The organism is Taklimakanibacter albus, assembly GCF_016595235.1.
Lineage (GTDB): Bacteria > Pseudomonadota > Alphaproteobacteria > Rhizobiales > Aestuariivirgaceae > Taklimakanibacter > Taklimakanibacter albus.
In genome coordinates this window covers 1,055,950-1,111,001 of record NZ_JAENHL010000008.1, presented here as the reverse complement: position 1 = coordinate 1,111,001, position 55,052 = coordinate 1,055,950, and the positions used below count along the sequence as shown (strand labels likewise).

Below are 55,052 nucleotides of genomic sequence, written 5' to 3'. Positions count from 1 at the left end.
GTTTCGACGAACACGCCTGAAATCGAACATGGTTTACTCCGATGAGAAGCCCTCCCTCGTCGGTCATGGTAGTTTGCCCGAACGGCATCTGTCGTCCGCCGCGCGGGGGATGTTGGCCGGTTAGGAGCGGATGACGGCCGGCGAAGTGAGGCTGGCGACGAGCTTCGCCAGCTCCGACTGCTCGGCGGTTCTCGTCTTCGCAAACACGCGGGTAAGATGGGTCTTGACGGTCGAGTCGGCTATGCCCAGTGCCGTCGCGGATGCCGCGCGGTTCTTGCCTGAGGCAATTTCGATCATCACGCGCGCTTCCATTGGCGTCAGATCGTAAAGGGCGACGAGTGCGTCGAAGGGAGGCGACACATGTTCCGCGAGCGGGGTGATGAAAATGGCGGTTGCGGCGCCCAGCGAGAGGCCAGGACGCAACATTCCCGATTTCAGCGGCAGCACATGGGCGACGGCGTGCAGGGGATCGTGCGGTTCGAGACTCCTGATCGGCACGCCAATGCCGCCATATCCGAGCTCGCTTTCATCCAGGGCAGCGCGATTGATCGCTTCCCTGATCGCCGTGCTCGCGTTGATGTCCTGCGCCGCCAGCACGCCACGCTGCGAAAGCACCGGCTTGCCGGCGCTGAACATAGTTCGGGCCGAGTGATTGGAATAGAGAATGCGGCCGGACGCATCGACCAGCACGACGCCGACCAGCAGGGTTTCGAGGATTGTCTCGAATGTCGATGTCGCAAGCGAACGCATGCCCAAAAGGTCACCAATGGAGACCGCGCGCCGCATATGAGGTGTCAATAACGAGACGACGGCAAGATCATCCGGCCCGACGGGAGCGCGGCTTGGCGGCGTATAGAGTTCGAATGTCCCGCTGCGTGTCGGGCTGCGCAAGAGAATACCTGCGGCGACATCGCGATAGCCGGCAGGTTCCGCCCACTCGGTAAAGAAGGGGAGTTGCCGAATCTCGTCCTCGTCGGCGCCTAAACGCTCCAGAAGGATCGCCGTATTGGCGACATCGCCGACCTCAAAAGTGGGATAGATCTCCCAGAACGGGTCCAGCCTGGCATATTTGGAGTGGAGGAGATCCATCCAGTAGGGATCGCCGCCCCACCGTGCGGTGTAGCTCTTCTTCTGGTTCTCCAGATCATACAGATCTATGCCGCCGAATGTTGCGCCGATCAGACCGCAGCAGGCTTCGAGAGCTTCTGGCCACAAGGCAGGTTCGACCGCGCTGTCATAGATCTTGCCGATTGCAGCGGAAAGCTGATCCGCCGACATGTCTGAGCGCATTGGTCCATTCCCCGTCTGCCAATCAGCTTTTCAGAGACCAGACAGGAAATCCAGGGCAATAACATCCCCCGTGCGGGGGATGGCGCCGTCTACCTTCTTCAGTCGCACAACCCCTTGGGATTGAGCAGGCCCCAGCCGAAGGTATCGTCGCGGCCCGGCGCGCCCAGATCCTCGGCCGTCGTCGTGAGGCGGGAGAGAATGTCTTCCATGCGGGCTTCGGGATCGTTCTTGCGGGCGAGTGCTATCGCCGCCGTGACGAAGGGCGCGGCGAAGGACGTGCCGGTGCGCGGCCGAGTGCCCTGGACCGAGGCGGCGATCCAGACATCGACGCCGGGTGCGGCGAGATCGATATGCGGCCCTCTGACGGCACGCCGATAGGCGCGCTTCTGCCGGTCGACCGCAGTGACGGCGACGACTTCGGGATAGGCCGCCGGATAGACGGGTTTTGCCTTGGGACCGTCATTGCCGGCCGCCGCCACCAGCACGATACCTTCTTCCGCCAGGCGCTTGACGGCGCTCTCCAGCACGCTGTTGGCCGGGCCGGAGAGGCTCATATTGATGATCGCCACGTCGCGGCTTTCGAGATAGTCGAGCGCCTTGACGAGGCTGTAGACATCGGAAACATCGCCCTGGCCTGACCGCTGGTGGAATGTGTCGACCGCGATCAGCTCGGCGCCCGGCAAAAGGCCGGGAGAGCGGCCATCGGCATCACCGATGAGCAAGGCGGCGATGGCTGTGCCATGCTGCCTGCCGGAGGCGGGCAGCGTCGCGGCCGCGAGCCGTTTCACTTCGACCTTGCTGCCCGCCAGCGCATCGTGTTTTGCATTGATCGCCGTGTCGATCATGCCGATGCGGATGCCGCCGCTGTTGCAGGATTGTGCGTTGTCGTTCACCGGCGTCCAGCCGATCATCCGGCGCGCCAGGCACTCGCCCGCACCGCAGGAGTCGCCGATATTGGGCCGGTAATAGTGATTGAGATCGACGGCGGCCTGGGGGGCCTCCGCCTGGACGCGGGCCCGCGCCTGAGCCAGCGTCACCCGCCGGGGAATGCGTAGGCGATGGACGGTCCGCCCTTCGGTGAGCGTGGCCTGCTCGAGAACCACATAGCCTTCGCGGGTCAATCGCGCCAGAGCCGCAGGCGTGAGATCGCGCCCGACCAGCTCGGCACGCGCGAAGCGCAAGGGTGCCGGCGCCGCGACCCGGCGCCGTTCCATGCGGGAGGGGCGGTTGCGGTTGTTGAAGTTGGTCTTCGTCCGCGACCTGCCGATGCCCGGCCGGTCATCCTCGTCATCATCCGCGTCGTCGTCATCGTCGCCGCGACCGTCGTCCCCATCATCGCCGTCGTCCCCGCCGTCGTCGCCGCCATCGTCACCGTCATCATCCGCGAAGGCGGGTTTGACGAGGCCGAATCCGTCGGCGCCGTTGCCCAACAACGACGGACCAATGGTGAAGATCGCCAGTCCGCACAGCACCGCACACAATCTTTTGATCTGTCTGGACGGCTCGTTCATCGCATTCTCCACATATTGACCCTTCGACGTCTCCGGGCTTGCCTTGGCGGCAAGGTCATGCGATCCGGTCAGCCGCAGGATTTATTGATAACGGATCCTGAGATCAACTATTCCAACTGGCGGAAAGATTTTCCAAGGATTGCATGGCGGGACTTTCTGACGATTTCGGCGACCGGCTCATCGCGTTTCTGCCCAATCTGCGCCGTTTCGCGATCTCGCTTTGTCGTGCGCCCGACACAGCCGATGATCTCGTGCAATTGGCCTGCGAAAGAGCCATCGCCAATGCTGCCTCTTTCGAGCCGGGTACTAGGTTCGATGCCTGGATGTTCCGCATCTTGCGCAATTTATGGATCGACCAGTTACGCCGCGACCGGACCGCCGGGCCCAAGGACGATATCGAGCTCTATGAGGGCAAGCTCACGGGCGATGCCGGCACGACGCCGGAACACCGGCTGCTGCTTTCCGATGTCTGGGAGGCGATCGGAAAGCTGCCGGACGAGCAGCGCGAGGTGCTGCTCCTCGTTTGCGTTGAGGAACTTTCCTATCGCGAGGCGGCCGGCATATTGGGCATTCCGATCGGCACGGTGATGAGCCGCCTGGCGCGCGCCCGGGCGAATATTGCCGTTGCGACGGGAATAAACGATGCCGCGGGCCGTTCATCGGCCCAGGACAAGGTTAAGATCGATGACTGACGATTTCAGCGACGAGGAATTGATGGCCTATGCCGACGGCGAGCTGGCGCCGGAGCGGTCGGCGCGTCTTGTCGAGGTTTTGTCCAGCCGGCCGGATCTCGCCCGGCGTGTCGCTTTGTTTGTGCGTACAGGAGCGCTCACCGCCGAAAGCGTGAAGGCGCGGACGCATGAGCCGGTGCCGGACAATCTGAAGGCCTCCGTCGAGGCGATGATCCGCAAGGCGGCGCCGGCTTCGGCTACCGTCACGCCCTTACGTCCCCGCAAGGCCGCGCTGTCCGTCTCTCCTTTCGGCCATTGGGCCATGCCGATCGCCGCTTCGTTCCTGGCCTTGGTCGCGGGTGTTCTCGGCTACTGGCTGGCCTCGGGCGGGGCGCCGAAGCAAGGTTATTACCAGGTCGCCGGCATCGCCGATCCTGAGCTGGCGGCCATCCTGTCGAAGCTTCCTTCGGGCGAGAAGGCGCATCTGAACGCGGGTGAGGAGGTCTCCATGACCAGCTCCTTCTATCGCGGCGACCAGGTTCTTTGCCGTGAATTCGCGATCGCCGGGCCGGAAAAGGGCGATCATCTGGCCGTGGCCTGCCGCAGCGCCGGCGCATGGAGCATCGATCTGGCGCTGCGCACCAGTGGCGGCGGCGCCGATGCCTACAAGCCCGCCTCGTCGGCGGAAACGCTGGACGCCTTCCTGAATGCGCTGGGCGCCGGGCCTGCGATCGAAGGCCAGGCGGAACTGGACGCGCTGAGCAAGTCGCCCTGAAATCACATCAGATCGATCGACCAGAGCGCCGGCGACAGCAGCGCCGCGGCAACGCTGGTGAATGTCGCGACCACCCGATGCCCGCGAGGGGCCTGGCGCTCCCGCGCCAGCTGCAGGAACAAGGCTGCCGCGAGGAGCGCGCCCAAGACCCAGGCTGTTGCGACGAGGCCCGAGCTCAGATTGAGGCTCAGGCAGTCCGCCGCAATCTCGCCGATGGTTACCGCCGCCAACCTGGCCAGCCGCAGGTCATTGAATGCCGCTTCGGCCATCATGCGCAGTTGCGGCACCGTGGTCGGACAGATCATGGCAAGAAGGAGAGCGACGACTTTCATGATGGGCTCCTGTCGAAGTGATGAGAGCCCTCACGAGGCGCCCGCCGTCCGGCGGAAACAAGGAACGATCCTTACGAAATTGTATGTAGGGCGGAACTCGGGCCGGCTTGTATAGTGCGCCCCGCATCGGAGGCGTTGGAGCATCGGCCCGAAAGGTGTGAAGCGGTTTTCGGGAAACCGATGCGCAAAACTAAGAGATAGAAGCACAATGGTGCGGCATGAAGCTTCTCATCATCGAAGATGATCAGCATACGGCGGATTACATTCGCCGCGGCCTGCGCGAGCATGGTTATGAGAGTGAGCATGCCGACAATGGCCGCGACGGGTTGCTGCTCGCCGCGAGCCGGAAATATGACGCCTTGGTGATCGACCGCATGCTGCCCGGTATTGACGGTCTCAGCGTGGTGAAGACGCTGCATGCGGCGGGGCCGCATCCGCCGGTCATGTTCCTGACCACCATGGATGGCATCGATGACCGCGTGGCGGGGCTCGATGCCGGCGGTGACGATTATCTCGTCAAGCCCTTCGCCTTTGCCGAGTTCCTGGCCCGGCTCGCCGCCATATTGCGGCGTCCGCCCATCGCGCCGGAACGAACGGTTCTGTCCTTCTGCGACCTCGAGATGCGGCTTCTGACGCGTGAGGTCTATCGGGCCGGGCGCCGAATCGAGTTGCAGCCCTTGGAATTCAAGATCCTGGAATTCCTGTTGCGCAGCGACGGCCGCGTCGTCACCCGCACGATGCTGCTCGAGAAGGTCTGGGGTTTTCACTTCGACCCACAGACCAGCGTGGTGGAAACCCATATGAGCCGGCTGCGCGCCAAGGTGGATAGGGATTTCAGCACGACCCTGATCCGCACCTTGCGCGGTGTCGGCTATTGCCTGAGGGCTGATGCTTAGGCTGCTGCGCACCGCGAGCTTCCGTCTCGCCGCCGCCTATGCGGTGGTCACGGCGACGGCCTTCCTCATTCTTTATCTGGTTACCGGCTGGATATCGGGCCATGCGCTGGACCGTCAGATCCGTGCCGGCGTCGAGGTCGAATTCGCCGATCTCGTGAACGAATACAATGATTCCGGTCCCGCCGAGCTGCTGAAGGAGCTGAATGCGCGTTCAAACGTCAAGGGTGAATGGTCTTTCCTCTATTATTACGGCGATCAGTCCGGCCGCAGGCTCGCCGGCAATATCGACACCATCAAGACGTTCGAGGGCTGGCGAACCGAGCCGCTCGATACGGCGACGACCGGACAGACCCCGGTGCGCGGTGACCACGAGATGATCGCCTATGGCCGCCACCTGCCGGACGGCTCATTTCTGCTGGTGGGCGATGACGGCTATGGCGCGATCGCCACTCAGCGGGCGATCAACGAGGCCTTCGCCTGGGCATCCGTCCTGGCTTTGGTCCTGTCCATTCTCGCCGGCATCGTCATCAGCCAGCGCTTTCTCAGAAGCATCGACCGCATCAACGCGACGAGCAAGGCGATCATGCGCGGGCAGCTCAAGGAGCGTATTCCCGTCTATGATACGTCCGACGAGATCGACAAGCTCGCGGCGAATCTGAACCAGATGCTCGACAGCAACCAGGCCTTGCTCGAGCTTCTCAAACAGGTTTCGACCAATATCGCACATGATCTGCGCACGCCGATGGCGCGCTTGCGCCAGCATCTGGAGGAAAGTGTGCTGGTCGGGCGTTCGGTCGAGGGGTATCAGGCGGTCATCGGCGAGGCGATCGACGAGATCGATTCCATTCTCGCCACCTTCTCAGCCCTGCTGCGCATTGCGCAGATCGAATCCGGCACCCGCAAGACGGCATTCAAGCCGGTCCATCTCTCCGCCGTGGCCGAGAGGCTGGCGGATTCCTATCGTGCCGTCGCCGAGGATGAAGGCAAAGCGCTCGGCACCACCGTGGCGCAAGGGGTTGTCTTCAAGGGCGATGAGGAGCTCTTGACCCAGATGCTGGCCAATCTCGTGGAGAATGCCATCAAGCATACGCCGGCAGGCTCCACCATCAGGCTGGAGCTGGGGAACGGCGATCGCCTGACGGCGGTTGTGGCCGATGACGGGCCCGGCATTCCCGAGGCGGAGCGTGAGCGTGTCTTCGACCAGTTCTATCGGCTCGATCGCAGCCGCACCACACCCGGACAGGGGCTCGGCCTCGCTCTCGTCTCCGCCGTGGCCCAGCTTCATGACATCGAGGTGCGGCTCGAGGATAATCAGCCCGGTTTGCGCGCGGTGGTCGATTTCGGCGCCCTGAGCCTCAGGTGAGCAAGCCGCTTTTGCGCGCCTGCACGAATCCGGATAGGCCTGGATCTCATGCAGGACGATGTCGATATCCTTCTTGTCACCGGACCGGCAGGGGTGGGGAAATCCACTTTGTGCTGGGAGGTCGGGGCAATGCTTGTCGCCGCGGGGATGCCGCACGCGATCATCGAGACGGACGAGCTCGACCGGGTCCATCCGAAGCCAAGCGCTGAAGAGCTCGAAAGGCTGAAGCCCGGCACGCGGGATGTGTCGAGCCTCAATCTGGCGGCGCTGTGGTCGACTTACCACACGCTCGGTCATCGCCGGCTGATCATGTCCGGGGTCATGCTGCATCTTAGCTTTGACCGCCGTTGGATCCTTGCAGCTATCCCTCAGGCGCGCTTCACGATCGTCCGCCTCATGGCGGCGGAAGCGACGCTTCTGGCGCGGCTGGAGCAAAGGGAGACTGGTTCAGGCCTCGCTAGCCAGGCCGAACGCACCCTGCGCCAGGCCCGGCGCATGGCAGAGGAGAAACAGGACGGTATCCTTTTTGTGCCGACGGATGGCCGGAATCCGTCGGAATTGGCGCAATCTGTCCTTGCGGCCTGGCTGGGTAATTGATCCGCCGGCTGAAATCTTCTGCAACATTCGGGACATCTTTGGGAAAAAATCCAGTGTTAGCTTTGCCATGCCTCGTCGAAGCAACCAGCACCGCAGGTTCTTCGGCTTCCGATCATCAGGTTCCAACCGCCTGATGCAGAAATCAGGCGCCCGATTCCCCGTCGGGCGCCTGACATTTTAGGGCAAGGCCAACTTTATGGCCCGTTCCACCGGAGAGACACCATCGAGCGAGAAAGTGCCTTTCGGCAAGAGCGGCGGCTGCGCCATGAAACGCGGCTGTGTTCCCTGATGCGGCTGCGCCGCATGAACCAGGAACGGATGGCAGAGATAGACCGTTCCGGCAGGCCCGGTCGCCAGCATTTCAGGTCGATGCGCGCTTTCCGTGAAGCCGGTCTCCGCCAGGTGCCTGAGTGACAATCCTGCATCGCCTGCCGGCAGCAGCCGGCGGGCAATATCGTGGTGCGACCCGGCCAGGATGCGCGTCGGCGCGTCCGTCTCGCCGACATCGGAAAACAGGAACAGCATCAGCAGCGCCCGACCCTTCGACACAATATTGGCGCGCCAGCTCATGAAGTCGCTTGCGTCGCCGCCGGGCGCCATGAAGCTCACATCGATATGCCAGCCGGCATCGCCGGGATCGTCCAGCGAGGGGAAACGCACCGGAAACGAGCCCAGACTGCCGCGCGGCAACCAGCGGCCCTGACCGACGAGCTGGTCGAAGGCCAGGTGCAGCATTTCGGTGTTGGCGGCGCGTCGGAACGGCTCCTGGGCATAGTCCCACAAGCGTATGACGGGTTTCGTCCAGGTTGCAGGATCGGCGGGATCACAACCGGTATCGCGCCAGAGAATGGCGCGTCCCTCATCTGCGAGTGCGCGGGGAAAGGCTTCGTCGAGGCGGACGAAACCCCGGGTGATGAAATGGTCGATTTGCGCGGCATCGAGCGCGCGCTCTTTCCTGTGATCAGGCATGATGGTCTCTCTGCATTAGCCAGCCATATAGGCGCCGTGGTCAGCGCGATCGGCCGGAGACAGGTCTGGACATCGCGATGTCCGGTGCAAGCGTTCAAGCGGCGTGCAGGAAGACCGTCTGGAAATGGCGAATGGACATCATCATGACGCACCTATTTTGCATCGGGCGTCGCGATTTTCAATAGTCATTGCGCAACCCGGCGGCTGCGCATAGAAACTTTCATACATTCGACGGCGGATCCGGATACATCATGAGCATGCTGGCCATCAGCAAAAGCACCATCGCCACGCAGATCGTCGAGGAGCTGCGCCGCCGCATCATCAAAGGCGAATATCGCGCCGGCATGAAATTGCAGCAGGAGCAGATCGCCCAGGAGCTCGGCGTCAGCCGCAGCCCGGTGCGCGAGGCATTGCGCCAGCTCGAGGCCGAGGGCCTGGTGATCCTGATCTCGCAGAAGGGCGCCGAGGTGGCGCCGATCTCGGCCAGCGAAGTGGCCGAGATGTTCGAGATCCGGCTTCAGCTCGAGCCGCATCTCCTGGCGCTCGCCATCCCGCAGATGACGGCGGCGGATCTTTCCGAGGCGGCGCGCCTCATCGCCCTGATGGAGACGAGCGATGTGGGCAATTGGGGCATGCTGAACTGGGACCTGCATCGCACCCTCTATAGCCCGGCCGAACGGCCGACCATTCTGCGCATGCTGGAGCGCGTGCACCAGAATATCGATCGCTATCTGCGCATGGAAATCACCCGTTATGACGGACGCGCCACCGCCAAGGCCGAGCATCAGACGCTTGTTTCTTTGTGCCGGGCGGGCCAGGTGGAGCGGGCTGTCTCGCTCCTGCGCATGCATATCCTCAACGCCACCGCGCACCTGCCCGAGATGGCGAAGCCCGATAATGGGGGTACTTCATGATCAAGAGCGATGGCCGCACCGCGGTGGTGACCGGCGGGGCGAGCGGCATCGGCGAAGCGGTGCTGCGCCGTTTCGCCGAGGCAGGCTGGCGGACGATCTCGGCCGACATCGACGCCAAGCGCGGTGTGCCGATCGTCGATGAGATTACGCGAGCAGGGGCCGACAGCCTCTTCATCCGCGTCGACATGGCCGAGGAGAAGGAAATCACGGCGCTCGCGGAGCGCTTCGGTGCCGTGGATGCCCTGATCAACTCTGCCGGGCTTTTGCAGAATGCCGTGCGCGTCCTCGACATGGACATCGCCGAATTCGATCGCATCCAGGCGGTCAATGTCCGTGGCACCTTGCTGGCCGCGCGCCATTTCGGCAAGGCCATGTGCGCCAGGGGCTCAGGCAGCATCGTCAATCTCTGCTCGCTCACCGGCATCAGGCCGTCGGCGCAACCGGCCTATGCGATGGGCAAAGCCAGCCTCGACATGCTGACCCAGATCCTCGCCGCCGAACTGGGCCCGCATGGCGTGCGGGTCAATGCAGTAGCGCCCGGCTATACGCTCACCCCCGCGATGCAGGCGCGCATCGATAGCGGTGCCCGCGATCCCAAACGCGTGACCGATAATTCCGCGCTCGGCCGCTTCGTCGCTCCACGCGAAGTCGCCGATGCGATCCTCTTCCTTTGTTCCGATATGGCCGCCGCGATCACCGGCGTGACACTGCCGATCGATTGCGGCTGGCTCGCCACCTCGGCCTATAAATCCTACGCCGCTCAGCCTTAGCACGTGACTATGATGATCTCAATCGAGGGGAAACCTGAATGACCAACTGGCGCGGCGTGTTTCCGGCGGTGACGACGAAGCTCGGCAAGGATGGCGCGATCGATCTCGACGCCACCCAGAAGAGCATCGACCGTCTCATCGTCAACGGCGTTTCGGGCGTCATCGTGCTGCCGATGCTGGGCGAAAATGCTTCGCTCACGCGCGACGAGCAGGAGAAGGTGGTGCGCGCCGGCAAGGAAGCGGTGGCGGGCCGGGTGCATTTCCTGAGCGGCCTTGCGGAGATCTCGACCGAAGCGGGCAGGGCGTCAGCCAAGCGCTATCAGAAGCTCGGCGCCGAAGGGCTGATGGCCTTCCCTTCCATCGCTTACAAGAGCGATCCGCGCGAGACGGCGCAATGGTACAAGGAGCTCGCCGGCGCCTGCGATATTCCGATCATGATCTACAACAATCCGATCGCCTACGGCGTCGATGTGACGCCGGCGGTTCTGCGCGAACTCATCGGCACGCCCGGCATCGTCTGCATCAAGGAGGAGTGTGGTGACATCCGCCGTGTCACCGATATCTACAATGAAACGGGCGACCGTTTCAGCGTCTTCTGCGGCGTCGACGATCTCATTCTCGAAAGCGTGGCGCTCGGCGTCACCGGCTGGGTCTCAGGCATGACCAATGCATGGCCGGCCGAATGTGTGGCGATCTATGACCTGGCCCAGGCCGGACGTTATGAAGAGGCGCGCCGGCTCTATCGCATCACGCCGGCCTTCCATCTCGATACCCATGTGAAGCTGGTGCAATATATCAAGCTCGCCGAGCACATGGTCTATGGCGCGCCCGAATGGGTGAAGCCGCCGCGTCTGCCGCTCGTCGGCGAGGAGCGCGAGCGGGTGAAAGGCGTTATCGAGGCGACGATCCGGGCGCTCGCCGGCACCAGGATGGCGGCCGAACAGATTGACTCCGCCTGACTTTCCCGCGCGCTGGCGCTTGAGCGCGCCCTCGCTTTTGACCGAGACATTTTCGAGTCGCATCTGGAAGGCGCGGCTCGATGATGGCGGCGTTGCCATCGTCAAGGATCTGAAGCCCTTCGACGATGTCGAGGATGAATTGCGCGGCGCCCATTATCTCAGCTGGCGTCAGGGCCGGGGCGGCGTGCGCCTGTTCGACGGCGATAACAATCTCATGCTGCTCGAATTTGCCGGCGCGCGGCATTTGCGCGACGTGCTCGACAATGACGGCGATACCGCGGCGACGGAGATTGCCGCTTCCGTCCTGGGCGAGCTGACCGCTCCATCCGATCTGCCCTATCCCGCCGGTCTCCAGCTCTTGCGGATTCGTTTCGCGAGCCTCTTCGCCAAGGCGGCCGCCGATCATAGGATGGGGCGGACAAGCCTCTATGTCGAAGCGGCGCGGACTGCCGAGCGCCTCTTAGCCGTGCCGCGCCGGCTCTGCCCGCTGCATGGCGACCTTCATCACGACAACATCATCGAGGGCCCGCGCGGCTGGCTGGCGATCGATCCCAAGGGTGTGCTCGGCGATCCCGCCTTCGATGCCGCCAATATGCTCTATAATCCGTTGGAGCGTGATGATCTTTGCCTCGCCCCGGATCGGATCGCCCATATGGCCGAGGTCTTTGCAAAAGTGCTGGATCAGGACCCGCGCCACATCCTCGATCATGCGATCGCCTATGGCTGCCTGTCGGCCGCCTGGCACGAGGCCGACGGCAATGCGGAGGACGAGGCGCGCGAGCTCGCAGTCGCATCCGCTATCTGCGCTGTCAGAGCGAGAATCTAGTACATGACCCAGAGATAGGGTCGGAAGCCGCAGCTATTTCCGCTCGTAAGCGGCGACAATGCCTTCCGCCATCCGCTTGAAGCGGGCGCATGGTCCTTCCGGGCCATCGCTTTGCCGGCTGATGCGGGCGCCCTCGAAGAGGAGGCACAGCGTGTCGGCGGCGAGCTCGGGCTGTGTCAGGTCGGCGCGCTGGCACAGACCGACGAGCCGGCGGCGGTGCTCTTTCTTGCCTTCCTCGATCACTCGCCGGCCGGGGTGATCGGGTTCGGTGAGCTCGACCGCCGCATTGGCGATCTCGCAGCCGCGCTTGTCGGAGGCGATGCACTGAGCGCCGGCGCCGATCCAGGCGATGAGCTGTGCTTTGGGGTTGTCGGGATACTCAAGCTCGAGCTCGTCCCATTTGCTCATCGTCTCATTGATGGCCTTCTGCAGGCACTCGACGATGAGATCGTCCTTCGAGCCGAAGTGACGGTAGAGCGTCATCTTATTGGTACCGGCTGCCTCGGTGATCGCTTCGACGCCGATGCCCTTGATGCCATGCTGATGGAACAGGTCGCGAGCGGTGTGCAGGAGTCGGTCGCGCGGTTTGAGGTCGGAAGCAGTCGCCTCTTCGGGTTTCTGCAAAATTTTTACACCCATGGTCTTGACTCTGTTGTGACCGATCGGTAACAGTATGCTCGTTAATGACCGGTAACACCCTGTCAGAGTTTAGTCAAGACCCCGATGCCCGCCGGCATCCCGTTACGTCAAGGAGGCAGAAATGTCATTCTATTACAAGGGCCCCACCATCGATCAGCTGATGAGCGATCCCGTGACGCTCGCCATGATGGAAGCGGACCATGTCGATCCGGTCGTCTTCAAGCAGATGCTTGACCGCACCAGTCGGCGCTTGCGCGCCGACCGCACTGCCTGACGACCAATAGGATATTCCCATGGTCGGCTTTTTCATCGAGCGACCGATATTCGCCTCGGCCATCGCCGTCATCATGGTGCTGGCCGGGGCCATCGCTTATTTCCTGCTGCCGGTAGCGCAGTTCCCCAATATCACCCCGCCCCAGGTGGTGGTGAGCGCCAGCTATCCGGGCGCCAGCGCCCAGGTCGTCGCCGACACGGTGACGACGCCGCTCGAACAGTCGATCAACGGCGCCGAAGGCATGACCTACATGTCCTCGGCCAGTTCCAATGACGGTTCATCCCGCATCACCGTGACCTTCGATGTCGGCTTCGATGCCGATCTCGCCGCGGTCGACGTGCAGAACCGTGTCTCCCAGGCCGCGTCCTCGCTGCCGGCGATCGTCAATCAGGCCGGTGTGACGGTCAAGAAGCAGAATCCGAGCTTCGTGATGGTCGTCAATCTGATCTCGCCCGACAAATCGGTAGATGCTGTCGGCCTGAGTAACTATGCCTTTTTGCAGATCGCTGATCCCCTGAAACGTGTGGCGGGTGTCGGCGACGTCATTATCTGGGGTGAGCGGCGCTATTCGATGCGCATCTGGCTCGATCCCGACAAGCTCGCCAATCTCGGCATTACCGCTGTCGATGTGCAGAACGCCATTGCCGAGCAGAATGTCCAGGTCGCCGCCGGCAAGATCGGGCAGTCGCCGGCGCCCTCAGGCACCGCATTCGAAATGCAGGTCAACGCCACCGGCCGCCTCGCTGACCCGCAAGCCTTCGGTGAAATCGTCGTGCGCGCCAATTCGGCGCAAGGTTCCCTGGTGCGCTTGCGCGATGTCGCGCGCATCGAGCTCGGCTCGCTGCTTTATTCCACCTCGGCCTTCCAGAACGACAATCCGACCATCTTCATCGGCGTCTTCCAGATGCCGGGATCGAACGCGCTGCAGCTGCAGAAAGCCGTCGAAGACAAGATGCTGCAGCTCTCGGCGCAGTTCCCCAAGGGCATCACCTACAACATCAAATACAACACCACCCGTTTCGTCTCGACGGCGATGGAGGATGTGGTCAAGACGCTGTTCGAGGCGCTCGTGCTCGTCGTCGCCGTCGTCTTCATCTTCCTGCAGAACTGGCGCACCACGCTCATTCCCGTCATCGCCATCCCGGTCTCGCTGATCGCCACCATGGTGGTGATGCTGGGCCTGGGCTTCTCGCTCAACATGCTGAGCCTCCTCGGCATGGTGCTGGCCATCGGCCTCGTGGTCGACGACGCCATCGTGGTGGTCGAGAATGTCGAGCGCCAGCTCGAGGCCGGGCACAAGCCGCTCGAAGCGGCGCGTCTGGCCATGAAGGAAGTGACGGGACCGATCATCGCCACCACCGCCGTGCTGATGGCGGTGTTCATCCCGGTCGCCTTCATTCCTGGCGTCACCGGCCAGCTCTACAACCAGTTCGCGCTGACCGTCGCCATCTCGGTCGGCATCTCGGCCTTCAACTCGCTCACTTTGAGCCCAGCTTTGTCGGCCGCGTTCCTGCGCCACCGCCCGCCCTCGCAGTTCTTCTTCTATCGCTGGTTCAACTCAGGCTTCGGCTGGTTGTCGCATGTCTATTCCGCTTCGGTGCGCAGCTTCATCAGATTGCGCTGGCTGATGTTCGGTTTCTTCGCCGTCCTCATCGCCGCGACTTACCTTGTGTCGACCCGCATCCCGTCGGCCTTTCTGCCGGTCGAGGACCAAGGTTATTTCTTCGCCGTCGTGCAATTGCCGGACGGGGCCTCGCTCGAGCGCACCGAAGCGCTGGTCGAGAAGGTCCGTCAGACGCTCAGCGCCGAACCCGGTATCGACACGGTGATGGGCATCAACGGCTTGAACTTCCTCACTTTCGCCAACCAGTCGAATGCCGCCGCCGTCTTCGCCGTGCTCAAGCCGTGGGACGAGCGCGGGCCTGGCCTCTCGGCGACCGATATCGTCAACAAGGTGAGGCCCAAGCTTTTCGGTATGCCGGAAGGTCTCGTCCTCGCTTTCGAGCCGCCGTCGATCAATGGTCTGGGCACCACCGGCGGCTTCGAGTTCCAGGTCGAGGATCTGACCGGCCGCGGCACCGCCGCCGTCAACGAGGCGACCCAGGCCTTGCTGGCGGAGGCGCGCAAGCAGCCGGAGCTCAATCCGCAAACCTTGTTCACGACTTTCTCGACCGTTACGCCGCAATTCAACTATGAGCTCGACCGCAACAAAGCCAAGCTCCTGGGGCTCAATCTGCCGGATGTGTTCAACACCCTGCAGATTTATCTGGGCTCGCTCTACGTGAACGACTTCAATATGTTCGGCCGCACCTTCCGCGTGACCTTGCAGGCCGAGCAGGGGGCGCGCGCCTCCGCAAACGATCTGAGCCGCCTCTATGTGCGCAACAATACGGGCGAGATGGTGCCGCTCTCCACCCTGGGCGCGCTGAAGCCGATCGTCGGGCCTGAGACCGTGACCCATTACAACAATTACGGCTCGGCGCTGATCAACGGCAATGCCGCCCCGGGCTTCAGCTCAGGGCAAGCCATTGAGGCCATGCAGCGCGCGGCCGCCACGTCCTTGCCGAAGGATTTCGGCTTCGAATGGACCGGCATCACCTATCAGGAGCTGAAAGCGGGATCGGTCGCCATCATCGTCTTCGCTTTGGCGCTGGTCTTCTGCTTCCTCATCCTGGCCGCCCAGTATGAAAGCTGGTCGATGCCCTTCATGGTGCTGCTCTCGGTGCCGACGGCGATCTTCGGCGCGCTGCTCGCCATCTGGCTGCGCGGCATGCAGATGGATGTCTATTCGCAGATCGGCTTCGTGATGCTGATCGGCCTTGCCGCCAAGAACGCCATTCTGATCGTCGAATTCGCCAAGCATCTGCGCGAAAGCGGCCTCGGCATCGTCGAGGCGGCGATGGAAGCGGGCCGGCTGCGCCTGCGTCCGATCCTGATGACGGCTTTCGCATTCATCCTGGGCGTCGTGCCGTTGATGCTGGCCTCGGGGGCGGGTGCCGCCAGCCGCCAGTCACTCGGTACCGCCGTCTTCGGCGGCATGCTCGCCGCCACCGTGCTCACCCTCATCTTCGTTCCCGTTTTCTATGCGGTGATCGAGGAATGGCGCGAGCGTAAGCAGAAAACCGAACCGGACCTGGTGCCGCACGCCCAGCCGGCCGAATAGGAACCACGCCATGCGCATCTGGAAAATCGCCACTGCCCTGACCCTTATTGCCGCTGCCGGTGCCTTCGCTTATTTTCGCGGCGACCCGCAGCTTCTCGCCGGCCTGTTGAGCAAGCCCGCCGATGCGGCGGTGGAGCCGGCGCCGATGCAGGCCATGCCGGTGCCCGTCACCGGGGTCGTCAAGAAGACCATCCCGATCTATCTCGATTATGCGGCGCGCACCGAAGCGATCCGCGGCGTCGCGCTCCAGGCCAAGGTCTCCGGCTACATTCTCGGCCAGCCGGCGATCGACGGCGCCGATGTGAAGCGGGGTGATCTCCTTTATCGGATCGATCCGCGCGATTATCAGGCGGTTCTCGCTCAGGTGCAGGCGCAGACGGAGCGTGACCAGGCCTCGCTCGATTATGCCAAGGCCAATCTCGACCGCGGCAGCGACCTCACCAAGACGGGCTTCCTGTCCAAGGACAGCTTTCAGCAGCGCGCGAGCGCCGTCGCGCAGGGCGAGGCCACCGTCGTCGCCGGCAAGGCCGCGATCCAGGCCGCCGAGATCAATCTCGGTTATACGGTGATCAAGGCGCCCTTCGACGGCAGGCTCGGCCGCAACCAGGCGCCGGTCGGCACGCTCATCAATGTCGGCGGCGCGGCGTTGAACACGCTGATGCAGATCAGCCCGATCTATGTCACCTTCGCACCGAGCGAGGCCGAGCTCGTCCTGATCCAGAAGGCGAAAGCCGAAGGACCGGTGACGGCCGAGGTCACCGTGCCGGGCGATCAGGGCCCGCCGCGCAAGGGCGAGCTTACATTTCTTGACAATCAGGTCGATCACACGACCGGCACCATCATTGCGCGCGCCACCATCGCCAATGAGGATCTGAGCCTGCTGCCCGGCCAATATGTGAATATCCGGCTTTTGGTCGGTGAGCGGCCCGATTCACTGATGGTGCCGCAAGTGGCTTTGGGCTCGAACCAGCTCGGCAAGTTCGTCTATGTGGTCGATCAGGGCAAGGTCGGCATGCGTCTCGTCGATCTGGGGCCGACCGAAGGTTCGCTTATTTCCGTGACGAAAGGCATTGCCGAAGGCGATCAGATCATCAGCGGCAATCTGCAGAAGATCGGACCCGGAATGCCGGTCACGCCGATGTCGGTGCCGGAATCTTAAATTCCCCGATCGGCGTCTGATATGCCATCATGGCGCGGGTTGGCGCTTGGTGGCTCGCATGGCGCTGAGAATGCTGAAATCGGTAATGTGTCTGGGGCTGGGTCTGTGGCTCACGGGGGCGTACTCCTGTGGGGCTCGCTCGGCGGAGATCGTCGTGTCGCCCTCGACCGAGACGGTGGCGCTCGTCAGCATCACCGGTGAGCTCGAATTCGGCGATGCGGCCGCCTTTCAGCGCCAGACCGAGCAGGTCAGGGAAGCGGTCGTCGTGCTCCAAAGCCCGGGCGGCAATGCCGCCGCTGGCATTTCGATCGGTCGCGCCATTCGCAAGAAGGGGTTCGTGACCATGGTGCCGCCATCGGTCAATTGCGCCTCGGCTTGCGCCTGGGCCTGGCTTGGCGGCGTGCAAAGGTTGATGGGCGAGAGGGCGCGGATCGGCTTCCATGCTGCCTATCTGCTGCGCGGCGGCAAAGCGCGCCGCAGTGCCGCCACTAATGCGATGTTCGCCGACTATGTGGGCGGCCTCGGCCTGCCGCCCCAGGCTATTGCGTATGTCACCGGCGCGCCACCGGAGCGCATGTACTGGCTGACACTCGCGACCGCGCAGGCAGTGGGGATCAAGACCAGTCTCTATGCCGCCGGCGGAATCGCCGATTTGCTGGAACAGGCCCACCATGCGCCCATGATGATCCAGGAAGCGACGGACTATCCCGGCAATGATATCGGCCGCTTGAAGCAGACGACACTCGATGCCTGCCTGATCGCCTGCAGCGCGGACAGGACCTGCAAGGCTTTCACCTTCATCACCTATCGCAGCGAATGCTGGCTCAAGAACGAAACCGGCTCGGCCGAGCCGCGCAACGGGCTTGTCTCTGGGATCAAATAGTCAGGTAGCCGCGCTGTTTTCGTAGCCCGCCTTACGGATCGCTTCGCCGATGCTCTGCTGGGCCGCGCTGCTGCGGACTTCCACGAGCTTACGGCCGAGATCGACCGTGACCTCCGCCTGGGCATCCACCAGCTTGACGGCGCGCTGCACCATGCCGGCGCAATGGCCACAGGTCATGTCGGGAATGTTGAATTTATACATGGTGGTCTCCATTTCCGCTCCGGATATAGACATTCCAACGATAGGAAGGTCAATGTGATTTCGGCCTTGACCCTCCTATCATGGGAAGGTCTATCTAGGGTGCGGTTGATCGATTTTAAGGATTGGAATGATGGCGACTGCGACCGCATTGAAGAACAACACGAGCTTCGGCATAGACGGCATGACCTGTGCCTCCTGCGTCGGGCGTGTCGAAAAGGCCATCCGCGCCGTGCCGGGCGTCACCTCCGCCTCGGTCAATCTGGCGACCGAGCGGGCTGAGGTTGCCTTCACCACCACATCCAATGTTCCGGCGGTCATCAAGGCCATCGAAACGGCGGGCTATCAGGCGCGTGCCATCGGCGCCGACGTTCAGGAGGACAATCACGCGGCGCAAGCGCGGGCGAGGGAACTCGTGAGCTTACGCTGGTCGCTTGCGATTGCGGCAGTCCTGACCTTGCCGATCTTCATCGTCGAAATGGGCTCGCATTTCATCCCGGCCATGCATCTCGTCGTGATGGACTATATCGGCATGGAGGAAAGCCGTTATCTGCAGTTCGGGCTCGCCACCCTGGTGCTGTTCGGACCGGGTCTGCGGTTTTACCGCAAAGGCGTCCCGGCGCTTTTGCGCGGCGCGCCCGACATGAATTCGCTCGTTGCGGTAGGCACATTCGCCGCCTGGGGTTACTCGGTCGTCGCCACTTTCGCGGACCATTTCCTGCCGGCCGGCACCGCCAATGTCTATTACGAGGCCGCCGCCGTGATCGTCACCTTGATCCTGCTCGGCCGCCTGCTCGAGGCGCGCGCCAAGGGCCGCACCAGCGAGGCGATCAAGCGGCTCGTCGGCCTTACTCCCAAGACGGCGCGTGTCCTGCGTAACGGCGAAGCAATCGAAGTACCGCTCGAGGAGGTCAAGACCGGCGATGTCCTGCAGGTTCGCCCCGGCGACAAGATCGCCGTCGACGGCGAGGTGATCGAAGGCTCGTCCTATGTCGATGAATCGATGATCACCGGCGAGCCGGTGCCCGCCGTCAAGAGCGCCGGCGCGCAAGTGGTCGGCGGCACCATCAACAAGACCGGCTCCTTCACCTTCCGCGCCACCAAGATCGGTGCCGATACGGTGCTGGCTCAGATCATCCGCATGGTCGAGGCGGCGCAGGGCGCCAAGCTGCCGATCCAGGCTTTGGTCGACAAGGTCACGGCCTGGTTCGTGCCGGCGGTGATGGCGATCGCCGCGTTGACCTTCGGCATCTGGCTTGTCTTCGGCCCGGATCCGGCGCTCGCTTTCGCGCTCGTCAATGCCGTGGCGGTGCTGATCATTGCCTGCCCCTGCGCCATGGGCCTCGCCACCCCGACCTCGATCATGGTCGGCACCGGACGCGCCGCCGAGATGGGCGTGCTGTTCCGCAAGGGCGAGGCGCTGCAGGTTTTGCGCGGCGCCGGCATCGTGGCGCTCGACAAGACCGGCACCTTGACCGAGGGCCGGCCCGAGCTCACCGATCTGGTGACCGCCGACGGCTTTGCGCGTGACGAGGTTCTGGCGCTGGTCGCTGCCGTCGAGGCACAATCCGAGCATCCGATCGCCGAAGCCATCGTCAAGGCGGCGAAGCGCTCGTCCGTGGCACTCGGCAAGGCGCTCGATTTCACCGCAACGCCGGGCATGGGCGTCAAGGCGTCGGTCGATGGCCGCATCATCGAGGTGGGCGCCGACCGTCTGATGACAGCGCTGGGCTTGTCGCTGGCGCCCTTCAAGGCGGCGGCCGAGCGGCTCGCTTCGGAAGGCAAGTCGCCGCTTTATGCCGCGATCGATGGCGAGCTGGCAGCGATCATCGCCGTCGCCGATCCGATCAAGGCGACGACGCCCCAGGCGATTGCCGCCCTTCATGCGCAGGGGCTGAAAGTGGCGATGATCACCGGCGACAACCGCCGCACCGCTGAAGCCATCGCGAAGAAGCTCGGCATCGACGATGTGGTGGCGGAAGTGCTGCCCGACGGCAAGGTGGCGGCCCTCGAAAGGCTGCGCCGCGACGGCGTGAAGCTCGCTTTTGTCGGCGACGGCATCAACGACGCCCCGGCGCTGGCGGCGGCCGATGTCGGCATCGCCATCGGCACCGGCACCGATGTGGCGATCGAAGCCGCCGATGTCGTGCTGATGTCGGGCGATCTCACCGGCGTGCCGAACGCCATCGCGTTAAGCCGCGCCACCATCCGCAATATCAAGCAGAATCTATTCTGGGCCTTCGCCTATAATGCGGCATTGGTGCCGATTGCCGCCGGTGCCCTTTACCCGCTTTATGGCATCCTGCTGTCGCCGGTTCTGGCGGCCGCCGCCATGGCTTTGTCGAGCGTCTTCGTGCTTGGCAATGCGTTGCGGCTCAAGGCCTTCCGGCCGCCGGTCAGCAACGCTGCCCGCAACGGCAAGGCGGGCGATCTCGCGCCGGCTCTGGCGTCATGATGAAGAGGAGATGAGACATGAATATCGGTGAAGCCTCTTCCGCTTCCGGCGTATCGGCCAAGATGATCCGTTATTACGAAACCATTGGGCTGATCCGCGCCGCCTCGCGCACCGAGTCCGGCTATCGCATCTATGGCGATGACGACATCCATACGTTGCGCTTCATCCGCTCGGCTCGCGATCTCGGCTTCTCGGTCGAGCAGATCGAGGAGCTGCTGGCTTTGTGGCGCGACCGCTCGCGCGCCAGCGCCAGTGTGAAGAGCGTGGCGCTGCGCCATATCGAGGAGCTCGAGCAGAAGGCGCGAGAGCTGCACAATATGGCGGCGACATTGCGCCATCTCGCCGAGAATTGCCGCGGCGACCAGCGCCCGCATTGCCCGATCATCGACAGCCTGGCCGAGCCGACCCAGCGCGCCGCCAAGCCCAAGGCGCCGCCGCGCTTCGGCAAGCCTGACCTGATCTCCGACCGCGCGGCGCGCAAAGCCCGCGCCCATCGCCCGTCCGGAATGCGTTGACCCCACTCGTCATGGCCGCCCTTGAGGCGGCCATCCAGCCTCTCCGCGCAGCAGTTATAGGGTGTCGAGTCTGGATGGCCGGGTCGAAGCCCGGCCATGACGGATAGGGGAGTTGCGCGCGCACGCTTCAGCGTGATGGCGCGCGCCAGACTCGTGACTCCTTGGGATCAGTGCATGTTCCGCAATGAGGGAATGAGCAGGCAGGCATAGTTCCAGCAGATACGGCGCGCCCGGATGAGATCCTCAGGCGCGCAGTCGGTTGCATTTTCCCAGAAGAAGCCGTCGATGAGGGCGGCGATCCCGTCGACAATGTCGTCGACCTGATCCGCCGGCACCAGCCGCTTCACCGCATAGCGGATGTTGGAGACCACGCGTTCGCCGGTGATGCGGTAGAGATAGAAGATCCGACCGCCCGACATGGCGTTGACCAGAAACTGCACCCAGGCCTTGCGCGAGGCGAGTGTCAGATTATCGGGCTGGAACGATCCCTCGATGATCGCGCGCAGGCGCTGCGCCGGTGTCGGATCGGCGGGCATCAGGGCCATGATCTCGCCGCGGTAGCGCCCGGAGAGCCGCCGCATCGTCGCCTCGAGCAGCTCCTCCTTATTCTCAAAATAATGATTCACCAGGGCCGTCGACATGCCGGCCTCGACCGCGATTTGCGAGAGCGTCGCGCGCTGCAGGCCTTCCTTGGCGACGACGGTGATCGCCGCCTCCATCAACTCGTCGCGGCGCATGTCCTTGAGAGAGCGCTTCTTTCTTAGGCCAGTCATGAATCACCCTCGCGGATCATCGCGCATCCTGTCATTGGACAACAATTTCATTTATTGATTTCAAAATCAATATATCATATGGAGAGACAAATAACAACTTTTGGGAGAGGGATGGAATGGATTTCGCGACACCGCAGCAGGTGAAGGTCTCCGGCGTCACGACGGTCGAAACCCATTGGATTCCCTTGCAGGACGGACGCCGGCTGGCGGCGCGGTTGTTCCTGCCTGCCGATGCCACGAAGACTCCGGTACCGGCCATTCTCGAATACATCCCATACCGGCGGCGTGACGGCACCCGCACTGGCGACGAGCAGATGCATCTGTGGTTCGCCGCGAATGGTTTTGCCGGCGTGCGTGTCGATATCGCCGGCATGGGCGATTCCGACGGCATTCTCGAGGACGAGTATGTCAAGCGCGAGCAGGATGACGCGCTCGAGATCATCGATCATCTCGGCCGCCAGCCCTGGTGTTCGGGCGCGGTCGGCATGATCGGCATTTCCTGGGGTGGGTTCAGCGGGCTTCAGGCCGCCGCGCGGAGGCCTCCCAATCTCAAAGCGGTCGTCACTCTGTGCTCGACTGACGACCGTTATGCCTGCGATGCACATTATGAAGGCGGGCTTCTCATCAACGACAATTTCGGCTGGGGTGGCGCGCTGTTCGGCTATGCCGCGCTGCCGCCGGATCCGGCGATCGTCGGCAAGGAGCGTTGGCGCGAGCTGTGGCGTCAGCGCCTCGACCATCATTCCCTGTTTCCGGCCACGTGGCTCAGGCATCAGCGCCGCGACGCTTTCTGGAAACATGGTTCGGTCTGCGAGGATTATAGTGCGATCACCTGTCCGGTGCTTGCCGTCGGCGGCTGGCTCGACGGCTATACCTCGGCCATCTTCCGTCTCGTCGAGAACATGCCGGGGCTCGCCAAGGGAATTTCCGGTCCCTGGGGACATACCGAGCCGCAAGCCGGCACGCCGGGTCCATCGATCGGTTTCCTGCAGGAATGCAAGCGCTGGTTCGATCACTGGCTGAAGGGCATCGACAATGGCGTCGAGGCCGATCCGGCCATGCGGCTCTGGCTGATGGATGATGCAAAGCCCGCTTCGCATATGGACATGCGGCCCGGCCGCTGGCTGGGTTTTCCTGCCTGGCCGTCGCCGGCCATTTCTCACACCACGTTTCATCTGACGGAGTGGGCGCTGACTGCGGGCAAGCCTGAGAGTCCGGCGAATGTCCGGTCTGTCTGCTCGCCGCTCACCACCGGCCTCCACGCGCAGGAATGGTGCCCTTATGGGCAGGGCCGCATCGCCGCCGAGGGCGCCCGCGATCAGCGCCCCGATGATGGCGGCTCTCTCTGCTACGATACCGAACCGTTGCGTGCGGACCTGCCGATCATGGGGCAGGCGCGTCTCACGCTGCGCATCGCCGCCGACACGCCGCAGGCGATGGTCGCCTGCCGCCTCACCAGCGTGGCGCCCGACGGCACGTCGGCTTTCGTGACCTACGCCATCCTCAATCTCGCCCATCGCGAGAGCCATGAATTCCCCAAGCCGATGACACCCGGTGTCTTCGAGGAGATCTCGCTCGTCATGAAGCCGGTCGGCCAGATCATTCCGAAAGGCCACCGCCTGCGGCTTGCCATCTCGTCCTCCTATTGGCCGATGGCGTGGCCGTCGCCGGAACTGACGACGATCACCGTGGACCCGAATGGCGCCCAGCTCTCTCTGCCTCTTGTCAGCGATGAGTCGACACTAGCGGCCGTCAGCTTCGAGCGCCCCGTCATGGCGCAGCCGGGACCGGTGACGGTGAAGGCACCGGCGCGCCAGCTGCGGCATATTGAAACCGATCTATCCACCGAGCGTACCAGCCTGGTCGCCTTGAGCGACGACGGCCGTTATGTCTTCGACGAGACCGGCACCGAGATGACGTCGTGGCGCAGGAAGGAATACGCCATCACCCATGGCGATCCGGCGAGCTGCGCGACGACGGTGACCTTCGGCGAAAGCTTCGATCGTCCCGATTGGCGCGCCCGGGTCGAGAGCCGGATCGAGATCACCTGCGACCGCACCACATTCCGGGTCACCGGCTCGGTGAAGACTTATGACGGCGATGAGCTGTTCATGACGCGTGATTATGACGAGCTGATACCGCGCGACAATATGTGAAACTCGAAAAAACATAACAGGGAAGGGCGTCCATCATGATTTCATTTATGAATCGCAGATCGTTTCTGGCCGGTGGCGCGGTCTTCGCCGCCTCGCCACTGCTGCCGCCTTTCATGTCGGTCGCCCTTGCGGAGCGCAAACAGGCTGTCGTGCGGGTCGATGTCGATATCGCCAATCTCGATCCCGGCAATCGCATCGGCACCGTCGACGGCAACGTGATCCTTTCGGTCTGCCAGACCTTGGCCCGCTTCGATGCGGGCAAGCTCACCTGGTCCAATGACGCGGCCAAGGAGATCAAGCAGATCTCCGAGACCGAATACACATTCGAGCTCAATCCCGGTCAGATGTTCACCGACGACTATGGCGAGATGACCGCCGAGGACGTCAAGTTTTCATTCGACCGTTTCATCACTGGCGACGCCAAGGGTAAGAAACTCGCTTATGCCGAGGATCTGGGTACGCTCGACAAGGTCGAAGTCACCGGCAAATATACCGGCCGCCTTCTCCTCAAGCACCCTTCGCCCGCACTCTGGCTGATCGGCCTGTGCGATGCATCGGGCGCCATTCTGTCCAAGAAGGCGACCGAGGCGCTCGGTGACAAGATCGCCACCCAGATCATAGGCTCAGGGCCTTACCGGCTGGCCGAATGGCGGCCGAAGGAGCAGTTCGTCCTCGAGATCAATCCCGATTATAAAGGGGCCGCAAAGGCGCATTTCCCGCGCATCCTCGCCAAGTTCATTGCCGAGCCGAAAACGGCGCTTCTGTCTTTCCAGGGCAAGGAGCTCGATTTCACTGCGGTCGATCCATCCTCGGCGGGCGAGGCGCGAAAGGTCGAGCAGGCCAAGGTCATCGAGATCGAAGGCATCGATTACACCTGGATCAGCCTCAATGTGGAGAAGGGCGCGCTCGCCGATCCGCGCGTGCGCCAGGCCATCCGTCTCGGCATCGACATCGACATGATCATCGCCGGCGCTTATGGCGGCGCGGTCTCGCGTGCCAAGACTTTGCTGGCGCCGGGCCTCATCGGCGCCTGGCCGGAGGCGCCCCTCTACAACCGGGATCTGGAGAAGGCCAAGGCGCTTCTCGCCGAAGCCGGACAGACGGGATTGAGCGTCAGCTTCACCTGCCTCAATGAGGCGGTGCCGATGGCGACCGCGCAGATCGTCCAGGCCAATCTCGCGGAGATCGGCGTCACGGTTACGATCAACGCGATGGATTCCGGCGCCTATTGGGCCATGGGGTCGGATGACAAGAGCAAGGATCTCGAGCTCACCCTCATCCAATATCTCTCGAAATTCGATCCGAGCTTCCAGACGCAATGGTTCCTCTCGGCGCAAGTCGGCTTGTGGAACTGGCAGCGCTGGAAGAGTGCCGATTTCGACCGGCTGCATGCGGAGGGCCTCGCCACGACCGATACGGCCAAGCGCACCCAGATCTATGTCGACATGCAGAAGCTCCTCGATGAGTCCGCGTCCTGCGTCTGGATCACCCACGGCCGCAATTTCTTCATCCATGCCGACTGGCTCAAGCCGTGTTTGCTGCCCAATGCCATGAACTGGCAATACGAATATTTCGGCGAGGCATGAGAGGATCTTAGGCTAGGAAGAGCGCCATGGCCTTCTTGCTTCGCCGCGCCCAAGCCGCGCTCTTCACCATCGCTTGCGTGATGTTGATGCTCTTCGTGCTCGTCCGATCGGTGCCGGGCGACATGGCCTCGATCATGCTGGGGCCGCGCGCGACGCCGGAATTGCGGGCGCGGATCGTTGCGGAGATGGGCCTCGACCAGAACATCTTCACGCAACTCTGGCTGTTCCTGACGCGCGTCGTCAGGGGCGATTTCGGCGAGGATGTCATATCGCGTCGCCCGATCTTCGACATCGTCGCCGAAGTTCTGCCCAATACGCTCATTCTTGCCGGGACCGCACTTTTCCTCAGTCTGGTCTTCGGCATCCTTCTGGGACTGATCGCCGCGAAGTCGCGGGGATCCTGGGCCGACAGTCTGCTCGGCCTGCTGTCGGTCGCCTTCGTCTCGACGCCGAGCCTCGTCGTATCCATCGTTCTGCTGCTCCTCTTCTCGCGCGCTCTGCACTGGTTCCCGGTCGCGGGCGTGGGTGACAGCGGTGATGTACTCGACCAGCTGGCACATCTCGTCCTTCCGGCGACAGCGCTCGCGCTGGGGTGGATCGGTTATATTGCGCGGCTGGTGCGTGCCGCGCTGCTGGAGACCTTGACCGAGCATCACATCCGCACTTTGCGCGCCTATGGCGTACCGGAATGGCGTATCGCCGGCATCTACGCCTTGCGCCTTGCCTTGGTGCCGCTCGTCTCGATCTTGGGGATTGGGCTGGGCGATCTCATCGGCAGTGCCGTCTTTGCCGAGCTGATCTTTGCCCGCCCAGGCATCGGCAGCCTGATCTTCAATTCGATCGCGGTGCGCAACTATCCCGTCGTGCAGGCGGCCGTGCTGATCATCGTTCTCATCTATATCCTGGCCAATATGGCGGTCGACCTGATCAACAGCCGGCTTGATCCCCGGATCGCGCGTGCTTTGCGCGAAGGGCGGCAGGCATGAAGGCGGTGGCGGCAGACATCTCTGACAAGCCGTCACCGGCAAGATGGCGTCGCATCTGGCGTGATCGCAATGGCCGCCTCGGTCTTCTGTTCATGGGCCTCGTGCTGCTGCTGGCGTTGTCGGGGCTCATTCTCGGCGCTGATCCCAATCGTATCGACATTCCGCAAAGGCTGGCGGCGCCGAGCCTCGCGCATTGGCTGGGAACCGACAATCTCGGTCGCGATCTGACCGCTCGCATATCGGCGGGGACGCGATCGGCTCTGACGCTGGCGCTCCTCATCGTGGCTGCGTCGGCCTTTCTGGGCGCGGTGATCGGCACGGCGGCGGGCCTGTTCGGCCGCTGGCTCGATTGGATCGTGACGGCGATATTCGACACGCTGAGCGCCTTTCCGGCCTTGATCCTCGCTTTCTCCCTCGTGGCGCTTTACGGCACCGGACGGCAGACCTTCGTCATCCTCGCCATTCTCATCTTCCTGCCGCAATTCGGCCGACTCGCGCGCGCCCGCGCACAAGCCTTGCGGCATCAGAGCTTCGTCGAGGCGGAGCGCCTTCTGGGCGTGCATCCGATGGTGATCGTGCTGCGCCATATTCTTCCCAATATCGCGGGTCCCCTGATCGTTCTCGCCGGCATGAATATTCCTGTCGTGATCACCTTCGAGGCGGGACTGTCCTTCCTGGGCTTGGGCGTGCAGCCGCCGGCCTCTTCGCTCGGCACGCTGATCAAGGATGGTTTCATCTATATGAGCGAATCCTGGTGGCCGACCATTGGCGCGGCCGGCACGCTCGCTCTCGCCACCTTGGGATCGACGCTCCTCGCCGAAACCTTCCGCGATATCCTCGACCCGAAATCCGCTACCGATGTCGAGGGCCGCGCATGAGTGTCGCCGTCAGCAATCTTTCCGTCGACTACCGGGGCCACGGACCAGACCTGCATGCCGTGCGCGACGTATCCTTCGTGATCCCGCCGGGGAAGATGCTGGGGCTCGTCGGCGAATCCGGCAGCGGCAAGTCCACCGTCGCTTTCGCGCTCATGGGACTGCTGCAGGCCAATGCGCGCATCATATCCGGCGACATGCAAATCGGCGGTCGGAGCTACGACCTGACGAAGAACGCCACGGCGCCGCTGCGCGGCCATGGCCTGGCGATGATCTTCCAGGACCCGCTGCTGTCGCTCAATCCCGTCTTCACCATCGGCGCGCATCTCATCGAGATATTGCGGGTGGCGGCGCCTGGCGAAAGCGCCGGACGCCGCCGTGCCATGGCGGAAGAGGCGCTGGCCAAGGTCAAGCTCACCGATCCGCGCCGGCGTCTCGATCAGTATCCGCATGAGCTCAGCGGCGGCATGCGCCAGCGTGTGGTGATCGCCATGGCACTTCTGGCAAAGCCGGTCCTGCTCATTGCCGATGAGCCGACGACGGCGCTCGACGTCACTGTCGAGGCCTCGGTCATGCGCGAGATCTGCGCCCTGCGCGACGAGCTCAACTGCTCGGTCCTGCTGATCACCCACAGCCTCGGTTTGGTGACCAAATATTGTGACGACATGGCCGTTCTCTATGCCGGTGAGATGCTGGAGCAGGGGCCGGCCCGCGCGATCCAGCGCCGGCCTGGGCATCCTTATTCCCGCCTGCTGCTCGATTGCGAGGTGGCGATCGACCAGCCGCGTCGGGAGCCCGCAATGGCGAACAGCTTCAAGGTCATAGGTGGCGAGCTTCCGGATCTGAGGAGACCGGTATCGGGCTGCGTCTTCGCCGCGCGCTGTGATCGGGCGGTTGCTGACTGCGCTGTCACCGTCCCGTCGGCCGTCCGGCTCGACGAAGAAGGGCGGCACAAGGCGCGCTGCCTGAGGATCGGCGCATCATGACGACTGCCGTCTCTATATCCGGCGTCAGCATCGGCTTTGGTCCGGTGACGGTCATCGACGATCTGTCGCTCGATGTCCCCGCAAGTACGACATTCGGCGTCGTCGGCGAGTCGGGCTCCGGCAAGACGACGCTGCTGCGCGCCGCACTCGGGCTTCAGGACGTAAGACGGGGCGAGATCCGGCTCATGGGCGAACGTTTCGGCGGATCGCTTGCCGAGACGCGCCGACGGGCGCGGGTCATCCAGCCGATCTTCCAGGATCCTGCCGCCGCCCTGTCGCCGCGCTGCCGCATCGGCGTGCTGATGGACGAAGTGGCGAAGGTGCTGGGCGAACCGCGCGATGCGCTGCGCCAGCGCCTCGATGAAATCTTGCGGCGGCTTGGGCTTCCGCGCGCGATCCTCGACAAATATCCGCATCAGATCAGCGGCGGACAGGCGCGCCGCGCCGCGATTGCCCGTGCCTTGCTCATGCGGCCGCGGATCCTCGCCGCCGATGAGCCGACCGCGGGGCTCGATGTTTCCGTCCAGGGCGAGTTGCTCAATTTGCTGCAGGAGCTCCGCCGGACGGAGGAGATTACACTGCTGATCATCACCCACAATCTGGCGGTGGTGCGGCTCATCGCCGACCGGGTCGCCGTCATGCAGTCCGGCCGTATCGTCGAACAGGGCGAGGCGAATGCGGTCTTCGCGCGGCCGCAGCATGCCTATACGCGCGAGCTTCTCAATTCCTGGCCGGCCACTTCCTAGCTCAGCAGTTCCGTGAAACTGTCGGGCTGCGGTTTCGTCTCGCGAGGTTGTGCCGCATAATGCAGCCAGACGACGCCATTCTCGTAAGATTCTCTGGCGATGAGCTTTAGGCCGTGATCGCCCGGCCATCGCTCGAACCAGACGGAGCCGGATGAAACGGCCGGATAGAGAAAGAAATGATACTCATCGATCAGACCGAGGCCGATGACAGATTGCGCGAAGCTCGCCCCGCCGGATAGATGGATATTTCCGCCCGGCTGCTCTTTCAGATCGCTGAGAAAATCTCGTAGCGCCTTGTCGTCTGCCGCGATGACGTGCTCGACATTTTGCCAGCCGGTCAGCGCCTGGCCTTTCCGCCGCGAAAACACCAGCTTGCGGTAATCGCGCATCCGGCGCGCCATCTTGCGATTTGTCTCAGTGCCTTCGGTTTCCGAAAGCGCTGTCGGCCAATAGGCCGCCATCTCTTCATAGGTCACGCGTCCCACGAGCACGGTGTCATAGGTCGAGTAGATCTGGTCAATTCTCCGATACTGGCCCTCGCAGACGCTGTGGAGCCACTCATAGGGCTGATCGAGGCGGCCATTTAACGTCGCCATCATCTGGAACACGATCTTGCGCATCTGCTTTCCCGCTACCGGCTCTGCTCGACGAGCCGGGCGAGCTGTTCCGTCACAGTGCCCCAGCCGTCATGAAAGCCCAGCTCCTCGTGCTTCTTGCGCTCGGCGCTGCTCCTGTGCATCGCGAAAGCCGCATAGTCGGTGCCTTGCGTATGGTCCTTCATCGTGATGATCGCCGTCATGAAGGGCTGATCGCCCGGCCGCCAGCCGCCTGTCAGCGTATCGGTGAAGACGATGCGCGACTGATCCTCGACGGAGAGGAAGCAGGCCGTCACATGCGGCATGAAGGCGCCGCCGTCTTCGCTCATGCGTGTCTCGAAGGCGCCGCCCGGCCTGAGATCGAGCTTGACCACCTGGCATTTGGCAGGGGCGGGGAGCCACCATTGCTCGAGGCTTTTGGGTGTCGTCCAGGCGCGCCAGACGGCGGCGCGCGGCGCCTTGATGATGCGCGTCACGGTGAGATCCCGTTCGGGATCGAAGACAACGGTCATTACTCTGTTTCCTTTGCGTGTTGAGCGAGGACGAATTGTTCGAGCCGGTCGGTGCGGCCCTCCCACAACGCGCGCTGCTGCGCCAGCCAGGCTTCGACCATCTGAAAAGGTTTCCTTTCGAGGGTGCAGGTGCGGATGCGGCCATGCTTATGGGTGTTGATGAGCCCGCTCTCCTCCAGAAACCGGATGTGTTTCATGAAGGAGGGCAGCGCCATGTCGAAGGGCTGCGCCAGGTCGCTGATGCTGGCGGGCCCTTGCCCCAGGCGCCCGATCACGGCGCGGCGTGTCGGATCGGCGAGGGCTTGGAAGATCGGGGTCAGTGTCTCAGAATGGTAATCCATAAGGCTAAGTATCATCGGTCGATACTTAGCGCAAGAGCTAAGTGATGGAAATTGATTGACTCATACCAACTAGTGGGTATGTTTTGCCCTGAAGAGTCGGTACGGACTTTATATTAGGGAGGGAACAGCCATGGCGCAGTCCTATCGCTGGGTGATCGTCGCTTTGGGCGCCTTGATGACCTGCGTGGCCATCGGCGCCATGTTTTCGTTGGCTGTCTTCCTTGAGCCCATGTCCGAAACCAGCGGCTGGAGCAGGGCCGGCATATCGAGCGCGATGACGCTCGACTTCCTGGTCATGGGTGTTGCCGGTTTCGCCTGGGGTGCCGTGAGCGATCGCTTCGGTCCGCGCATCGTCGTGCTCGCCGGTGCTGTTCTTTTGGGCGCCGGCCTGGTTCTGGCGAGCCTCGCCACGAGCCTCATCGCCTTCCAGCTTTCTTATGGCGTGATCGTCGGCCTCGCCGCCGGCGCCTTCTTTGCCCCAATGATCGCCACGGTCACCGGCTGGTTCGACACCCAGCGCGGCCTTGCCGTCTCGCTGGTCTCGGCCGGCATGGGCGTCGCTCCCTTGACCGTCTCGCCTTTCGCCGGCTGGCTGATCTCCACCTATGACTGGCGCACCGCCATGGCGGTGATCGGTATCGGCGCCTGGATCCTGCTCATTCCGGCGGCGCTTTTCGTGCGCCGGGCGCCGCAAGGCGAAGCCGCGCCCGCCGCGACCAATGCCCAGCCAGGCGAGGCCGGCAGTTCTCTAGGCAAGGCCTTGGCCTCACCGCAATTCATCGTGCTGGCGGGCACCTTCTTCCTGTGCTGCGCCGCGCATTCGGGGCCGATCTTCCACATGATGAGCTATGCCATGTTGTGCGGCATGTCGACTTTGGCGGCGGTGAGCATCTACAGCGTCGAAGGCCTCGCCGGCCTCGGCGGCCGCCTGCTGCTCGGCGTGCTGGCCGACCGCTATGGCGTCAAGCTGATCCTCGTCCTCGGGCTCTTCGTGCAATCGCTCGCCATTGCCGCCTATCTCGTCGTCAGCCAGCTTGGCGAATTCTATCTGCTCGCCATCGTGTTCGGCACCGCCTATGGCGGCGTGATGCCGCTTTACGCCGTGCTGGCGCGCGAATATTTCGGCCAGCACATCATGGGCTCCGTATTCGGCGCGGCGACGATGATGTCGAGCCTCGGCATGGCGCTTGGGCCCTTGGGTGGCGGCTGGATCTTCGACAGCTTCGGTGAGTATCGCTGGCTCTATATCGGTTCGGCCGCTCTGGCGCTCGGCGCCGTCGCGATCGCCTTGGCCTTCCCGCCGATCCCACGCCTCAAGCTCGAGGGGCAAGCCACGGCCTCATGAGACGCATGGAAGCCATGTTGGCATGAAGCGCCCTTGAAATGGGCGGACGCTTGCCCGATAGTTGCAGGTCTTCATTGTAGGCTAATCCGGGATATCAGCACAATTTCATCGGCCTGTTTTCTTGCCTAGTCAGCCTTCATCCATGGCGCCGCTCCAGCAACCGGTCTTCAGGGCCGTCTGGATCGCGAGCTTCGTGTCCAATCTGGGCTCTCTCATCCAGAATGTCGGCGCCGCCTGGATGATGACGGCGATCGCCACTTCGGTCGACATGGTGGCGCTGGTCCAGGCGTCGCTGGCGCTGCCGATCATGCTGTTCTCCATCCCCTCCGGCGCCATTGCCGACAATTTCGGCCGCCGCAAGGTGATGCTGGTCGCGCAATGTTTCATGCTCGTCGTTTCGGTGATGCTGGCGGTGTCGGCCTTCACCGGCACCATGACGCCCTGGCTGCTGCTCACCTACACATTCCTGCTCGGCTGCGGCAACGCGTTGAACAACCCGGCCTGGGGCGCCGCGGTTGGCGACATGGTCCCGAGAGCGGATATTCCGGCCGCCGTGACGCTCAACAGCATGAATTACAATCTCTGCCGAAGCGTCGGACCGGCGCTCGGCGGCATCATCGTCGCGGCGGCGGGCGCCGTCACCGCTTTCACCATCAACGCGCTGAGCTATCTGGCGCTCATCACGGTGCTCGCCCGCTGGAAGCCGGCGCTCCCGCAGAGCAAGCTGCCGCGTGAGTCGATGGGCGCGGCGATGTCGGCGGGCCTGCGTTATCTCGCGATGTCGCCCAATATCGCCCGGGTGATGAGCCGGGCTCTGGTCTTCGGCTTCGCCACCATCGCGACGCTCGCTTTGCTGCCGCTCATCGCCCGTGACCTGCTCAATGGCGATGCGCTTCTCTATGGCCTTCTGTTCGGTGCGTTCGGCATGGGCGCCGTCGGCGGCGCGCTGGCCAGCGGCAAGCTGCGCGAGCTGCTCTCCAAGGAGAGCTGCGTGCGCCTGGGCTTTTTGGGATTCGCCGTCTGCCAGGCCACCGCCGCCTTGAGCCCTTATCCCTGGCTCACCCTTCTCGCCTTGTCGCTGGGCGGGGCGAGCTGGGTGATCACCTTGTCGCTCTTCAACATCACTCTGCAGCTCTCGACCCCGCGCTGGGTGGTAGGACGCATTCTTTCCCTCTATCAGACGGCGACGTTCGGCGGCATGGCGCTCGGCAGCTGGGTCTGGGGCCTGATCGCCGAGGAGCATGGTTCCGCTACCGCCCTTCTGATCGCGGCGGGTGGTGCGTTGTTCGGGCTGGTCATGGGATTTCGCTGGTTCGCCATGCCGAGCAAGGACGAGCTCAATCTCGACCCGCTCGACCGCTGGCGCGAGCCGAGCCTGGCGCTCGATCTGAAGGCGCGCAGCGGGCCGTTCCGCATCATGGTCGATTATCTGATCCGCGAGGAGGATGTGCGCGAGTTTCTCGACGCCATGGCCGAGCGCCGCCGCATCCGCCGCCGCGACGGCGCCCGAAACTGGGCGCTTTTTCGCGATGTGCAGAATCCGCAGCTCTGGACCGAAATGTACAATGTGCCGACCTGGGCCGATTATGTGCGTTTGTTCCAGCGCGTCACGCAGGCCGATGAGGCCGTCGGCGAGAAGATCCGCAAATTGCATCGCGGCGCCGAGCCGCCCAAGGCGCGCCGCCTCATCGAGCGTTCGACCGCCAATGCCGATTTCAGCGCGGCGCCGAAAGAAGTCATCGACCAGCCCTGATCAAGCGAGGCGGCGGAGCGCCTGGCTCAAAAGATCGGCGGCGGAGACGAGCAGCAGCACCAGGCGCCTTTCGAGCCTTTCGTCCAACGTTGCGTCGCTCACGACCAGGCTGAGGCTCGCTGAAATGGCGAGCTCCGAATTCGAAACCGGCACCGCGATGCCGACGAGCCCCTTGTCGACCTCTCCGCGTGTGATGCAATGGCCGCGCTTGCGGATGGCGGCAAGCTCGCCGCTGAGCTTGGCGGGCGCGTCGGCATCGGCATCGGCGAGCAGCTTCTTCAACCGCCGGCCGGGAAGCTGCGACAGGATGGTCTTGGACGTGGCGCCACGGGTTAGCGGCATCGGCCGCCCACGCTCATAGCTGGTGGGAAGCTCGGCGCCGTCATAACGCTCATCGGCGGCGCAGATCACCCGGTCGCCATAGAGTCTGGCCAGCACCGCGACGCATGGGTGGCGCACCTCCGCAACAAGGTCGCGCAGCAGGGGGCTTCCGACTTTGACCAGGGGATCGGTCAGGCGGATCATGCGGTCGAATTCGATGAAAGCGGAACCCAGCCGGTAATGCGCTTCGGTCGAAGGCTCGAGAAAGCCCTGCGCCACCAGTTCCCGCACGGTGCGATAGACCGTGCTGGCCGGAACGCCAATGGCTTCCGCCAGCTCCGGCACCGTCCAGTTCGCCTTGGCTTCCGTGAAGCACCTGAGAACGCTGAGAAATCTGCTGAGCCCCGACATAAACCCTCATCCGCATCACGTCTGATTCCGGGCGATCTTGCCGTGTGACCAGCGCTTTTCCTAGCCTTATTGCAGGTAGGAGAGGCGGTAATTATCGAAAAATGAGAAGTCGGAAGCTGATGGTTTCAACCAAATACCTGTGCTTGACAAACGGTCAGCGTGTTTTCGCTTTTTTGCAATAGTGCTTTCCAAGAATATCAATAAATTATCAAAAAACGATAATTTGATAAGAAATTGGGAGGCCATCCAGGCGTCCCTCAAAGGAGGATGGCATGACATTGCGAAAATCATTGGCTTGGATGCTCGGCCTGTCGCTGGCGGTCGGCATCGGCGCCGTCGCTGAGGCGGGGACCCTGGATGAGGTCAAGCAGCGCGGCAAGCTGATCTGCGGCACCTCCGGCTCGACGCCGGGTTTCTCCACCCCCGACAGCAATGGCAAGATGCAGGGGCTCGATGCCGATTTCTGCTATGCCATCGCGGCGGCGATCTTCGGCGACCGTGAGAAGGTCGAGTTCGTGCCCTTGACCCTGGTCGAGCGTTTCACCGCTTTGGCGGCGGGTGAGGTGGATGTGCTGGCCCGCAGCGCCACCAACACGCTGACCCGCGACGCCTCGCTCGGCATCGATTTCAGCTATTACAATTTCATCGACGGCCAGGGCTTCCTCGTCCGCAAGTCGCTCGACGCGAAGTCCGTCAAGGACCTGAACGGCGCCACCATCTGCATGCCGTCCGGCACCACGACCGAGCCTAATCTCGCTGCCTATTTCGCCAAGAACAATCTTACCTATAAGCCGGTGAGCTTCGATACCGAGCCGCAGGTGCGCGAGGCTTTCGATGCCGGCGCCTGTGACGTGATCAGCTCCGACAAGGCGATCCTCGCCGCCATCCGCACCGAGCTCGCCGATCCCAAGGCCGTCGACATCCTGCCCGACACGATCTCGAAGGAGCCCAACGGCCCCTGGGTGCGCCAGGGCGATTCCGAATGGGGCGATGTCGTGCGCTGGGTGTTGTATGCCACGCTCACCGCCGACGAGCTCGGCGTCACCTCGCAGAATGTCGATGAGATGAAGGCCAAGAGCGACGGCAATCCGCCGGTGCGCCGTCTGCTCGGTCTCGAGGGTGATATCGGCAAATTGCTCAAGCTGCCGAATGACTGGAGCTACCAGATCGTCAAGCAGGTCGGCAATTATGACGAAAGCTATCAGCGCAATGTGACACCGCTCGGCCTGCCGCGCGAAAACACGCCCAACGCGCTGTGGAACAAGGGCGGCGTGCTGCTCTCGCCGCCCTTCTGAGCCATTTGCCTGACGTCGATTTTCCCGTCCGGATGAGCTCGTCCGGGCGGGAACACGTGCTATGATCGTTCCATGCAGCGCATCGACATTCAGACCCGCGACGGAACCTGTCCCAGCTATGTTTACCGTCCGGATGGTATCGGCCCTTGGCCGGCAGTACTCGTTTTCATGGATGGCGTCGGAATCCGTCCCGCCATGCTTGAGATCGGCGAGCGGCTCGCCGCTTACGGCTATTTCGTCCTGCTGCCGGATCTCTATTACCGCTCCGGCCCTTATGCGCCGATGAATCCGCACACCGTCTTTTCGGTCCCCGAGGAACGCAAGGTGCTGATGGAGAAATTTTTCTCGCTGGCGACGCCCGCCAATATCATGTCCGACACCAGCGCCTTTCTCGACTTCCTCGCGCATGAGCCGGATGCGAAAAAGGGCCGGATCGGCACGACCGGTTATTGTCTCGGCGGGCTCCTGTCTTTGACTGCCGCCGGTACTTATCCCGATCGTATCGCCGCCGCGGCGTCCTATCACGGCGGCCGGCTCGCCACCGACGCACCCGACAGCCCGCATCTTCTGGCTCCGAAAATCAAGGCGCGCGTCTATGTCGCCGGCGCCATCGAGGACGGATCCTTTCCCGACGAGATGAAGGCACGCCTCGACAAGGCCTTGACCGAAGCAGGCGTCGACCATCTGATCGAGACCTATCCCGCCAAGCACGGCTGGGTGCTCAGCGACACGCCGGTCTATGACGAAGCCGCCGCCCAACGCCACTGGCGGACGGTGACGCAACTTTACGCGGAGACGCTAGCCTGAGTTCACACCGCCAGCTCGACCCGGTTCCGCCCTTGTGACTTGGCGAGATAGAGCGCCTTGTCGGCGCGCCGCAGTGTTTCGGTGAAGTTCCGGTCATCGGCATTGTACAATGCGACACCGATGGAGATGGTGAGCGGCACCATGTCGTCGCCGATGCTGAACATGTCCTGCTCCACCGCCAGGCGCAGCCGTTCGGCGGTCGCCTCGGCGCCGGCGGGCTGCAGGTCGCCGAGCAACACCACAAATTCCTCGCCGCCGGAGCGGGCGATGAAGTCGCCCTTGCGCGTCTCGACCTTCAGGCGGAAGGCGACATGGATGAGCGCATTGTCGCCGTCCGCATGGCCATATGTGTCGTTGATGGCCTTGAACCTGTCGATGTCGAGAACCGCCACCGCGAAGCCCGGGCCCTGACCCGCGGCTTTGGCGAAACACTCATTGCCGGCATCGGTCAAGGTGCGCCGGTTGGGCAGGCCGGTCAGATGGTCGGTCGAGGCGGCATGCTCCCATTGCCGGCGGATGCGGTCGGAGCACATCAGGGCGAAAGCCGTCGTGCCGATGACCGGGAGCAGGGTCATGAATATCGGCGTCGCGAGATTGAGCCAATGCGCGTTACCGGTGATGCTGAAGTCCGGCGCGATCCTGAGTTGCGCATAATAGAGCGCGCGCGCCGCGGTGAATGCCAGCACCGCGACGAAGATCGAAAGCAGCATCTTGCGGCTGAGCGCCCATTCGGGATGGAGCTTGGTGGTGAGGGTCATCACCGACGCCACCATCAGCCAAAGCCATGCCGCCGATATGATCAGGATCCGGACTTCCGTATTGGGATGAAAGGCCGAGAACCAGAAGACGCCGAGAATGGCGAGGCCCGCCGGCAGCAGAAGCAGGGGCTTGTGGCGCATCCCGAAGAATTTCTGCAGCGACCAGAGATAGGCGGTGAGCCCCAGCAGGAACAGCCCATTTGCGAGGACGACCGTCACGGGCATCGGCAGGACGGTCGGAAAGGCGAAGATCGTGCAGCCCAGCGCGATCAGCAGCGTGCCGGTCTGCCAGCTTTTCGCCGAAGGCCTGAGTGTTGCCGGGAGATCGCGGTGGATGAGGCCCAGAACACCGCCATTGGCATACATGATCAGCGAGATGGTGATGAAGACGGTACTGGGGTCCATTCTCGCTGAAAGGCCTCTGGAATTTCCTGTGGTGGCGCGGGCGGTCCGTGCACAGCCCATATCCGAAAATCCTCCCCGCTGTCACCTGTTGCGCGGCGCGCGCCAGCCTTGCAACCGCTTGCGGCATCAGGCTGGAGATGATATCCGGCGCCCTGAAAACAAGTTTGCCGATAGACCGGAGACTGCAATGGAAGGCGCCAAGTCAGCAGCCAAGTAAGCCGCAACGACGATTGAATGTTGTTGCGGCGTCTGTCTCGGTCATCATTAAAATTTTAGACGCATCAGACCGAAAAGTGCGAAGCGGTTTTCGGGCCATCTGATGTGCAGACGCATCGGACCGAAAAGTGCGAAGCGGTTTTCGGATCATCTGATGTGCAGACGCATCGGACCGAAAAGTGCGAAGCGGTTTTCGGATCATCTGATGCGCAGATTAATGTGAACCAGAGCGCCGCCAAATCCTTTTTGCGCGGAGTTTCTGCTCGTGTCTTCTCCTGTTCACCAGAACTGGGCCTACGCCCTGCCGGCCGCTTTGCTGCTGCTGGCGCCCTTCAACATCCTGGCCTCGCTCGCCATGGACATCTATCTGCCCGTCGTCCCCGCGATGCCGGGCATTCTCGCCACCACGCCTGCGGTGATCCAGCTCACTTTGAGCCTCTATATGATCCTGCTCGGCGTAGGCCAGATCGCCTTTGGGCCACTCTCCGACCGGATCGGGCGGCGTCCCGTGCTGCTCGGCGGGGCGCTGCTCTTCGCGTCGTCGTCTTTGCTTCTCGCCGCCACCAGCTCGGCCCCGTTCTTTCTCGGTCTGCGTGTCACGCAGGCGATCGGCGCCTCGGCGATGCTGGTAGGGCTGTTCGCCACGGTGCGCGATGCCTATGCCGATCGGCCGGAAAGTGTGGTGATCTACGGCTATTTGAATGCCATGCTGGCTTTCGTTCCCGCTCTGGGGCCGGTGCTCGGCGCTCTGATCGCCGAGTGGTTCGGCTGGCGGGGACTCTTCATCGCCTTGGGAGCCCCCGCGATGATCGCCGTGGCATGGGCCTCGATGCGTTGGCCGGAGACCGCGCCGTTGCAGGCGACGAAACGGAAGGGCGTTTTACGGCGCATCGTGCGGAGCGGCGCCTTCTGGGCCTATACGCTGGCCTTCAGCGCCGCGATGGGGTCGTTCTTCGTCTTCTTCTCGACCGCGCCGCGTTTCCTCATCATGCGGGCCGGCCTCAGCGAATTCGCCTTCAGCCTGGCCTTCGCGACGGCGGCCCTGGTGATGATCGCGGCCACACGCTTCGTGTCAGTGGCTGTGAAGAAATGGGGTGTCGACGGCTGCGCCCGCCGGGGAATGGCATTGCTGCTTCTGGGCTCGGCGCTTCTCGTTCTCGGTGAACTCTTCCTGTCGCCCTCCTTCTGGAGCTTCATGCCGCCGATGTGGATCATCGCCCTCGGCATCGTGATGACGGCTTCGGTCACGGCGGATGGCGCACTGGCCGAGTTTGGCGACGTCGCCGGAACGGCGGTGGCCCTCTATTTCTGCATCCAGAGCCTGATCGTCGGCCTCGTGGGCACCGCGGCGGTGGTGCTGCTGAAGGGTGACACGGCCTGGCCGCTTGCGGTCTACGCGGCCGGCATGGCGCTGGCGACACTTGCGGCTCTGCGGCGGCGGTGATGAGAGACCGCTCCCGCCGCCGCGCAGGAGCTCAGCTGAGTTCCTGGGCAAGTCCGATGAGAAGCCCTTCGGGTCCCCGGATGTAGCAGAGCCGATACGCGTTCTTGTACTGGACGACATCGCCGACGACCTGCGCGCCGCGTTTGCGGAGCCTTGCAAGCGTCTCGTCGATGTCGTCCACGGTGAACATGACGCGCAGGTAGCCTAGGGCGTTGACCGGGGCGTTCCGGTGATCGGCGACGACAGGCGGCCTGAGGAAACGGGAGAGCTCGAGCTGGCTGTGGCCGTCCGGTGTGCGCATCATGGCAATCTCGACATGCTGATCGCCCAGTCCAGTGACTCGTCCGGCCCATTCTTCCTCGATCGTGGCCCGCCCTTCGAGCTCGAGGCCGAGCTCGCGAAAGAAATCAATCGCCCCTGCGAGGTCTTCGACGACGATTCCGACATTGTCCATCCGCTTGAGCGCCATGTTTCCAATCTCCAAAGGGGCGTTCCAATCTACAGACTGTAGTCTGGCACAACAACGGGCCCAGATTCTCCAAGGCTGCTGTCAAATTCTGACATCAGATGAGATAGTGTCTGTTGTCGTTGAAGGAACGCGGGGACAGATGGCGGAAGAGCTCAAGCATATTCTGGGCGAAGCGGCGATTCGCGCGCTGGCCGGCGAAATCAAGCGCGTTCTTCCGGCCTTTCGTTCAGGCCCCTTCGTCAAAGCGTGTCTCACGGGGCTGGACGATCTCGCCCTCGTTGCGCGCGCCTGGCAGATTGCCGATGCGCTCGATGCCCATCTGCCGCGTCCTTTCGCCACCGCAGTCGACATTCTGCTGGCCTCGCTCGGACCTAAGTCGGACGCGGAGACGGGCCTATCGCCTCTGCGCTACATGCCGCATCTGTGTTTCGTGCAGAAATACGGGATAGATGACTTCGAAACGGCGATGCGCGCCCAATATGAGCTCACGCAATGGTTCTCCGCCGAATTCAGTATCCGGGCCTATCTGACGAAATATCCGGAAGCCACCTATGCGCGTCTTCTCGACTGGACGCGCGACGGCAATGTCCATATCCGCCGTCTGGCCTCGGAGGGAACACGGCCGCGGCTGCCCTGGGCGTCGCGCCTGCCGGCCTTTCAGGCTGATCCGCGCCCGGTGATCGCCGTGCTCGAGCGCCTGAAGGACGATCCCGAACGGTATGTCCAGCGTTCCGTCGCCAACAATCTGAACGATATCGGCAAGGATCATCCCGATCTTCTCGTCGACCTTTGCCGGCAATGGCTGGTCGGCGCCGCGCCGGACCGGCAATGGATCGTGCAGCATGCGCTGCGTTCGCTGGTGAAGAGCGGCCATGCGGGCGCACTGGCGTTACTGGGCGTTGGCGCGAGGCCGGATATCCGCATCGCCGATGTGACGCTGGCGCCTGGCCGCGTGAAAGTCGGCGACAAACTGCGTTTCTCCTTCACCATCGCCAGCACGGGCAAGGGACCGCAGGATCTGCTCATCGACTATGCCGTGCATTTCGTGAAGGCGAATGGCGACACACGTCCGAAAGTGTTCAAGTTGCGCCGCATCGAATTGCCGCCCGCTGCCGAGCTGCCCCTGACGAGCACAATCTCCTTCGCCGATATGACGACCCGGAAACATTATCCGGGCCGTCACCGCATCGATCTGCTGGTCAATGGCGTCGCTCATCCGCTGACCGAGTTCGATGTCCGGTCGGGGCGGTAGCCCGCCTGACGATGCGTCGATTGACTATCCCTTGACGTCTATCCCTGACGCGCCGGCCCGCCTTTCCCATCTATAGAGGACGTCTGGCTCACGCTCTTCATTTTCGCTGCCATCGGTCTTCTTCGTCGCCACGAAGCCTTTCGCTTCATAGAAACGACGCGCACGGGCATTCCGTTGGAATGTCCAGAGCTCCAGTTCATCCGATTGCGACATCGCCACAGCGAGCAGGGCGCTGCCGGCGCCCCGTCCTTGACAGTCCGGCAGCACATAGAGCTGTTCGATCATGCCCGGCCGGAAGGCGATGATGCCGATGAGGTCCTGAGCGATGGCGCCCCATATCTGGCAGCTCGGATAGAGGATCTCACGAAAGAAATATCGATCCTCGTCGGGCGTGTGGAGGCCGCTCAGCCAGGGATATTGGGCATCAAAGGATAGCCGCAGGACTCGTGCGGCCTGATCCATCTCCGTTTCGGCCAGACGCCGAACGGTGATTGCCGCAGATGCTGGTTTGCTCATGGCAACGATTGGAGCGCATTTGCCGGCCCGGGTCTAGGGCAGGACTTCCCTGCAGAGAACCGCGAGAACATCGCAGAGCACTTGCGCGCCAGCCGCGACATGCTGCGGTTCAGCCCACTCGCTTTCATCATGACTGACGCCGTCGCGGCAGGGAATGAAGATCATTGCGCTCGGGCAGAGCGGTGCCATCTGGCGCGCGTCGTGTCCGGCATAGGAAAGGACCGGCATCGCCGGGAAACCCCGCTGCCCGGCACTTCGGGCGATCAGTTCCTGCAGGCCTGCGTCGAAATCATTGGACGCCGCGGAGACCAGCGGGGTCACGTTGGCGTTACAGGGCTTGGCCGCCGCGATGCAGATCCGCTCGACGAACTCCCCGCATCTGTCCAGAACCGCATTATCGGGGTGGCGAAGGTCGATGCGGAAGCGCACCCGCTCCGGCACGATCGAGGGCGCATTGGGCTCGACCAGCAACTGGCCGACAGTGAACTTGATGTGATCGTGGCGGCCTATTTGCGCCTGGAGCCGTGACATGACTTCGGCAAAGGCGACGACGGCGTCACGTCTGTCACGCATCGAGAGCGTGCCGGCATGACCCTTGGTCCCTTCGATCTTGACCTCATAGGTTTTCTTGCCCTGAATGCCGGTGACGATGCCGATCGTCATTTCTGCCTGTTCGAGCAGCGTGTGCTGCTCAATATGCGGCTCGATATAAGCGAAGAGCGGAAAGCCGAGCGGACGCCTCGCGAGATTAGGAAAAGCGGCCAGTTGCCGGTCGATCTCGGCGCCGGTGCTGATGCCCTTCGCGTCCTTCACGGCATGGATCGTCTCGATCGGGCGCACGCCGGCAAAGGCTTCCGATCCCATCATGCCGGGTGCGAAACGCGAGCCTTCCTCATTCATCCAGGCGACGACGATGATGTCGCGTTCGGGCCTCAAACCCGCTGCGGCAAGTGTGATCACCGCTTCGAGCGCCGCCATGACGCCGAAGGCGCCGTCGAACTTGCCACCGGTCGGCTGGCTGTCGAGATGGCTGCCCGCCATCAGGGGCGGGAGCGTTCGGTCGCGGCCTTCCCAGACGAGGAACAGATTGGCGGCCGGATCTGTTTGCGCGACGAGGCCGGCTTTGTGTGCCCAGTCGATGACGAGACGCCACGCCTCTGTTTCTCCCTCGCTCAGCGCCTGCCGGTCGACGCCGCCTTTCGGCGTGGCGCCGATCTCCGCCAGGCGCATCAGCCTGTTCCACAGACGGTCGGCATCGATCGACGGGGCGGCCATGTCAGTCCGTCCGCATGATCTGGCTCGGCATGGCGCGCGGATCACGCTTCTGCCATTTGCCGGCTTCCACTTGCGCGAAGAATTCGGCGAGGAGCGCGTTGAACCAGGCCGGTTCCTCGAGATTGAGCGTATGCCCGGTCTTGGGGAACACCGAGAGGCCGCAGGCCGGGATGGTCTTCTTGAGGAAGATGCCGGGCTGCAGGCAATGATCGTCCTCATCGCCGGCGATCACCAGCGTCGGCACGTCCATGGCCTTGAGCTGGTCCTCGAGATCGTAGAAGGAAGGCCTTCGCGCCTGGACGCCCCGCATCGTCATCGCCGCGCCGGTATCGGAATGGGTGGCGAGGCGGTCGGCGAATTCACGCCAGCCACGCGGGTCCTTGTTCTGATACTGCACCCGGCTGGCACCGAGCGCATAGACCTTGGAGAATTCCTTGGCTCCCTTGGTCTCGAAATTACGCGCCACTTCGAGCGAGACGGTACGGAAATACTCCTCGAATTCCTTTTCGCAGCCATAACCGGCGCCGGCGACCGTGAGCGACAGCGCCCGCTCCGGCGCCATCAGCCCGAAATGCACGGTAGTGAAGCCGCCCATCGACAGGCCGACGATGTGAGCCTTGTCGATGCCGAGTCCGTCCAGCACCGCCAGCGCATCCTCGACCGCGATCTTCTGCGAATAGGCCTCGACTGAAGAGGGAATGTCGGAGGGCGCATAGCCCCGCGCTGCATAAGTAATGCAGCGATAGCGGCGGGCGAAGAAGCGCATCTGCGGCTCCCAGCTCTGATGGTTGCCGCCGAATTCATGGATGAACAGAACCGGCTTGCCGTCACCGGCCTCCTCGAGATGGAGGTTCAGGCCGTCTTTCGTCTTGATCAGCATGGAACCTCCTCAGAATTGCGCATCGACGTCGTTGAGCGTCCGGGCAGTGGCGACGAGCGCCGGCAGCTTGGCGCACAACGTGTCGACCCATTCGGGTGGCACGGTGGTGCTGACCTTGATGAACCGGTCGCCGAAACGTTCGGTGTGATAGGTGCCCTGGCGGATCATGATGCCTTCGCGTTTGGCCGCCGCGACCAGAGCCTCCGGCCGCACACCGGCGGCGAGTGTCTCGATCACCAGGAAATTGCCATGCGAGGGGGAGACCGGAACCGTGAATCCTTGCGCTTCCACCGCACTTTTGAGCTTGTCTTGGTTCGCCTTGTTGATCCGGCGAACCTCCCCCATCCATTCCTTCTTGACCGTGAGGCCGGCGATCGCGGCGCGCTGCGCGATCACGCTGCCGCCGAGCACGCCGGTCGAGAAGGAGGCGATCTCCGCCGCAAGCTCAGGCTTGGCCACGAAAGCGCCGATACGCAGGCCCGCAAGCCCCAGCCATTTGGAGAAGCTCATCGACAAAACGACATTGTCGGTCGAGACATTGAGCGCCGGATAGTGGCCATCGGCGAAATCGCGATAGGTGCAGTCATGGACGAGGAGGGCGCCATGCCGCTGGGCGATCTTCACGAAAGCCTCGATCTCGGTTTTGGAATAGCAGATGCCGAGCGGGTTGTTCGGATCGACGATATAGATGATCGCGGTCCGCGCATCGACGGCCTCCTCCAGCGCTTCCGGCGTCAGTCTGTACTGCGTGGCGGCATCATAGATCGGCAGCTCGATGACTTCGGCACCCTGCTGGCGGGCGAACAGGCCCGGCCATTTCCAGGTCGGATCGGTGGTGACGAGCGTCTTGCCCGGCCGGCAACGGGCGCGGCAGATCGTGGCGAGCGCATTGACGCCGCCCTCGGTGACGACCGCCTCGACGCCGGTGAGGCCCAGATCGGTGACGATCGCCTGGCGCAGGCTCTCGAAGCCGAGCGGCGGCGCATAGGCGTTGAATTCGAGGGCGGTGATGGAATCGATCATCGCCTGCTTCACCGCCGGATGGGCCGGGATGTGGTTGGTGTTCTGGCCCATCCACAGGAGCCCTTCGGTCGCAAAGAGCTCGTCGAAATATTTGTTGCGGCTGTTGAGAGTGCTCATCGTACAAATTCGCCTTCAGATGACCGAGCCACGCGATGCGATGCCGCCGTCGATCGTGACGATGGCGCCGGTGATGTAGCCGGCCCGCGGCGAAGACAGGAACGCGCAGAGATCGGCCACTTCCTCGGCGGTAGCCGGGCGCTTGCCCGGATATTTGTCGAACAGCTCTTCCCAGCGGCCTTCATCGCCCAGCATGTCGGTCGCCTTGCGTTTCATGATCTTGAGCATGCGGTCGGTGGCGACTGGGCCTGGATTGACGCCGACGACGCGAATGCCGTCATTGAGGCTGGCACCGCCGAGCGCCTTGGTGAAGGACATCAGCGCCGCATTGCCGGTGCTGCCGGCGATATAGCTCGCATCCCAGTTCTCACCGGAATTGCCGATGACATTGAGGATGACGCCGTCCTTGCCCTTCATCTTCTTGTAGAAAGCGCGGGCGAGGGTGATGTAGCCGAACACCTTGAGGTCGAAACCCTTGCGCCAGGCCTCGTCATCGACGATTTCGAGCGAACCCGCCGGAATGTCGCCGGCGTTGTTGATGAGGATGTCGATCTCGCCGGCATCCTTGGCGAGCTTCTCCATCGCTTCGGTGCTCGACAGATCGAGCGCATGCACCGTGACTGACACTTTGTGCGTCGCCTCGATCTCTTTTTTTGCCGCCAGCATCGCTTCGCCATTGCGGGCGGCGAGATGCAGGTGGCAGCCTTCCTTGGCCATGACATGCGCGAGCGCCAGGCCGATGCCTTTCGATGCGCCGGTGATGAGGGCGGTTTTGCCGGTGAGGTCGAGATTCATATGTGTACTCCAATAGGCAGTTGCTCTGCCCTGTTTGCGTTCGATGTTCAGGTGTCGAGCACGGCGATGAGTTTTTCGGCGAAGCGATCCGTGTCCGCCTTCTTGATGACGCGGCAGTTGGGCTTGCCCGCGGGCCACAATTTGTCGATCTTGGCCTGCTCCTCGTCGAGCGGCACGCAGATGCTGGAATAAGCGCGTGTCAGCTCACTGCCCGTCTCGACATCGACCAGGCAGTCGGCGGCTTCGAGAATGAGGCTTTCGTCGATGGCACAGGCGCAGGTGAGTGAATCGGGATGGGTGCTGAGGGGCGAGCCGTAACGCACCTTGGTACGTTTGAACGGCGCCTGGCTCACCGTCATGAAAAAGCGCGACAGCGGCGTATTCATCGCCTCGATGCGGGCCAGCGCTTCCTGCGGCAGGATCCCGGAATTCATCGTCAGCGTCCAGGTCGACAAAGTCTGGCGGAAGCCGGCATTGATCACCATCTTCGCGGCCTCTGGATCGACATAGAAATTGAACTCGGAAGCGGGCGTGGTGTTGCCGAGCGAATTGTCGGTGCCGCCCATGATCCACAAATGCCGGAGCGCCTTCACGATGCGCGGCTCCTTGGCATAGGCCGTCGCGATATTGGTGAGCGGCGCCTGCGCCAATATGTCGATCTCGCCCGGATTGGACATTACGAGATCGATGATCGCGTCGACCGCATGTTTTGATTCCGGCCGCTGCTTCGCTTTCGGGAAATGCGCGTCGCTCATGCCGTCGACGCCGAAGAATTCGGTGGCATCGACCTCTTTGCGCAGCAAGGGCAACGGACAGCCTTGATAGACCGGTACCTTGTCCGAATAGCCTGCCACTTCCAGCGTATAGAGTGCGTTTTCGGTCTGCTGGCTGAAATCCACATTGCCGTTGCAGATGGTGATCGCCTCGAGCGTGACGCCCGGTGTCTTGAGCGCAAGCAGGATCGAGAAGGCGTCGTCGCCTGCGGTGTCGGTATCGATAATCAGTCTCATGTCAGCCTCAGTTGTGTCGCGCCAGCCAGTGGTCGGCGAAGGAAGAAGGGGTAAGACTTGCGGGCAGGCCGAGCGCCGCCGAAAGCCTGAGTGTGTCGGGTGGCTCGACGCTTGCCGCCGCCATCGCCGGGGCATCGCTGAAGAAATCGACCGGCGCCATATCGGCTGAGAGCCGGCCTTCCGACAAAGCGATGATGCGGCTGGCGAGCCGGGCGACGAATTCCATGTCATGGCAGACGATTATGATGCAGCGCCCCGCCGCCTGTTCCTCACGGATGATCTCTTCGAGCAGGTTCTTGCCGCGCTGATCCAGGCCGCGCTGCGGCTCATCGAGAAGCAGGGCCGGTGGCTGCGAGGCGAGCACCGAGGCGAGCGCCACGAAGCGGCGCTGTGCCTGGTCGAGATCGAGCGGATGTTTGCCGGCGAAGTCGGTGAGACGTGTTCGTGCGAGCGCGCGGACCACACGCTCCTCGCGCTGCTGTGGCGTGAGCGGCAGGTTGTTGGGGCCGAAGGCCACCTCGTCGCGCACCGTGGCGTTGAAGATCTGCTGTTCCGGCGTCTGGAAGACAGTGCCGATTGAATGCGAGATGATATGGGGCGGCGTGTCTCGGGTGTTCTTACCGGCGATGACGACCGCCCCCTGTGTCGGTTTGCGTAGGCCGTTGAGCAGCCTGAGCAGCGTGCTCTTGCCGGCGCCATTGCGCCCGACCAGCGCCAGGATCTCACCACCTTCAGAGCGGAAGCTCACCTCACGCAGCACCGGCGTCGCCGCGCTGTAATGGAACGCGACCTGATCAACCGTGAGCATGGCTGACCTCCTTGAACAGGGCTTCCGCCTGGCCATAGGTGAGGGGCAAAGGCTTGCCTTCGGGCCAGCGTCCGGCGGCGCGGATCGCCAGTGCCGCTTCCGTCACCGCCGGCGCGCCGAAGACTTCGAGCGTGCGCGGATGGGCGAGGATCGCTTGCGCGTCACTGTCGGCGACGATGCGGCCTTCATCGAGCAGTAGGAAGCGGCGGGCGATGGCGAGCGCCGGCTTGAGCGCCATGTCGCACAGGATGACGGTCAGGTCTTCCGGCAGCTGATTGATCTGGTTCAGGAGCTTCTCGCGTGATTCAGGATCGAAATTGCCGGTCGGCTCGTCGAGCACGAGGGCCTTGGGCTGCATCACCAGGGCGGCCGCGATCGACAGGCGTTGCTGCTCGCCGCCCGACAGCGTGAAGGGATCGCGCTCCACGAGATGGCGCAGATTGCAGGTGTCGAGCGCCCAGTCGGCCCGTTTGCGGATCTCAGCCTCTTCGAGGCCGAGATTGCCGGGGCCGAAGACGAGTTCGTCATAGACGGTGAAAGCGAAGCCCGAGATCTGCTGCGACGGGATCTGGCCGACGAACTGGATCGTCTCCGCGCGTTTGAGCGCGTCCCAGTCTGACCACGGCTTGCCTTCGGCATGAAGGGTTCCGCTGCGCGCCGTCATGCCCGGCCGGGGAAGGCTGCCGGCGATCCATTGCGCCAGGGTCGTCTTGCCCGAGCCATTGCCGCCAAGAATGGCGATGCGTTCGCCATGCGCGATGGAGAGGCTCACGCCGTCGAGGACAGGGGCTGCCTTGCCATAGCCGAAAACGAGATTGTCGATATCGATCAGAGCCACAGCAGCACTCCGATCTGAAGCGGGATGGCGATGAGAAGCGCGCGGCGCAGCCAGCGTTCATAGGGCCGGTCGACCGGCGCATCGAGCACGACGCGGAAGGGGCGGGCGCGGAAGGCGCGGCCGTCGAGCACTGTGGCGCGGTGATCGAGATCGGAAAGCGCGAGCGTGACCAGTGGAATGAGAAGGGCCGGGAAAGCTTTCACGCGGGCCTTCCAGCTGCCGGTGAGATCGAGGCCGCGGGCCTGCTGCGCATCGCGGATGGCGCGGGCGCGGGCGGAAAAGGGCTCGAGCAGAAGGAGTGGACTGGCGATCAGATAGGCGATGCCCGGCGGAACGCCGTGGCTGTCGAGGGCCTTGAGCAGGTTGGCGGGATGTGTGGTGGTGACGAAGAGCATGGAAGCGGCAAGCAAAGCGGCGACCCGGACGAGGATCTTCAACATGTACTGGGCACCCTCGGGGCTGAAGGAAATCCACTCATGCTGGATCGTGTCGTGGCGCTCGATGAGGACGCCATGGATGACGAACAGGAAGATCGCGAAGGGGCCGAGTGTCAGGATCAGCCTTTTGATGAAGGCCTTTCCGGCGCCCGCGAGGACGCCGAAAAGGAAGGTGGCGACGAAAATCGTGGCCATGCCGCCGGGGGGGAGCATGAACGTTGTCGCCGCGAGCCAGAGAAGCCCCACGAGCTTGGTCAGCGGATTCATCCGGTGGATGAAACTATTGCCCGGCACATAAAGCAGAGCCGTGCCCGTTTGTGAGCTTCCCTGGGTTATCATGTGAGATCAGCTCGCCGAGTGCTGATAGAACGGGAAGCTGGCCGTGAAGCGGTTCGGCATCCGGCTGGCGATGACCCAGGCGATCACGCAGGTGAGAATCTTGTCTGCGAGGTTCGTCGTGAGATTGGCGATCGCCACGGATTTGAGCAGCTCCTGACCGACCGAGACCAGGAATGTCGTGGCGAAGTCGGTGCCCGCACCCGTCACGCCGCCGAACATGTAGACGATGATCGGAATGGCGACGAGCGTGCTGATGATGCCGATGACGATGCCGGAGACGACCGTCATGCCGATATTGCGGAACCAGCCGAGTTTGGCCAGGTAGCCGGCGAGGAGGCCGATGACCAGCGACACCGGGAAGAAGGCCATGGCGGTCGGATCCGACACCAGGCCCCAGATGACATTGGTGAGCACGCCGGTAACGGCGCCCGCCAGCGGGCCGGCGAGAATGGCGACGAGCACGGTGCCCACCGCATCGACATAAAGCGGCAGTTTCACCCAGACGGCGATCTGCCCGACGACAATATTGATGACGATGGCGATCGCCATCAGCACCAATGTACGCGTATCAAATTTCATCTCAGTTCCCTCCTTGTTGTGAACGGTTAGATGTTTTGAATGCCAAGCTCGTCGTACCCTGAGAGTGCGCAGGGAACGCGCGTGAAGACGAAGTCCTCGAGATGCGCGAGCACGATCTCGGCGGTGGTGTAGACGAGGCACCCCGGCAGCATATGGCCACCGAACATTTTGCCTTGCCCGTCCGAGAGCGAGATGTGGACATGGGCGCCGGTCGGCTCGACGGTGCCGACCATCGACACGATCTCGAAATGGCCTTGCGACAGCGTGCCGCCCGGCTGGTTGGCATAGCGGATCACCGCATCGGTCAGGCTGCCGACGACGGTGACGATCGCCACCGCCTTGAGGTCGTTGTCGCGCACGAAATCCTGCACGGCCTGCAGCACGTCGGTGCCGGGCACGAGGCGCATTGCGTAGCAGCGCGCCCCGCTGGACAAAGCGGTCGTCATGTTTCAACTCCATGGGGAAGATCGGCGAGCGCCAGCGCCGCTTCGGCCGCGGCCAACGGCACCGGGCGCAGTGGCATATGTGGCCGGTTGTAGCCGGCTTCGGCTGCCGGTTTGCCGAGCGCGCTCGCAACGAGATGAGCAAGGCCTGAGCCGCAGACGCGGCCCTGGCACGGGCCCATCCCGGCGCGGGTCCACATCTTGACCGAGAAGACATCGCTTGCGCCATCGGCGATGGCGGCCTTGATCTGCGCCCGCGAGACGTCCTCGCAGCGGCAGACAAGCTCGTGATCGGGAAGTGCGTCGGCGATATGGGCCGGGAAAGGAAAAAGCCGGGCGAGCCTGGCGGCGAAGGCGCGCGCCTGGATCATATCGCGATGCAGCTTGTCGATGCCGAAATGAGGCAACGGGCGTCCGGCCGCTTGCGCGGCATGGAGGCCCGCGAGCCTGCCGCTGAGGCGCGCCGGGCGGAAGCCGCCAATGCCGGCCGTCTCGCCGGCGGCGAACAGCCCCGCCACATCGGTCGCCTGTGTCCGCGCATCGGTCACGCAATACCAGCCGCCCAGCGCATCGTCATGGCGGTGTGCCGCCTTGAGCAGGCTGGTGAAGTCGATGACCGGCTGGAAACCATGGCCGACGCACAGGCAATCCACATTGTCGATGGTGAAGGCGCGGGATTTGTCCGGCAGGCCGTTCTGTCCAAGCGGCGCGATGCGGACCGCTTCGACACGCTCCTTGCCGAGTGCGGCGATGATGCCATGTCCGGTGTAACGATGCGCGCCGGTCGCCCGCAGGCTGCGCAACAGGCCGAGCGCCTCGCCAAGACGGGATGGATGGCTGATGAAGAGATCGATCGTGCCGATGCCCGGCTTCTGTCTTTCGACATAGGCACGCAAGGAAATTTCGGCTTTGGCGAAAGTGTCGGCGACGGCGAAGAGGAAGGGGCCGGTTCCGGCCAGCACGATATTTTGGCCGGGGCGTGTGCCATTGGCTTTGACGAGACGCTGCGCCGCGCCGGCGCTGATGACCCCTGGCAAGGTCCAGCCCTCGAAGGGGATTGGGCGTTCCATGCCGCCCGTCGCCGCGACCACCGTCTTGGCCCTGACCGTGATGGCCTCGCCCTTCTGATGGGCAAAAATGACAAAACCAGGCTCGGCCCAGAAGATCTCGGTTTCGAGCAGCATCCGGACGCCGAGCGCCTGGCAATGCGCGATGGCTTCACGGCCCTGCCTCACTTGTGGAGCGGCGTGGAATGGGCTGTCGGATGCCGCCGGCTGCATGGTGTATTGCCCACCGGCACGGGCGAAAAGATCGATGCAGATAACATCGGCGCCGCTTTCGCGTGCCGCTGCGGCGGCAGCAAGCCCGGCCGGACCGGCGCCGACCACCAGCACGTCACAGGTGAGGAGCCGGGCGTTCACGACGCCACCTCGACCACCATGCCGTCGCGCACTTGCGTGATGCACGCGCGCTGCGTCTGGCCGTCGATCGTGACGACGCATTCGAAGCACACACCCATGCCGCAATAGAGGCCGCGCGGCGCCTGGAGCCTCGGGCTTACACGCAACGCCGGTCGTTGCCGATGCAGCACGCTGGCGACCGTGACACCCGCTTCGGCCTCGATGGGCGCGCCGTTGATAAGGAGTGTGACCACGGGGCTCATGGCTTGCCTCCGGCGAAACGGAGCGGGTTGTAGAAACCGTCGCGCGCGTCCGTCGCCGCGCGGGCCGCCCGGCTGATCAGCTGGGCGAGGAACAGCGCGCGGGTGAAGCCGGTGCCGTTGTCGCCGGCGGCGATGAGAAGGCCATCCTGGAGGCGTCCGGCCATGAAGCGGTCATCCGGTGTCACCCCTTCGAAGCGCACCCAGGAACGCAGCATGAGGATATTGGCGAGGCTCGGAAACAAGGTGGTGAGCATGGCGATGGAGTCGCGCACGAAACGGCGCGGTACTTCATTGATACGGTCTTCCGCGCCGGCCGGCGTCTGCTGCGGCGCCATCACGGTGTTGAACAGGATCTGGCCGCTCGCCGCCTGCTGAATCTGGGTATAGCCGCTTTCGACGCCGCCGGCGGATTCGCAGGCCCCGATCACCCGGCGTATCGAGGGCGGCAGGCGCACCGAGGCGAGGCATTGCGCTTGCCGTGCCACGATCGGGACAGTGAGGCCGATGCTGCGCGCGACCCTGGCGCTCCACGGGCCTGCGGCCAGGACGATATGGCCGGCGCTGATGTCGCCGCGCGACGTCCGGACGCCGGTGATGCGGTCGCCATCGAGCAGGAGACGCTCGACCGGCGTTTCGGCGAAGGCCATGACGCCGGCTCGTTTGCCGTCGGCCAGAAGGGCGCGCACGGCGAGGAATGGATTGACGGTCGCCGAATCCGGCGCCCAGGTCGCCGCATGGATCGGCCCGGTGAGCAGCGGCTCGACCTCTTGCGCCTCTTTGGGCGACAGAAGCTCAGGCGCGAGGCCGGCGGCCCGCTCGCCGGCGATCCAGCGTTCGGCGATCGCGACATCTTCCGGCTTCAGGATGAAACGCAGCTGGCCGCTGCGGTTATATTCGAAGCTGTCGCCGAGCTCCTCCGACAGCGACTGCCACAGAGCACAAGCCTCGAGGAGGATCGGCAGTTCCTCGATATTATGCATATGCGTGCCGAGACAGGCGAGGCTGGCGCCGCTGACCGCGCCGCCAAAGGCCTTGGCCTCAAGCAGCACCGTCTTGAGCCCGTCCTTCGCCGTTTGGCGCGCCACGGCAGCGCCGACGACGCCACCGCCGACGACGACCACATCCGCAGCCTTGGGCAGGCTCTCGCTCAAGCCCAGTTCCTTCCCCGGAAGGCTTCCGGCGCCGCTTGCCAGAAGCGCGCATCCCCAGTTTCTTCACACGGCACGCTCTTGTTCTCGACCTCGGCCATCGCCTGGGCGGCGCGCGCCACATGGCGAGGATCGGGATAACCCAGGCCGTGGCTCAGCGTGGCACCACGGATGGCGAGCGCGCGGATATCGGCGAGCTGCTGGCGATGCTCTTCGTCGCTCATATCCGGCCGAGCCTCACGGCACGCTTCGACGGCGCGTTCGGGCTCGCTGAAGGCGATGGTCCAGCCTTCGAGCACCGCATCGACGACGGCCTGCACGGCCGCCGGTTTCTCGGCGGCGAAATCGCGCGCCACGACGAGGCCGTCCTTGATCAGCGAGCAGTCGTAATCGCGCGCCGAGAAGATCGTCAGCGCGTCGTGGCCCAGCGCTTTCTCGACCACATGCAGCTCATGATAATTTGTCATCTGCGCCGAGGTGAGATCGCCCTTGAGGAAAGGACCGACCGTATCCGGCATGGCGATACGCTCGACCGCGTCGGGGGCAAGGCCGGCCCGCTGTAGCATCCAGCGCAGTTCGAGATCTTCGTGACCGGGCCATACGCCGATCTTGCCGTTCTTGAGATCGGTCGGCTTGGTGAAGCCTTTTGTCTTGCGCGCCGGATAGACGAGTGGACTCTCCTGCTGGATGGTCAGGATGAAGCGCAGCTTCTCCGGTGCCCGGCTCTCCAATATGTGAGCCGGGCTCGCGACGGACATTTGCGTGGCGCCGGAGAGGACCGCCGCCACGTGTTTCATGTTGAAATCGAGGCCTTCGCAGACGATCTCGACGCCGCTTCTGCGCGCCAGGCCAAGTTTCTCCGCCAGCAGAAAGCCCGCGAATTGTGCCTGTTTGTGCCAGAGAAGACGGATGCGAACGGTCGTCATGGAATGCCTGTTGTCCTTTATTTGCAGTCGAGCGTCTTGTAGTCGGCGGGCGCCTTCTCCCAGAACGCGTTGGTGAAGGCCTTGTTCAGATCGATCGGCTGATCGATGAGTTTGGCGCCGACCAGGATCTTCTGCGCCACTTCGTAGATTTTGAGCTCCGACTTGCCGAACTCACCTTTCAGCGTCGGGCCGGCGCAGAAGAGATCGCCCATCGCCTTGATCTGCTCGACCTGCTCGTCGAGCTTGAGCTCGCTATTGTATTTGAGCACGATCTCGGCCGCCGCCTTCGGGTCGGCGAGCGCTTCCTTCCAGCCGCGCAAGGTGGCGTCGACCACCGCCTGCACCGCTTTCGGATTCTCCTGGATCTGCTTCTCGGTGGTGAACAGGCCGCCGCTGACCAGCGAGGCGTCATCGGGCGGATCGATGAAGACGAGATCTTCTTTCTTGAAACCCTGGCGATAGACCTGCAGCAACTCGTTATAGAGCGTGACCTGCATGACTTCGTAATCCTTGTTGAGCCAGCCGATGATGTCGTAGCCCTGGCTGATGATTTTCACCGCCGACTGGTCGATGCCGGCATTCGCCAGCATCGCCAGGAATTCCTGTTCGTCGCCGCCGAACCACAGGCCGACGCTGTGGCCGGCCATGTCCTTGATCGAGGTGATGCCGCTGTCCTTGCGGGCGATATAGGTGGTGGCGCTTTTCTGGCCGTGCTGGCTGATCATGACGAGCGGTGCGCCATTGGCGCGCGCCGAGATGACCTGATTGGCATGGCCGATGCCGTAGGTGTCGGCGCCGGTGGCGACCGTCACCGAGGCCTTGATGTCCGGGCCTGCCGGCTGGAGCTGCAGGTCGACGCCCGCTTCCTTGTAATAGCCTTTCTCGAAGGCGACGATCGGGCCGGCGAACTGGCCCTGCATCACCCATTCGAGGCGCATGGTTTCGGCCATGGCCGGCAGGCTCGCCGCGACGAGCGCCGCCGTGGCAAAGAGCGTCTTGAGAAATCTATTCATTTGCTACTCCCTAGTTGCTTGTTATCGGTTGTCCTGCGCCGAGGCGTGCC

At 63.3% G+C, this 55,052-nt stretch carries 58 protein-coding genes (2 of these 58 only partly in view); 27 read left to right on the top strand and 31 right to left on the bottom strand.

Annotation, left to right across the window (positions count from 1 at the left end):
• From JHL16_RS28280 to JHL16_RS28270, 3 genes are all read right to left on the bottom strand, one after another.
• Nucleotides 1-30 carry the 5' end (the start) of a hypothetical protein gene (locus JHL16_RS28280; protein WP_200188230.1) on the bottom strand. Its footprint begins 456 nt before the window's first position, so only the first 30 of its 486 coding nucleotides appear in the window; its start codon is at nt 28-30; its stop codon lies off the left edge, out of view.
• A gap of 90 nt (nt 31-120) precedes the next feature.
• A complete protein-coding gene (locus tag JHL16_RS28275; protein ID WP_200188229.1) occupies nt 121-1,290 on the bottom strand; it encodes a helix-turn-helix transcriptional regulator in 1,170 nt (389 codons plus the stop codon).
• A gap of 98 nt (nt 1,291-1,388) precedes the next feature.
• A complete protein-coding gene (locus JHL16_RS28270; RefSeq protein ID WP_246771191.1) occupies nt 1,389-2,801 on the bottom strand; it encodes a S8 family serine peptidase in 1,413 nt (470 codons plus the stop codon).
• Between the two features lie 143 nt (nt 2,802-2,944).
• On the opposite strand from JHL16_RS28270, the gene JHL16_RS28265 reads away from it, so the two are divergent.
• Entirely contained in the window at nt 2,945-3,493 is a 549-nt protein-coding gene (locus JHL16_RS28265) for an RNA polymerase sigma factor (protein WP_200188228.1), read from the top strand.
• Nucleotides 3,486-4,247, top strand: coding sequence for an anti-sigma factor family protein (locus JHL16_RS28260; RefSeq protein WP_200188227.1), 762 nt, complete (start codon nt 3,486-3,488; stop codon nt 4,245-4,247). Before JHL16_RS28265 ends, JHL16_RS28260 begins: the two co-directional genes overlap by 8 nt.
• A 2-nt stretch (nt 4,248-4,249) precedes the next feature.
• Here the strand turns inward: JHL16_RS28260 and JHL16_RS28255 are convergent, their stop codons facing one another.
• A complete protein-coding gene (locus JHL16_RS28255; RefSeq protein WP_200188226.1) occupies nt 4,250-4,579 on the bottom strand; it encodes a hypothetical protein in 330 nt (109 codons plus the stop codon).
• Nucleotides 4,580-4,797: 218 nt separating this feature from the next.
• On the opposite strand from JHL16_RS28255, the gene JHL16_RS28250 reads away from it, so the two are divergent.
• From JHL16_RS28250 to JHL16_RS28240, 3 genes are read left to right on the top strand one after another with little or no spacing between them, the layout of a single operon-like run.
• Complete coding sequence (locus JHL16_RS28250; protein WP_200188225.1) at nt 4,798-5,475, top strand: winged helix-turn-helix domain-containing protein; 678 nt, start codon at nt 4,798-4,800, stop codon at nt 5,473-5,475.
• The gene (locus tag JHL16_RS28245; protein ID WP_200188224.1) at nt 5,468-6,838 is read left to right on the top strand and encodes a sensor histidine kinase; all 1,371 of its coding nucleotides are present in this window, start codon (nt 5,468-5,470) and stop codon (nt 6,836-6,838) included. The genes JHL16_RS28250 and JHL16_RS28245 overlap by 8 nt, the downstream gene beginning before the upstream one ends.
• Before the next feature lie 48 nt (nt 6,839-6,886).
• On the top strand, nt 6,887-7,435 hold the full coding sequence (locus JHL16_RS28240) for an AAA family ATPase (RefSeq protein WP_200188223.1): 549 nt from the start codon (nt 6,887-6,889) through the stop codon (nt 7,433-7,435).
• A gap of 177 nt (nt 7,436-7,612) precedes the next feature.
• Here the strand turns inward: JHL16_RS28240 and JHL16_RS28235 are convergent, their stop codons facing one another.
• Complete coding sequence (locus JHL16_RS28235; RefSeq protein WP_200188222.1) at nt 7,613-8,404, bottom strand: phytanoyl-CoA dioxygenase family protein; 792 nt, start codon at nt 8,402-8,404, stop codon at nt 7,613-7,615.
• A gap of 251 nt (nt 8,405-8,655) precedes the next feature.
• On the opposite strand from JHL16_RS28235, the gene JHL16_RS28230 reads away from it, so the two are divergent.
• From JHL16_RS28230 to JHL16_RS28215, 4 genes are read left to right on the top strand one after another with little or no spacing between them, the layout of a single operon-like run.
• Nucleotides 8,656-9,318 (top strand): GntR family transcriptional regulator, encoded by a 663-nt coding sequence (locus tag JHL16_RS28230; RefSeq protein ID WP_200188221.1) that lies wholly within the window; start codon nt 8,656-8,658, stop codon nt 9,316-9,318.
• Nucleotides 9,315-10,088: an SDR family NAD(P)-dependent oxidoreductase gene (locus JHL16_RS28225; protein ID WP_200188220.1), complete on the top strand. Its 774-nt coding sequence runs from the start codon at nt 9,315-9,317 to the stop codon at nt 10,086-10,088. The genes JHL16_RS28230 and JHL16_RS28225 overlap by 4 nt, the downstream gene beginning before the upstream one ends.
• A gap of 38 nt (nt 10,089-10,126) precedes the next feature.
• On the top strand, nt 10,127-11,047 hold the full coding sequence (locus tag JHL16_RS28220) for a dihydrodipicolinate synthase family protein (RefSeq protein ID WP_200188219.1): 921 nt from the start codon (nt 10,127-10,129) through the stop codon (nt 11,045-11,047).
• Entirely contained in the window at nt 11,034-11,873 is an 840-nt protein-coding gene (locus JHL16_RS28215) for an aminoglycoside phosphotransferase family protein (protein ID WP_200188218.1), read from the top strand. Before JHL16_RS28220 ends, JHL16_RS28215 begins: the two co-directional genes overlap by 14 nt.
• Before the next feature lie 33 nt (nt 11,874-11,906).
• Here JHL16_RS28215 and JHL16_RS28210 read toward each other — a convergent pair whose 3' ends face one another.
• Nucleotides 11,907-12,512, bottom strand: coding sequence for a TetR/AcrR family transcriptional regulator (locus tag JHL16_RS28210; RefSeq protein ID WP_200188217.1), 606 nt, complete (start codon nt 12,510-12,512; stop codon nt 11,907-11,909).
• 121 nt (nt 12,513-12,633) lie between these two features.
• On the opposite strand from JHL16_RS28210, the gene JHL16_RS28205 reads away from it, so the two are divergent.
• The 4 genes from JHL16_RS28205 (at nt 12,634) to JHL16_RS28190 (ending at nt 17,991) form a co-directional block, all read left to right on the top strand.
• Nucleotides 12,634-12,786 (top strand): hypothetical protein, encoded by a 153-nt coding sequence (locus JHL16_RS28205; RefSeq protein ID WP_171028136.1) that lies wholly within the window; start codon nt 12,634-12,636, stop codon nt 12,784-12,786.
• Between the two features lie 19 nt (nt 12,787-12,805).
• Complete coding sequence (locus JHL16_RS28200) at nt 12,806-15,949, top strand: efflux RND transporter permease subunit (protein ID WP_200188216.1); 3,144 nt, start codon at nt 12,806-12,808, stop codon at nt 15,947-15,949.
• Between the two features lie 10 nt (nt 15,950-15,959).
• The gene (locus JHL16_RS28195) at nt 15,960-17,108 is read left to right on the top strand and encodes an efflux RND transporter periplasmic adaptor subunit (protein WP_200188215.1); all 1,149 of its coding nucleotides are present in this window, start codon (nt 15,960-15,962) and stop codon (nt 17,106-17,108) included.
• A 70-nt stretch (nt 17,109-17,178) separates the two neighbouring features.
• Nucleotides 17,179-17,991 carry a PAN domain-containing protein gene (locus JHL16_RS28190; RefSeq protein WP_200188214.1) on the top strand — a complete coding sequence of 271 codons (813 nt, stop codon included), beginning with the start codon at nt 17,179-17,181 and terminating at the stop codon, nt 17,989-17,991.
• Here the strand turns inward: JHL16_RS28190 and JHL16_RS28185 are convergent, their stop codons facing one another.
• Nucleotides 17,992-18,192, bottom strand: a complete 201-nt coding sequence (locus tag JHL16_RS28185; RefSeq protein WP_200188213.1) for a heavy-metal-associated domain-containing protein — start codon at nt 18,190-18,192, stop codon at nt 17,992-17,994. It abuts the gene before it with no gap.
• Nucleotides 18,193-18,319: 127 nt separating this feature from the next.
• Between JHL16_RS28185 and JHL16_RS28180 the strand changes: the two genes are divergently transcribed.
• Both JHL16_RS28180 and cueR read left to right on the top strand, forming a co-directional pair.
• Nucleotides 18,320-20,644, top strand: coding sequence for a heavy metal translocating P-type ATPase (locus JHL16_RS28180; protein WP_281436057.1), 2,325 nt, complete (start codon nt 18,320-18,322; stop codon nt 20,642-20,644).
• Nucleotides 20,645-20,661: 17 nt separating this feature from the next.
• Nucleotides 20,662-21,159 (top strand): Cu(I)-responsive transcriptional regulator, encoded by a 498-nt coding sequence (gene cueR, locus JHL16_RS28175; RefSeq protein WP_200188212.1) that lies wholly within the window; start codon nt 20,662-20,664, stop codon nt 21,157-21,159.
• 167 nt (nt 21,160-21,326) lie between these two features.
• On the opposite strand, the gene betI is transcribed toward cueR, so the two are convergent.
• The gene (gene betI / locus JHL16_RS28170; protein ID WP_200188211.1) at nt 21,327-21,932 is read right to left on the bottom strand and encodes a transcriptional regulator BetI; all 606 of its coding nucleotides are present in this window, start codon (nt 21,930-21,932) and stop codon (nt 21,327-21,329) included.
• Nucleotides 21,933-22,048: 116 nt separating this feature from the next.
• Between betI and JHL16_RS28165 the strand changes: the two genes are divergently transcribed.
• Genes JHL16_RS28165 through JHL16_RS28140 form a run of 6 tightly spaced genes read left to right on the top strand, consistent with a single transcriptional unit; the run spans nt 22,049 to nt 29,267 of the window.
• Nucleotides 22,049-24,088: a CocE/NonD family hydrolase gene (locus tag JHL16_RS28165; protein ID WP_200188210.1), complete on the top strand. Its 2,040-nt coding sequence runs from the start codon at nt 22,049-22,051 to the stop codon at nt 24,086-24,088.
• Between the two features lie 47 nt (nt 24,089-24,135).
• A complete protein-coding gene (locus tag JHL16_RS28160; protein WP_200188209.1) occupies nt 24,136-25,674 on the top strand; it encodes an ABC transporter substrate-binding protein in 1,539 nt (512 codons plus the stop codon).
• Nucleotides 25,675-25,700: 26 nt separating this feature from the next.
• Nucleotides 25,701-26,660 carry an ABC transporter permease gene (locus JHL16_RS28155; protein WP_200188208.1) on the top strand — a complete coding sequence of 320 codons (960 nt, stop codon included), beginning with the start codon at nt 25,701-25,703 and terminating at the stop codon, nt 26,658-26,660.
• Nucleotides 26,657-27,538 carry an ABC transporter permease gene (locus JHL16_RS28150; protein WP_200188207.1) on the top strand — a complete coding sequence of 294 codons (882 nt, stop codon included), beginning with the start codon at nt 26,657-26,659 and terminating at the stop codon, nt 27,536-27,538. Before JHL16_RS28155 ends, JHL16_RS28150 begins: the two co-directional genes overlap by 4 nt.
• Entirely contained in the window at nt 27,535-28,521 is a 987-nt protein-coding gene (locus JHL16_RS28145; RefSeq protein ID WP_200188206.1) for an ABC transporter ATP-binding protein, read from the top strand. The genes JHL16_RS28150 and JHL16_RS28145 overlap by 4 nt, the downstream gene beginning before the upstream one ends.
• Complete coding sequence (locus JHL16_RS28140) at nt 28,518-29,267, top strand: ABC transporter ATP-binding protein (protein ID WP_200188205.1); 750 nt, start codon at nt 28,518-28,520, stop codon at nt 29,265-29,267. Before JHL16_RS28145 ends, JHL16_RS28140 begins: the two co-directional genes overlap by 4 nt.
• Here JHL16_RS28140 and JHL16_RS28135 read toward each other — a convergent pair.
• From JHL16_RS28135 to JHL16_RS28125, 3 genes are read right to left on the bottom strand one after another with little or no spacing between them, the layout of a single operon-like run.
• A complete protein-coding gene (locus JHL16_RS28135; protein ID WP_200188204.1) occupies nt 29,264-29,887 on the bottom strand; it encodes a dihydrofolate reductase family protein in 624 nt (207 codons plus the stop codon). The genes JHL16_RS28140 and JHL16_RS28135 overlap by 4 nt on opposite strands.
• Before the next feature lie 11 nt (nt 29,888-29,898).
• Complete coding sequence (locus tag JHL16_RS28130) at nt 29,899-30,375, bottom strand: SRPBCC family protein (RefSeq protein ID WP_200188203.1); 477 nt, start codon at nt 30,373-30,375, stop codon at nt 29,899-29,901.
• On the bottom strand, nt 30,375-30,716 hold the full coding sequence (locus JHL16_RS28125; RefSeq protein WP_200188202.1) for an ArsR/SmtB family transcription factor: 342 nt from the start codon (nt 30,714-30,716) through the stop codon (nt 30,375-30,377). The genes JHL16_RS28130 and JHL16_RS28125 overlap by 1 nt, the downstream gene beginning before the upstream one ends.
• A 130-nt stretch (nt 30,717-30,846) precedes the next feature.
• Here JHL16_RS28125 and JHL16_RS28120 point away from each other — a divergent pair, with 130 nt between their 5' ends.
• Together JHL16_RS28120 and JHL16_RS28115 are read left to right on the top strand one after the other, a co-directional pair.
• Nucleotides 30,847-32,061, top strand: a complete 1,215-nt coding sequence (locus tag JHL16_RS28120; RefSeq protein WP_200188201.1) for an MFS transporter — start codon at nt 30,847-30,849, stop codon at nt 32,059-32,061.
• A gap of 142 nt (nt 32,062-32,203) precedes the next feature.
• Entirely contained in the window at nt 32,204-33,814 is a 1,611-nt protein-coding gene (locus JHL16_RS28115) for an MFS transporter (protein ID WP_200188200.1), read from the top strand.
• Here the strand turns inward: JHL16_RS28115 and JHL16_RS28110 are convergent, their stop codons facing one another.
• Nucleotides 33,815-34,546 carry an IclR family transcriptional regulator gene (locus JHL16_RS28110; RefSeq protein ID WP_200188199.1) on the bottom strand — a complete coding sequence of 244 codons (732 nt, stop codon included), beginning with the start codon at nt 34,544-34,546 and terminating at the stop codon, nt 33,815-33,817.
• A 272-nt stretch (nt 34,547-34,818) separates the two neighbouring features.
• Between JHL16_RS28110 and JHL16_RS28105 the strand changes: the two genes are divergently transcribed.
• Nucleotides 34,819-35,841 (top strand): amino acid ABC transporter substrate-binding protein, encoded by a 1,023-nt coding sequence (locus JHL16_RS28105; protein WP_200188198.1) that lies wholly within the window; start codon nt 34,819-34,821, stop codon nt 35,839-35,841.
• 72 nt (nt 35,842-35,913) lie between these two features.
• Entirely contained in the window at nt 35,914-36,648 is a 735-nt protein-coding gene (locus JHL16_RS28100; RefSeq protein WP_200188197.1) for a dienelactone hydrolase family protein, read from the top strand.
• Between the two features lie 2 nt (nt 36,649-36,650).
• Here JHL16_RS28100 and JHL16_RS28095 read toward each other — a convergent pair whose 3' ends face one another.
• Nucleotides 36,651-37,811, bottom strand: a complete 1,161-nt coding sequence (locus JHL16_RS28095) for a GGDEF domain-containing protein (RefSeq protein ID WP_200188196.1) — start codon at nt 37,809-37,811, stop codon at nt 36,651-36,653.
• A 481-nt stretch (nt 37,812-38,292) separates the two neighbouring features.
• Between JHL16_RS28095 and cml the strand changes: the two genes are divergently transcribed.
• Nucleotides 38,293-39,471: a CmlA/FloR family chloramphenicol efflux MFS transporter gene (gene cml / locus JHL16_RS28090; RefSeq protein ID WP_200188195.1), complete on the top strand. Its 1,179-nt coding sequence runs from the start codon at nt 38,293-38,295 to the stop codon at nt 39,469-39,471.
• A gap of 31 nt (nt 39,472-39,502) precedes the next feature.
• On the opposite strand, the gene JHL16_RS28085 is transcribed toward cml, so the two are convergent.
• Nucleotides 39,503-39,940: a VOC family protein gene (locus JHL16_RS28085; protein ID WP_200188194.1), complete on the bottom strand. Its 438-nt coding sequence runs from the start codon at nt 39,938-39,940 to the stop codon at nt 39,503-39,505.
• Nucleotides 39,941-40,046: 106 nt separating this feature from the next.
• Here JHL16_RS28085 and JHL16_RS28080 point away from each other — a divergent pair, with 106 nt between their 5' ends.
• Nucleotides 40,047-41,192 (top strand): DNA alkylation repair protein, encoded by a 1,146-nt coding sequence (locus JHL16_RS28080; protein WP_210346099.1) that lies wholly within the window; start codon nt 40,047-40,049, stop codon nt 41,190-41,192.
• Between the two features lie 24 nt (nt 41,193-41,216).
• Here JHL16_RS28080 and JHL16_RS28075 read toward each other — a convergent pair whose 3' ends face one another.
• From JHL16_RS28075 to JHL16_RS27995, 17 genes are all read right to left on the bottom strand, one after another.
• On the bottom strand, nt 41,217-41,654 hold the full coding sequence (locus tag JHL16_RS28075) for a GNAT family N-acetyltransferase (RefSeq protein WP_246771190.1): 438 nt from the start codon (nt 41,652-41,654) through the stop codon (nt 41,217-41,219).
• An 87-nt stretch (nt 41,655-41,741) separates the two neighbouring features.
• The gene (locus JHL16_RS28070) at nt 41,742-42,983 is read right to left on the bottom strand and encodes a Zn-dependent hydrolase (RefSeq protein ID WP_200188191.1); all 1,242 of its coding nucleotides are present in this window, start codon (nt 42,981-42,983) and stop codon (nt 41,742-41,744) included.
• A 1-nt stretch (nt 42,984) separates the two neighbouring features.
• Nucleotides 42,985-43,863 carry an alpha/beta fold hydrolase gene (locus tag JHL16_RS28065; RefSeq protein ID WP_200188190.1) on the bottom strand — a complete coding sequence of 293 codons (879 nt, stop codon included), beginning with the start codon at nt 43,861-43,863 and terminating at the stop codon, nt 42,985-42,987.
• Between the two features lie 9 nt (nt 43,864-43,872).
• Nucleotides 43,873-45,003 (bottom strand): pyridoxal phosphate-dependent aminotransferase, encoded by a 1,131-nt coding sequence (locus tag JHL16_RS28060; protein ID WP_200188189.1) that lies wholly within the window; start codon nt 45,001-45,003, stop codon nt 43,873-43,875.
• A 15-nt stretch (nt 45,004-45,018) separates the two neighbouring features.
• Complete coding sequence (locus tag JHL16_RS28055) at nt 45,019-45,798, bottom strand: SDR family oxidoreductase (protein WP_200188188.1); 780 nt, start codon at nt 45,796-45,798, stop codon at nt 45,019-45,021.
• 47 nt (nt 45,799-45,845) lie between these two features.
• Nucleotides 45,846-46,808 (bottom strand): nucleoside hydrolase, encoded by a 963-nt coding sequence (locus JHL16_RS28050; RefSeq protein WP_200188187.1) that lies wholly within the window; start codon nt 46,806-46,808, stop codon nt 45,846-45,848.
• Between the two features lie 7 nt (nt 46,809-46,815).
• Nucleotides 46,816-47,616, bottom strand: coding sequence for an energy-coupling factor ABC transporter ATP-binding protein (locus JHL16_RS28045; RefSeq protein WP_200188186.1), 801 nt, complete (start codon nt 47,614-47,616; stop codon nt 46,816-46,818).
• Nucleotides 47,603-48,454 carry an ATP-binding cassette domain-containing protein gene (locus JHL16_RS28040; RefSeq protein WP_200188185.1) on the bottom strand — a complete coding sequence of 284 codons (852 nt, stop codon included), beginning with the start codon at nt 48,452-48,454 and terminating at the stop codon, nt 47,603-47,605. Before JHL16_RS28040 ends, JHL16_RS28045 begins: the two co-directional genes overlap by 14 nt.
• The gene (locus JHL16_RS28035; protein WP_200188184.1) at nt 48,445-49,230 is read right to left on the bottom strand and encodes an energy-coupling factor transporter transmembrane component T family protein; all 786 of its coding nucleotides are present in this window, start codon (nt 49,228-49,230) and stop codon (nt 48,445-48,447) included. The genes JHL16_RS28040 and JHL16_RS28035 overlap by 10 nt, the downstream gene beginning before the upstream one ends.
• A gap of 6 nt (nt 49,231-49,236) precedes the next feature.
• A complete protein-coding gene (locus tag JHL16_RS28030) occupies nt 49,237-49,809 on the bottom strand; it encodes an ECF transporter S component (protein ID WP_200188183.1) in 573 nt (190 codons plus the stop codon).
• A gap of 26 nt (nt 49,810-49,835) precedes the next feature.
• Nucleotides 49,836-50,255 carry a PPC domain-containing DNA-binding protein gene (locus tag JHL16_RS28025; RefSeq protein ID WP_200188182.1) on the bottom strand — a complete coding sequence of 140 codons (420 nt, stop codon included), beginning with the start codon at nt 50,253-50,255 and terminating at the stop codon, nt 49,836-49,838.
• The gene (locus JHL16_RS28020) at nt 50,252-51,673 is read right to left on the bottom strand and encodes an FAD-dependent oxidoreductase (protein ID WP_200188181.1); all 1,422 of its coding nucleotides are present in this window, start codon (nt 51,671-51,673) and stop codon (nt 50,252-50,254) included. Before JHL16_RS28020 ends, JHL16_RS28025 begins: the two co-directional genes overlap by 4 nt.
• On the bottom strand, nt 51,670-51,915 hold the full coding sequence (locus JHL16_RS28015) for a (2Fe-2S)-binding protein (RefSeq protein ID WP_200188180.1): 246 nt from the start codon (nt 51,913-51,915) through the stop codon (nt 51,670-51,672). Before JHL16_RS28015 ends, JHL16_RS28020 begins: the two co-directional genes overlap by 4 nt.
• Nucleotides 51,912-53,066 carry an NAD(P)/FAD-dependent oxidoreductase gene (locus JHL16_RS28010; protein WP_200188179.1) on the bottom strand — a complete coding sequence of 385 codons (1,155 nt, stop codon included), beginning with the start codon at nt 53,064-53,066 and terminating at the stop codon, nt 51,912-51,914. Before JHL16_RS28010 ends, JHL16_RS28015 begins: the two co-directional genes overlap by 4 nt.
• A complete protein-coding gene (locus JHL16_RS28005; RefSeq protein WP_200188178.1) occupies nt 53,063-53,989 on the bottom strand; it encodes an ABC transporter substrate-binding protein in 927 nt (308 codons plus the stop codon). The genes JHL16_RS28010 and JHL16_RS28005 overlap by 4 nt, the downstream gene beginning before the upstream one ends.
• A gap of 17 nt (nt 53,990-54,006) precedes the next feature.
• The gene (locus JHL16_RS28000; RefSeq protein WP_200188177.1) at nt 54,007-55,002 is read right to left on the bottom strand and encodes an ABC transporter substrate-binding protein; all 996 of its coding nucleotides are present in this window, start codon (nt 55,000-55,002) and stop codon (nt 54,007-54,009) included.
• Between the two features lie 21 nt (nt 55,003-55,023).
• Nucleotides 55,024-55,052, bottom strand: the end of a protein-coding gene (locus JHL16_RS27995; RefSeq protein WP_137853910.1) for an ABC transporter permease. It continues 769 nt past the right edge of the window; only the last 29 of its 798 coding nucleotides appear in the window; its start codon lies off the right edge, out of view; its stop codon occupies nt 55,024-55,026.

Coding starts and splice junctions, on each gene's coding strand:
- JHL16_RS28275 (WP_200188229.1), bottom strand. CDS start 1,290: ATGCGCTCAGACATGTCGGCGGATCAGCTTTCCGCTGCAATCGGCAAG.
- JHL16_RS28270 (WP_246771191.1), bottom strand. CDS start 2,801: ATGAACGAGCCGTCCAGACAGATCAAAAGATTGTGTGCGGTGCTGTGC.
- JHL16_RS28265 (WP_200188228.1), top strand. CDS start 2,945: ATGGCGGGACTTTCTGACGATTTCGGCGACCGGCTCATCGCGTTTCTG.
- JHL16_RS28260 (WP_200188227.1), top strand. CDS start 3,486: ATGACTGACGATTTCAGCGACGAGGAATTGATGGCCTATGCCGACGGC.
- JHL16_RS28255 (WP_200188226.1), bottom strand. CDS start 4,579: ATGAAAGTCGTCGCTCTCCTTCTTGCCATGATCTGTCCGACCACGGTG.
- JHL16_RS28250 (WP_200188225.1), top strand. CDS start 4,798: ATGAAGCTTCTCATCATCGAAGATGATCAGCATACGGCGGATTACATT.
- JHL16_RS28245 (WP_200188224.1), top strand. CDS start 5,468: ATGCTTAGGCTGCTGCGCACCGCGAGCTTCCGTCTCGCCGCCGCCTAT.
- JHL16_RS28240 (WP_200188223.1), top strand. CDS start 6,887: ATGCAGGACGATGTCGATATCCTTCTTGTCACCGGACCGGCAGGGGTG.
- JHL16_RS28235 (WP_200188222.1), bottom strand. CDS start 8,404: ATGCCTGATCACAGGAAAGAGCGCGCGCTCGATGCCGCGCAAATCGAC.
- JHL16_RS28230 (WP_200188221.1), top strand. CDS start 8,656: ATGAGCATGCTGGCCATCAGCAAAAGCACCATCGCCACGCAGATCGTC.
- JHL16_RS28225 (WP_200188220.1), top strand. CDS start 9,315: ATGATCAAGAGCGATGGCCGCACCGCGGTGGTGACCGGCGGGGCGAGC.
- JHL16_RS28220 (WP_200188219.1), top strand. CDS start 10,127: ATGACCAACTGGCGCGGCGTGTTTCCGGCGGTGACGACGAAGCTCGGC.
- JHL16_RS28210 (WP_200188217.1), bottom strand. CDS start 12,512: ATGGGTGTAAAAATTTTGCAGAAACCCGAAGAGGCGACTGCTTCCGAC.
- JHL16_RS28205 (WP_171028136.1), top strand. CDS start 12,634: ATGTCATTCTATTACAAGGGCCCCACCATCGATCAGCTGATGAGCGAT.
- JHL16_RS28200 (WP_200188216.1), top strand. CDS start 12,806: ATGGTCGGCTTTTTCATCGAGCGACCGATATTCGCCTCGGCCATCGCC.
- JHL16_RS28195 (WP_200188215.1), top strand. CDS start 15,960: ATGCGCATCTGGAAAATCGCCACTGCCCTGACCCTTATTGCCGCTGCC.
- JHL16_RS28190 (WP_200188214.1), top strand. CDS start 17,179: ATGCTGAAATCGGTAATGTGTCTGGGGCTGGGTCTGTGGCTCACGGGG.
- JHL16_RS28185 (WP_200188213.1), bottom strand. CDS start 18,192: ATGTATAAATTCAACATTCCCGACATGACCTGTGGCCATTGCGCCGGC.
- JHL16_RS28180 (WP_281436057.1), top strand. CDS start 18,320: ATGATGGCGACTGCGACCGCATTGAAGAACAACACGAGCTTCGGCATA.
- cueR (WP_200188212.1), top strand. CDS start 20,662: ATGAATATCGGTGAAGCCTCTTCCGCTTCCGGCGTATCGGCCAAGATG.
- betI (WP_200188211.1), bottom strand. CDS start 21,932: ATGACTGGCCTAAGAAAGAAGCGCTCTCTCAAGGACATGCGCCGCGAC.
- JHL16_RS28165 (WP_200188210.1), top strand. CDS start 22,049: ATGGATTTCGCGACACCGCAGCAGGTGAAGGTCTCCGGCGTCACGACG.
- JHL16_RS28160 (WP_200188209.1), top strand. CDS start 24,136: ATGAATCGCAGATCGTTTCTGGCCGGTGGCGCGGTCTTCGCCGCCTCG.
- JHL16_RS28155 (WP_200188208.1), top strand. CDS start 25,701: ATGGCCTTCTTGCTTCGCCGCGCCCAAGCCGCGCTCTTCACCATCGCT.
- JHL16_RS28150 (WP_200188207.1), top strand. CDS start 26,657: ATGAAGGCGGTGGCGGCAGACATCTCTGACAAGCCGTCACCGGCAAGA.
- JHL16_RS28145 (WP_200188206.1), top strand. CDS start 27,535: ATGAGTGTCGCCGTCAGCAATCTTTCCGTCGACTACCGGGGCCACGGA.
- JHL16_RS28140 (WP_200188205.1), top strand. CDS start 28,518: ATGACGACTGCCGTCTCTATATCCGGCGTCAGCATCGGCTTTGGTCCG.
- JHL16_RS28135 (WP_200188204.1), bottom strand. CDS start 29,887: ATGCGCAAGATCGTGTTCCAGATGATGGCGACGTTAAATGGCCGCCTC.
- JHL16_RS28130 (WP_200188203.1), bottom strand. CDS start 30,375: ATGACCGTTGTCTTCGATCCCGAACGGGATCTCACCGTGACGCGCATC.
- JHL16_RS28125 (WP_200188202.1), bottom strand. CDS start 30,716: ATGGATTACCATTCTGAGACACTGACCCCGATCTTCCAAGCCCTCGCC.
- JHL16_RS28120 (WP_200188201.1), top strand. CDS start 30,847: ATGGCGCAGTCCTATCGCTGGGTGATCGTCGCTTTGGGCGCCTTGATG.
- JHL16_RS28115 (WP_200188200.1), top strand. CDS start 32,204: ATGGCGCCGCTCCAGCAACCGGTCTTCAGGGCCGTCTGGATCGCGAGC.
- JHL16_RS28110 (WP_200188199.1), bottom strand. CDS start 34,546: ATGTCGGGGCTCAGCAGATTTCTCAGCGTTCTCAGGTGCTTCACGGAA.
- JHL16_RS28105 (WP_200188198.1), top strand. CDS start 34,819: ATGACATTGCGAAAATCATTGGCTTGGATGCTCGGCCTGTCGCTGGCG.
- JHL16_RS28100 (WP_200188197.1), top strand. CDS start 35,914: ATGCAGCGCATCGACATTCAGACCCGCGACGGAACCTGTCCCAGCTAT.
- JHL16_RS28095 (WP_200188196.1), bottom strand. CDS start 37,811: ATGGACCCCAGTACCGTCTTCATCACCATCTCGCTGATCATGTATGCC.
- JHL16_RS28085 (WP_200188194.1), bottom strand. CDS start 39,940: ATGGCGCTCAAGCGGATGGACAATGTCGGAATCGTCGTCGAAGACCTC.
- JHL16_RS28075 (WP_246771190.1), bottom strand. CDS start 41,654: ATGGATCAGGCCGCACGAGTCCTGCGGCTATCCTTTGATGCCCAATAT.
- JHL16_RS28070 (WP_200188191.1), bottom strand. CDS start 42,983: ATGGCCGCCCCGTCGATCGATGCCGACCGTCTGTGGAACAGGCTGATG.
- JHL16_RS28065 (WP_200188190.1), bottom strand. CDS start 43,863: ATGCTGATCAAGACGAAAGACGGCCTGAACCTCCATCTCGAGGAGGCC.
- JHL16_RS28060 (WP_200188189.1), bottom strand. CDS start 45,003: ATGAGCACTCTCAACAGCCGCAACAAATATTTCGACGAGCTCTTTGCG.
- JHL16_RS28055 (WP_200188188.1), bottom strand. CDS start 45,798: ATGAATCTCGACCTCACCGGCAAAACCGCCCTCATCACCGGCGCATCG.
- JHL16_RS28050 (WP_200188187.1), bottom strand. CDS start 46,808: ATGAGACTGATTATCGATACCGACACCGCAGGCGACGACGCCTTCTCG.
- JHL16_RS28045 (WP_200188186.1), bottom strand. CDS start 47,616: ATGCTCACGGTTGATCAGGTCGCGTTCCATTACAGCGCGGCGACGCCG.
- JHL16_RS28035 (WP_200188184.1), bottom strand. CDS start 49,230: ATGATAACCCAGGGAAGCTCACAAACGGGCACGGCTCTGCTTTATGTG.
- JHL16_RS28030 (WP_200188183.1), bottom strand. CDS start 49,809: ATGAAATTTGATACGCGTACATTGGTGCTGATGGCGATCGCCATCGTC.
- JHL16_RS28025 (WP_200188182.1), bottom strand. CDS start 50,255: ATGACGACCGCTTTGTCCAGCGGGGCGCGCTGCTACGCAATGCGCCTC.
- JHL16_RS28015 (WP_200188180.1), bottom strand. CDS start 51,915: ATGAGCCCCGTGGTCACACTCCTTATCAACGGCGCGCCCATCGAGGCC.
- JHL16_RS28005 (WP_200188178.1), bottom strand. CDS start 53,989: ATGACGACCGTTCGCATCCGTCTTCTCTGGCACAAACAGGCACAATTC.
- JHL16_RS28000 (WP_200188177.1), bottom strand. CDS start 55,002: ATGAATAGATTTCTCAAGACGCTCTTTGCCACGGCGGCGCTCGTCGCG.